General features: G+C 46.2%; 55 protein-coding genes, 3 tRNA genes and 4 other RNA genes (2 of these 62 cut by a window edge). 45 read left to right on the forward strand and 17 right to left on the reverse strand.

The features are described 5' to 3' along the window. From tolQ to QJR74_RS05085, 13 genes are all read left to right on the forward strand, one after another. Window positions 1-292: the 3' end of a Tol-Pal system protein TolQ gene (gene tolQ, locus QJR74_RS05025; protein WP_048911805.1), read on the forward strand. The gene continues 395 nt to the left of window position 1, outside the view; 292 of the gene's 687 nt are visible here — the last part of the coding sequence; the start codon falls outside the window, past its left edge; it ends in the stop codon at window positions 290-292. A gap of 14 nt (window positions 293-306) precedes the next feature. Further along, window positions 307-735, forward strand: a complete 429-nt coding sequence (gene tolR, locus QJR74_RS05030; protein ID WP_304373483.1) for a colicin uptake protein TolR — start codon at window positions 307-309, stop codon at window positions 733-735. Window positions 736-760: 25 nt separating this feature from the next. Beyond that, entirely contained in the window at window positions 761-2,344 is a 1,584-nt protein-coding gene (gene tolA / locus QJR74_RS05035) for a cell envelope integrity protein TolA (RefSeq protein WP_304373484.1), read from the forward strand. Window positions 2,345-2,454: 110 nt separating this feature from the next. Continuing rightward, window positions 2,455-3,750: a Tol-Pal system beta propeller repeat protein TolB gene (tolB, locus tag QJR74_RS05040; protein ID WP_304373485.1), complete on the forward strand. Its 1,296-nt coding sequence runs from the start codon at window positions 2,455-2,457 to the stop codon at window positions 3,748-3,750. A 44-nt stretch (window positions 3,751-3,794) separates the two neighbouring features. Next, entirely contained in the window at window positions 3,795-4,325 is a 531-nt protein-coding gene (pal, locus tag QJR74_RS05045) for a peptidoglycan-associated lipoprotein Pal (protein ID WP_048911808.1), read from the forward strand. 9 nt (window positions 4,326-4,334) lie between these two features. Then, on the forward strand, window positions 4,335-5,126 hold the full coding sequence (gene cpoB, locus QJR74_RS05050; protein WP_304373486.1) for a cell division protein CpoB: 792 nt from the start codon (window positions 4,335-4,337) through the stop codon (window positions 5,124-5,126). Window positions 5,127-5,292: 166 nt separating this feature from the next. Beyond that, window positions 5,293-5,368 (forward strand) — tRNA-Lys (locus QJR74_RS05055). 37 nt (window positions 5,369-5,405) lie between these two features. Then, window positions 5,406-5,481 (forward strand) — tRNA-Lys (locus tag QJR74_RS05060). A 19-nt stretch (window positions 5,482-5,500) separates the two neighbouring features. Beyond that, window positions 5,501-5,576 (forward strand) — tRNA-Lys (locus QJR74_RS05065). Between the two features lie 47 nt (window positions 5,577-5,623). Beyond that, window positions 5,624-5,746, forward strand: a non-coding RNA gene (locus QJR74_RS05070) — RtT sRNA. A gap of 47 nt (window positions 5,747-5,793) precedes the next feature. Continuing rightward, window positions 5,794-5,917, forward strand: a non-coding RNA gene (locus QJR74_RS05075) — RtT sRNA. 46 nt (window positions 5,918-5,963) lie between these two features. Then, a non-coding RNA gene (locus QJR74_RS05080) (RtT sRNA) lies at window positions 5,964-6,084 on the forward strand. A 46-nt stretch (window positions 6,085-6,130) separates the two neighbouring features. Next, window positions 6,131-6,251, forward strand: a non-coding RNA gene (locus QJR74_RS05085) — RtT sRNA. A 78-nt stretch (window positions 6,252-6,329) separates the two neighbouring features. On the opposite strand, the gene QJR74_RS05090 is transcribed toward QJR74_RS05085, so the two are convergent. Beyond that, window positions 6,330-7,100, reverse strand: a complete 771-nt coding sequence (locus tag QJR74_RS05090) for a DUF3750 domain-containing protein (protein WP_304373965.1) — start codon at window positions 7,098-7,100, stop codon at window positions 6,330-6,332. 157 nt (window positions 7,101-7,257) lie between these two features. Here QJR74_RS05090 and pnuC point away from each other — a divergent pair, with 157 nt between their 5' ends. Together pnuC and aroG are read left to right on the forward strand one after the other, a co-directional pair. Next, window positions 7,258-7,974, forward strand: a complete 717-nt coding sequence (pnuC, locus tag QJR74_RS05095) for a nicotinamide riboside transporter PnuC (RefSeq protein WP_304373487.1) — start codon at window positions 7,258-7,260, stop codon at window positions 7,972-7,974. Between the two features lie 98 nt (window positions 7,975-8,072). Continuing rightward, entirely contained in the window at window positions 8,073-9,128 is a 1,056-nt protein-coding gene (gene aroG / locus QJR74_RS05100; RefSeq protein ID WP_304373488.1) for a 3-deoxy-7-phosphoheptulonate synthase AroG, read from the forward strand. A gap of 30 nt (window positions 9,129-9,158) precedes the next feature. On the opposite strand, the gene gpmA is transcribed toward aroG, so the two are convergent. From gpmA to modF, 5 genes are all read right to left on the reverse strand, one after another. Continuing rightward, entirely contained in the window at window positions 9,159-9,911 is a 753-nt protein-coding gene (gene gpmA / locus QJR74_RS05105) for a 2,3-diphosphoglycerate-dependent phosphoglycerate mutase (protein ID WP_304373489.1), read from the reverse strand. A 142-nt stretch (window positions 9,912-10,053) separates the two neighbouring features. Beyond that, complete coding sequence (locus QJR74_RS05110; RefSeq protein ID WP_304373490.1) at window positions 10,054-11,073, reverse strand: galactose-1-epimerase; 1,020 nt, start codon at window positions 11,071-11,073, stop codon at window positions 10,054-10,056. Then, window positions 11,067-12,221 (reverse strand): galactokinase, encoded by a 1,155-nt coding sequence (galK, locus tag QJR74_RS05115; protein WP_441007630.1) that lies wholly within the window; start codon window positions 12,219-12,221, stop codon window positions 11,067-11,069. Before galK ends, QJR74_RS05110 begins: the two co-directional genes overlap by 7 nt. Then, window positions 12,218-13,264: a UDP-glucose--hexose-1-phosphate uridylyltransferase gene (locus QJR74_RS05120; RefSeq protein WP_304373491.1), complete on the reverse strand. Its 1,047-nt coding sequence runs from the start codon at window positions 13,262-13,264 to the stop codon at window positions 12,218-12,220. Before QJR74_RS05120 ends, galK begins: the two co-directional genes overlap by 4 nt. Before the next feature lie 413 nt (window positions 13,265-13,677). Beyond that, complete coding sequence (gene modF / locus QJR74_RS05125; protein WP_304373492.1) at window positions 13,678-15,150, reverse strand: molybdate ABC transporter ATP-binding protein ModF; 1,473 nt, start codon at window positions 15,148-15,150, stop codon at window positions 13,678-13,680. Window positions 15,151-15,310: 160 nt separating this feature from the next. On the opposite strand from modF, the gene QJR74_RS05130 reads away from it, so the two are divergent. Then, entirely contained in the window at window positions 15,311-15,451 is a 141-nt protein-coding gene (locus QJR74_RS05130) for an AcrZ family multidrug efflux pump-associated protein (RefSeq protein ID WP_304373493.1), read from the forward strand. Between the two features lie 36 nt (window positions 15,452-15,487). On the opposite strand, the gene QJR74_RS05135 is transcribed toward QJR74_RS05130, so the two are convergent. Further along, window positions 15,488-16,306: a pyridoxal phosphatase gene (locus QJR74_RS05135; RefSeq protein WP_304373494.1), complete on the reverse strand. Its 819-nt coding sequence runs from the start codon at window positions 16,304-16,306 to the stop codon at window positions 15,488-15,490. Window positions 16,307-16,442: 136 nt separating this feature from the next. On the opposite strand from QJR74_RS05135, the gene pgl reads away from it, so the two are divergent. Continuing rightward, window positions 16,443-17,435, forward strand: a complete 993-nt coding sequence (gene pgl / locus QJR74_RS05140; RefSeq protein WP_304373495.1) for a 6-phosphogluconolactonase — start codon at window positions 16,443-16,445, stop codon at window positions 17,433-17,435. A gap of 87 nt (window positions 17,436-17,522) precedes the next feature. Here pgl and bioA read toward each other — a convergent pair whose 3' ends face one another. Then, a complete protein-coding gene (bioA, locus tag QJR74_RS05145) occupies window positions 17,523-18,812 on the reverse strand; it encodes an adenosylmethionine--8-amino-7-oxononanoate transaminase (RefSeq protein WP_304373496.1) in 1,290 nt (429 codons plus the stop codon). Window positions 18,813-18,893: 81 nt separating this feature from the next. Between bioA and bioB the strand changes: the two genes are divergently transcribed. Genes bioB through bioD form a run of 4 tightly spaced genes read left to right on the forward strand, consistent with a single transcriptional unit; the run spans window position 18,894 to window position 22,507 of the window. Continuing rightward, window positions 18,894-19,925, forward strand: a complete 1,032-nt coding sequence (gene bioB, locus QJR74_RS05150) for a biotin synthase BioB (protein ID WP_304373497.1) — start codon at window positions 18,894-18,896, stop codon at window positions 19,923-19,925. After that, entirely contained in the window at window positions 19,925-21,073 is a 1,149-nt protein-coding gene (bioF, locus tag QJR74_RS05155; RefSeq protein WP_304373498.1) for an 8-amino-7-oxononanoate synthase, read from the forward strand. Before bioB ends, bioF begins: the two co-directional genes overlap by 1 nt. Further along, window positions 21,063-21,827, forward strand: a complete 765-nt coding sequence (bioC, locus tag QJR74_RS05160) for a malonyl-ACP O-methyltransferase BioC (RefSeq protein WP_304373499.1) — start codon at window positions 21,063-21,065, stop codon at window positions 21,825-21,827. Before bioF ends, bioC begins: the two co-directional genes overlap by 11 nt. Further along, complete coding sequence (gene bioD / locus QJR74_RS05165; protein WP_304373500.1) at window positions 21,824-22,507, forward strand: dethiobiotin synthase; 684 nt, start codon at window positions 21,824-21,826, stop codon at window positions 22,505-22,507. The genes bioC and bioD overlap by 4 nt, the downstream gene beginning before the upstream one ends. Here bioD and QJR74_RS05170 read toward each other — a convergent pair. Beyond that, window positions 22,482-23,219, reverse strand: a complete 738-nt coding sequence (locus QJR74_RS05170; protein ID WP_304373501.1) for an ATP-binding cassette domain-containing protein — start codon at window positions 23,217-23,219, stop codon at window positions 22,482-22,484. The two genes, bioD and QJR74_RS05170, sit on opposite strands and share 26 nt — an antisense overlap. A gap of 728 nt (window positions 23,220-23,947) precedes the next feature. Between QJR74_RS05170 and uvrB the strand changes: the two genes are divergently transcribed. After that, window positions 23,948-25,978, forward strand: coding sequence for an excinuclease ABC subunit UvrB (gene uvrB / locus QJR74_RS05175; protein ID WP_304373502.1), 2,031 nt, complete (start codon window positions 23,948-23,950; stop codon window positions 25,976-25,978). A 48-nt stretch (window positions 25,979-26,026) separates the two neighbouring features. On the opposite strand, the gene yvcK is transcribed toward uvrB, so the two are convergent. Next, window positions 26,027-26,929 (reverse strand): uridine diphosphate-N-acetylglucosamine-binding protein YvcK, encoded by a 903-nt coding sequence (gene yvcK, locus QJR74_RS05180; protein WP_304373503.1) that lies wholly within the window; start codon window positions 26,927-26,929, stop codon window positions 26,027-26,029. A 232-nt stretch (window positions 26,930-27,161) separates the two neighbouring features. Here yvcK and moaA point away from each other — a divergent pair, with 232 nt between their 5' ends. The 11 genes from moaA (at window position 27,162) to QJR74_RS05235 (ending at window position 36,276) form a co-directional block, all read left to right on the forward strand. Then, entirely contained in the window at window positions 27,162-28,142 is a 981-nt protein-coding gene (moaA, locus tag QJR74_RS05185) for a GTP 3',8-cyclase MoaA (protein ID WP_304373504.1), read from the forward strand. A 14-nt stretch (window positions 28,143-28,156) separates the two neighbouring features. After that, complete coding sequence (moaB, locus tag QJR74_RS05190) at window positions 28,157-28,678, forward strand: molybdenum cofactor biosynthesis protein B (RefSeq protein ID WP_304373505.1); 522 nt, start codon at window positions 28,157-28,159, stop codon at window positions 28,676-28,678. After that, window positions 28,675-29,160, forward strand: a complete 486-nt coding sequence (gene moaC, locus QJR74_RS05195) for a cyclic pyranopterin monophosphate synthase MoaC (RefSeq protein WP_304373506.1) — start codon at window positions 28,675-28,677, stop codon at window positions 29,158-29,160. Before moaB ends, moaC begins: the two co-directional genes overlap by 4 nt. Beyond that, window positions 29,153-29,398 (forward strand): molybdopterin synthase sulfur carrier subunit, encoded by a 246-nt coding sequence (moaD, locus tag QJR74_RS05200; protein ID WP_304373507.1) that lies wholly within the window; start codon window positions 29,153-29,155, stop codon window positions 29,396-29,398. The genes moaC and moaD overlap by 8 nt, the downstream gene beginning before the upstream one ends. Window positions 29,399-29,400: 2 nt before the next feature. Continuing rightward, window positions 29,401-29,871 carry a molybdopterin synthase catalytic subunit MoaE gene (gene moaE / locus QJR74_RS05205; RefSeq protein ID WP_304373508.1) on the forward strand — a complete coding sequence of 157 codons (471 nt, stop codon included), beginning with the start codon at window positions 29,401-29,403 and terminating at the stop codon, window positions 29,869-29,871. Between the two features lie 26 nt (window positions 29,872-29,897). Continuing rightward, window positions 29,898-30,977, forward strand: coding sequence for a DUF1615 domain-containing protein (locus QJR74_RS05210; RefSeq protein ID WP_304373967.1), 1,080 nt, complete (start codon window positions 29,898-29,900; stop codon window positions 30,975-30,977). Continuing rightward, window positions 30,977-31,687: a Bax inhibitor-1/YccA family protein gene (locus tag QJR74_RS05215; protein ID WP_304373509.1), complete on the forward strand. Its 711-nt coding sequence runs from the start codon at window positions 30,977-30,979 to the stop codon at window positions 31,685-31,687. Before QJR74_RS05210 ends, QJR74_RS05215 begins: the two co-directional genes overlap by 1 nt. Before the next feature lie 450 nt (window positions 31,688-32,137). After that, complete coding sequence (locus QJR74_RS05220) at window positions 32,138-32,530, forward strand: YbhQ family protein (protein ID WP_304373510.1); 393 nt, start codon at window positions 32,138-32,140, stop codon at window positions 32,528-32,530. Window positions 32,531-32,713: 183 nt separating this feature from the next. Then, entirely contained in the window at window positions 32,714-34,045 is a 1,332-nt protein-coding gene (gene rhlE / locus QJR74_RS05225; protein ID WP_304373511.1) for an ATP-dependent RNA helicase RhlE, read from the forward strand. Window positions 34,046-34,049: 4 nt separating this feature from the next. Continuing rightward, a complete protein-coding gene (dusC, locus tag QJR74_RS05230; protein WP_304373512.1) occupies window positions 34,050-34,997 on the forward strand; it encodes a tRNA dihydrouridine(16) synthase DusC in 948 nt (315 codons plus the stop codon). Between the two features lie 76 nt (window positions 34,998-35,073). Further along, window positions 35,074-36,276, forward strand: coding sequence for an MFS transporter (locus tag QJR74_RS05235; protein ID WP_304373513.1), 1,203 nt, complete (start codon window positions 35,074-35,076; stop codon window positions 36,274-36,276). Between the two features lie 40 nt (window positions 36,277-36,316). Here the strand turns inward: QJR74_RS05235 and QJR74_RS05240 are convergent, their stop codons facing one another. Continuing rightward, window positions 36,317-37,375 (reverse strand): L,D-transpeptidase family protein, encoded by a 1,059-nt coding sequence (locus QJR74_RS05240; protein ID WP_304373514.1) that lies wholly within the window; start codon window positions 37,373-37,375, stop codon window positions 36,317-36,319. A 149-nt stretch (window positions 37,376-37,524) separates the two neighbouring features. Beyond that, the gene (locus QJR74_RS05245; protein ID WP_304373515.1) at window positions 37,525-38,100 is read right to left on the reverse strand and encodes a DedA family protein; all 576 of its coding nucleotides are present in this window, start codon (window positions 38,098-38,100) and stop codon (window positions 37,525-37,527) included. A gap of 289 nt (window positions 38,101-38,389) precedes the next feature. Between QJR74_RS05245 and pbpG the strand changes: the two genes are divergently transcribed. From pbpG to rlmF, 8 genes are all read left to right on the forward strand, one after another. Beyond that, window positions 38,390-39,238: a D-alanyl-D-alanine endopeptidase gene (pbpG, locus tag QJR74_RS05250; RefSeq protein WP_441007631.1), complete on the forward strand. Its 849-nt coding sequence runs from the start codon at window positions 38,390-38,392 to the stop codon at window positions 39,236-39,238. Between the two features lie 93 nt (window positions 39,239-39,331). Beyond that, complete coding sequence (locus QJR74_RS05255) at window positions 39,332-41,758, forward strand: DUF3772 domain-containing protein (protein ID WP_441007632.1); 2,427 nt, start codon at window positions 39,332-39,334, stop codon at window positions 41,756-41,758. 141 nt (window positions 41,759-41,899) lie between these two features. Next, entirely contained in the window at window positions 41,900-44,197 is a 2,298-nt protein-coding gene (gene bglX, locus QJR74_RS05260) for a beta-glucosidase BglX (RefSeq protein WP_304373517.1), read from the forward strand. A 99-nt stretch (window positions 44,198-44,296) separates the two neighbouring features. After that, window positions 44,297-44,821 carry an isopentenyl-diphosphate Delta-isomerase gene (gene idi / locus QJR74_RS05265; RefSeq protein WP_304373518.1) on the forward strand — a complete coding sequence of 175 codons (525 nt, stop codon included), beginning with the start codon at window positions 44,297-44,299 and terminating at the stop codon, window positions 44,819-44,821. Between the two features lie 270 nt (window positions 44,822-45,091). Continuing rightward, window positions 45,092-45,616, forward strand: coding sequence for a GNAT family N-acetyltransferase (locus tag QJR74_RS05275; protein WP_304373520.1), 525 nt, complete (start codon window positions 45,092-45,094; stop codon window positions 45,614-45,616). Between the two features lie 77 nt (window positions 45,617-45,693). Beyond that, a complete protein-coding gene (gene dinG, locus QJR74_RS05280) occupies window positions 45,694-47,871 on the forward strand; it encodes an ATP-dependent DNA helicase DinG (RefSeq protein ID WP_304373521.1) in 2,178 nt (725 codons plus the stop codon). A 7-nt stretch (window positions 47,872-47,878) separates the two neighbouring features. Further along, window positions 47,879-48,838, forward strand: a complete 960-nt coding sequence (gene ybiB / locus QJR74_RS05285) for a DNA-binding protein YbiB (RefSeq protein WP_441007648.1) — start codon at window positions 47,879-47,881, stop codon at window positions 48,836-48,838. Then, window positions 48,838-49,737 (forward strand): 23S rRNA (adenine(1618)-N(6))-methyltransferase RlmF, encoded by a 900-nt coding sequence (gene rlmF / locus QJR74_RS05290; protein WP_304373523.1) that lies wholly within the window; start codon window positions 48,838-48,840, stop codon window positions 49,735-49,737. Before ybiB ends, rlmF begins: the two co-directional genes overlap by 1 nt. Before the next feature lie 17 nt (window positions 49,738-49,754). Here the strand turns inward: rlmF and dps are convergent, their stop codons facing one another. Together dps and rhtA are read right to left on the reverse strand one after the other, a co-directional pair. Next, entirely contained in the window at window positions 49,755-50,258 is a 504-nt protein-coding gene (dps, locus tag QJR74_RS05295; RefSeq protein WP_304373524.1) for a DNA starvation/stationary phase protection protein Dps, read from the reverse strand. A 115-nt stretch (window positions 50,259-50,373) separates the two neighbouring features. Next, window positions 50,374-51,285: a threonine/homoserine exporter RhtA gene (gene rhtA, locus QJR74_RS05300; protein WP_304373525.1), complete on the reverse strand. Its 912-nt coding sequence runs from the start codon at window positions 51,283-51,285 to the stop codon at window positions 50,374-50,376. A gap of 287 nt (window positions 51,286-51,572) precedes the next feature. Here rhtA and ompX point away from each other — a divergent pair, with 287 nt between their 5' ends. Continuing rightward, on the forward strand, window positions 51,573-52,100 hold the full coding sequence (gene ompX, locus QJR74_RS05305; protein ID WP_304373526.1) for an outer membrane protein OmpX: 528 nt from the start codon (window positions 51,573-51,575) through the stop codon (window positions 52,098-52,100). Between the two features lie 41 nt (window positions 52,101-52,141). Here the strand turns inward: ompX and QJR74_RS05310 are convergent, their stop codons facing one another. After that, complete coding sequence (locus QJR74_RS05310; protein ID WP_304373527.1) at window positions 52,142-52,288, reverse strand: hypothetical protein; 147 nt, start codon at window positions 52,286-52,288, stop codon at window positions 52,142-52,144. A 173-nt stretch (window positions 52,289-52,461) separates the two neighbouring features. On the opposite strand from QJR74_RS05310, the gene mntR reads away from it, so the two are divergent. The 3 genes from mntR (at window position 52,462) to QJR74_RS05325 (ending at window position 55,567) form a co-directional block, all read left to right on the forward strand. Then, complete coding sequence (gene mntR, locus QJR74_RS05315; RefSeq protein ID WP_304373528.1) at window positions 52,462-52,929, forward strand: manganese-binding transcriptional regulator MntR; 468 nt, start codon at window positions 52,462-52,464, stop codon at window positions 52,927-52,929. Window positions 52,930-53,396: 467 nt separating this feature from the next. Beyond that, window positions 53,397-53,795 carry an H-NS family histone-like protein gene (locus QJR74_RS05320; protein ID WP_304373529.1) on the forward strand — a complete coding sequence of 133 codons (399 nt, stop codon included), beginning with the start codon at window positions 53,397-53,399 and terminating at the stop codon, window positions 53,793-53,795. 179 nt (window positions 53,796-53,974) lie between these two features. Beyond that, a complete protein-coding gene (locus tag QJR74_RS05325; RefSeq protein WP_304373530.1) occupies window positions 53,975-55,567 on the forward strand; it encodes an ABC-F family ATPase in 1,593 nt (530 codons plus the stop codon). A gap of 28 nt (window positions 55,568-55,595) precedes the next feature. On the opposite strand, the gene moeB is transcribed toward QJR74_RS05325, so the two are convergent. Continuing rightward, a complete protein-coding gene (gene moeB, locus QJR74_RS05330) occupies window positions 55,596-56,345 on the reverse strand; it encodes a molybdopterin-synthase adenylyltransferase MoeB (protein WP_304373531.1) in 750 nt (249 codons plus the stop codon). Next, on the reverse strand, window positions 56,342-57,399 hold the 3' portion of the coding sequence (gene moeA, locus QJR74_RS05335; RefSeq protein WP_304373532.1) for a molybdopterin molybdotransferase MoeA. It continues 175 nt past the right edge of the window; 1,058 of the gene's 1,233 nt are visible here — the last part of the coding sequence; its start codon lies beyond the right edge, outside the window; it ends in the stop codon at window positions 56,342-56,344. The genes moeB and moeA overlap by 4 nt, the downstream gene beginning before the upstream one ends.

A 57,399-nucleotide genomic window follows, 5' to 3' on the forward strand; every position in this document is an offset into this window, starting at 1 on the left:
AGTCGGTTCAATTAGCCCTTACATCGGTCTATTTGGCACCGTTTGGGGGATCATGCATGCGTTTATTTCTCTCGGCGCAGTGAAGCAAGCAACATTACAAATGGTTGCTCCTGGTATCGCTGAAGCGCTTATTGCTACGGCGATTGGTCTTTTCGCGGCGATTCCAGCTGTTATGGCCTATAACCGTCTGAATCAACGCGTGAACAAGCTTGAGCAAGGTTACGACAATTTCGCAGAAGAATTTACTGCCATTTTGCACCGTCAGGCTTATAACAGCGAAATGACTAAGTAATCAGGGGTTAACTCATGGCTAGATCGCGCGGTCGCGGACGTCGTGACTTAAAATCAGAAATTAATATCGTCCCTCTATTGGACGTATTACTGGTTCTATTACTGATATTTATGGCTACGGCGCCAATTATTACGCAAAGCGTTGAAGTTGACTTACCCGATGCGACAGACTCTAAAACGGTTTCAAGCGACGATAACCCACCGGTAATCGTTGAGGTTGCAGGGGTGGGGCAATATAGCATTGTTGTGGATCACAATCGTATGACACAACTCCCTCCTGAACAGGTGGTCAGTGAAGCGCAGCGTCAGTTAGCACAAAATCCTAAAACGGTTTTCCTGATTGGTGGGGCGAAGGAAGTACCGTATGACGAAATTATTAAGGCGCTGAATCTTCTGCACCAAGCAGGGGTAAAATCAGTGGGCTTAATGACACAACCCATTTAATAGTGAATCATATCGGGAATCGTGAGTGTCGAAGTTAACGGAACAAAACGATAAGTTAAAAAGAGCCGTGATCATCTCCATAGCGCTACATGTTGTATTAGTCGCTATACTGATCATCAGCTCAATGAATGAACATATCGAAACAAGCTCTGGCGGTGGTGGCGGCAGCGATATCGATGCCGTGATGGTCGATCCTGGAGCTGTAGTCGAACAATATAACGCGTCAAAGCAGAGTCAGTCCGACACTAAGACCCAACAAGCTAACCAGGCAGCAGCTCAAGCGAAAGCTAAGGCCGCTGAACAGGCTAAAGAAGCCGCAGAACAAGCTAAGCAAGCCAAAGCTGAGGCGGCAGAGCAAGCGAAGCAAGCGGCGGCCCAAGCCAAAGCTGAGGCGGCAGAGCAGGCGAAGCAAGCGGCGGCCCAAGCCAAAGCTGAGGCGGCAGAGCAAGCGAAGCAAGCGGCGGCCCAAGCGAAAGCTGAGGCGGCAGAGCAAGCGAAGCAAGCGGCAGCCCAAGCGAAAGCTGAGGCGGCAGAGCAGGCTAAGCAAGCGGCAGCCCAAGCGAAAGCTGAGGCGGCAGAGCAAGCTAAGCAAGCGGCAGCCCAAGCGAAAGCTGAGGCGACAGAGCAAGCGAAGCAAGCGGCTGCCCAAGCGAAAGCTGACGCGGCAGAGCAAGCGAAGCAAGCGGCTGCCCAAGCGAAAGCTGACGCGGCAGAGCAAGCGAAACAAGCCGCTGCAGAGGCAAAAGCGAAAGCTGCGCAAGAGGCTAAGGCTCAAGCTGCAGCAGAGGCAAAAGCGAAAGCTGCGCAAGAGGCTAAGGCTCAAGCTGCAGCAGAGGCAAAAGCTAAAGCAGCGCAAGAGGCTAAGTCTCAAGCTGCAGCAGAGGCAAAAGCCAAAGCAGCGCAAGAGGCTAAGGCTCAAGCTGCGGCAGAGGCAAAAGCCAAAGCAGCGCAAGAGGCTAAGGCTCAAGCTGCAGCAGAAGCTAAAGCCAAAGCAGCGCAAGAGGCTAAGGCTCAAGCTGCAGCAGAAGCTAAAGCCAAAGCAGCGCAAGAGGCTAAGGCTCAAGCTGCAGCAGAGGCAAAAGCGAAAGCTGCGCAAGAAGCTAAAGCTCAAGCTGCAGCAGAGGCGAAAGCTAAAGCTGCGCAAGAAGCTAAAGAAAAAGCTGATGCAAAAGCTAAAGCTGCTGCCGAAGCTAAAGCAGCTAAAGCCAAGGCCGCGAAAAATGATGCTGCACTTGATGATCTGTTAGGTGGATTATCTTCAGGTAAAAATGCACCGAAATCAGCTGCGAGTGGCGGAGCTTCTGGGGCTGGACACCAGAAGAATGCTGGCGTTTCCAACGCTGCAATCCAGAGCTACTTAGGTCAAGTACAAAGCGCGATTCAGAGTAAATTCTATGACTCTGATAATTACGCGGGCAAACAATGTTCAGTGAGAATTAAGTTGGCACCTGATGGGTTATTGATCTCCGCGGCCTCAGCAGGGGGGGATCCAGCACTGTGTCAAGCCGCACTGACAGCATCGAGGATGGCTCAGATTCCTAAACCGCCGAGCCAAGAGATTTGGGCTCAGGTGAAAGATGCGGTTATTACCTTTAAACCGGGTCAATAAGTTAGCAGTAAAAGGCGATAGCGACAGGGAACGCTGGAGTATCGCATCAACGATCTTCAGATATTGGTAAACCACTTATCGTGAGCTGAGGCTCAGGTATGGGAGATAAAATGAAACAGGCATTACGAGTAACGTTAAGCTTTTTTCTGCTAGTGTGGGCAGCTATCGCACAGGCAGAGGTGCATATAGAAATTACACAGGGTGTCAATACAGCTCGTCCCATCGGTGTTGTGCCTTTCCAATGGAGTGGTGGTGGTTCAGCCCCTGAAGACATCGGTGGTATTGTTGCAGCCGACTTACGCAATAGTGGTAAGTTCAATCCACTGGATCGTTCCCGTCTTCCACAACAACCAACAACTGCCCAAGAAGTACAACCTGCTGCATGGTCAGCATTAGGTATTGATGCAGTGGTGGTTGGGCAGGTTAAAGGTAACCCTGATGGCAGTTACCAAATCAGTTACCAACTAGTTGATACGGCGGGTGCTCCAGGCACAGTTCTTTCACAGAACTCGTATAAAGTTACCAAGCAGTGGTTGCGCTACGCGGCTCATACCGCCAGTGATGAAGTATTCCAAAAATTAACCGGCATTAAAGGTGCTTTCCGTACGCGCATTGCTTATGTCGTGCAAACCAATGGTGGACAATTCCCTTACGAACTGCGGGTATCAGATTATGATGGCTACAACCAAAATGTTGTTCATCGCTCTAGCGAGCCATTGATGTCGCCTGCATGGTCACCAGACGGAAGCAAAGTTGCCTACGTTACCTTTGAAAGTGGACGTTCGGCATTGGTCGTTCAAACCTTATCAAACAGCAGCGTTCGTCAAATAGCGTCTTTCCCACGACATAATGGTGCTCCTGCGTTTTCACCAGATGGGACTAAGCTTGCTTTCGCCCTATCTAAAACAGGTAGCCTAAACCTTTATGTGATGGATTTAAACTCAGGCCAGATTAGTCAAATCACTAATGGCCGTTATAATAGTACTGAACCGACTTGGTTCCCTGATAGTCAGAATATTGCTTACACTTCTGACCAAGGCGGCTTACCGCAAATTTATAAATTAAATATCAACGGTGGAGCACCACAGCGTATTACTTGGCAAGGTGGACAAAACCAAGACGCTGATGTGGCGACCGATGGTAAATCTATGGTGATGGTTAGCACAGCAGGGGGTGCACAACACATCGCTCGACAAGATCTAGAGACAGGAGCAGTGCAAACATTGTCTAGCTCTTATCTGGATGAGACGCCAAGTCTAGCACCTAACGGCACGATGGTGATCTATAGCTCTACGCAGGGTTATGGTTCCGTATTGCAGTTGGTTTCGACCGACGGGCGTTTCAAAGCGCGTCTTCCGACGACTGATGGGCAGGTTAAATTCCCTGCCTGGTCGCCGTATATGTGATGCATGTGTAAATATGTATGGCAAACTATAATAGGATTTTCGAAATGCAATTCAATAAAGTGCTGAAAGGTTTACTGCTGGCTCTGCCAGTGTTAGCGGTTGCTGCATGTTCTTCTCACAAGAACAACAATGACCAATCAGGCTCTACCACTGGTGCGGATAGCGCTTACGGTAATGGCATGTCTGGCAATGGTAGCAACGGCAATATGTCTTCAGATGAGCAAGCTCGTCTGCAGATGCAACAGCTGCAACAAAACAACATTGTTTACTTTGGTCTGGACAAGTACGACATCCTGCCTGAGTTCGCACAGATGTTAGATCAACACGCTAACTTCTTACGTAGCAACCCATCTTATAAAGTGACTATCGAAGGTCACGCGGATGAGCGCGGTACGCCAGAATACAACATCGCTTTAGGCGAACGTCGTGCTAACGCTGTTAAAATGTACCTGCAAGGTAAAGGCGTAGGCGAAGACCAAATGTCAATCGTCTCTTACGGTAAAGAAAAACCTGCAGTCTTAGGTCACGACCAAGCTGCATGGGCGAAAAACCGTCGTGCTGTATTGGTATACTAAGAGAAAACTATGATTAGTAACTTCAGACTTCATACACTGGGTCTGTCGTTACTGATTGGCGTAGCGGCCGTTCCGGCCGCTCATGCCCAGGCGTCAATCAGTAGCGCTGGCTCGGGTTCGACAGAAGACCGTGTCACTACCCTCGAACGAATTTCTAACGCACAATCCCAACTTCTCCAGCAACTGCAACAACAGTTGAACGATACACAAAGTGACATTGATTCACTGCGTGGCGAGATTCAACAAAATAGCTATCAGCTGAATCAAGTGGTTGAGCGGCAAAAGCAACTTTATCAACAAATCGATATCCTAAGTAGCAGTGGGGCGGCTGCCTCTAGCTCAACTTCTGGTTCGAGCGATACTACTCAACAAACCTCTGAGACCGACCAATCTGCTAGCGATACAGCAGGCCAGGTGGGGACCCAGACGGGTGATGTGAATAAAGACTATAATGCGGCGGTCGATTTAGTCTTGAAACAGAATAAGCCTGATGATGCGATGTCGGCATTACAAGCTTGGGTTAAAAAATATCCAGACTCGACCTACCAGCCTAATGCGAATTACTGGTTAGGACAGCTTTACTACAATAAGGGGCAAAAAGATGATGCCGCTTACTATTTTGCAACGGTAGTCAAAAAATACCCTAAATCGCCCAAATCAGCAGAAGCATTGCTGAAGATTGGGACCATTATGAAGGATAAAAATCAGTTGGATAAAGCCAAATCTGTTTGGCAACAGGTGATTCAGCTTTACCCTAATACGCCTTCGGCGAAAGCGGCGCAAAAAGCCTTAGCAGGGTAATGTTAAGATTTTTTCAGCAATTTCTGGCTGAATAGTGTCCGTGTCGCTGTAAAGGTAAGCAACTGATGATTTATTTTGAATTAATGGTTGCGCTGTCTCGGTAAATCAGTAATATATGCCGCCGTTGCCGAGACAAACTTAAACAGTGTTTTTGGCAAGGAAAATCGGGTCGTTAGCTCAGTTGGTAGAGCAGTTGACTTTTAATCAATTGGTCGCAGGTTCGAATCCTGCACGACCCACCACTTAAGTGGGGACTGATTTTCCAGAATGATTTAAGATGGGTCGTTAGCTCAGTTGGTAGAGCAGTTGACTTTTAATCAATTGGTCGCAGGTTCGAATCCTGCACGACCCACCATCTTAATCATCCCTATTCAGGGTCGTTAGCTCAGTTGGTAGAGCAGTTGACTTTTAATCAATTGGTCGCAGGTTCGAATCCTGCACGACCCACCAAATCTAGTAAAAAAGCACCCAGAAGGGTGCTTTTTTCGTTTCTAGGCTCAAACAGCAAATCGTGCTGGATGAGAACCTGCAGCAGGGTCGAGTCGAACGCAGTAAGACATCGTTGCCCTAGGCAACGACCCGCAGGGCGAGCGCAGCGAGTCATCCTGCACGACCGACCAAATCTAGTAAAAAAGCACCCTTCAGGGTGCTTTTTTCGTTTCAAGGTTGCAATAGTTAATCATGCTGGATGAGAACCTGCAGCAGGTTCGAGTCGAACGCAGTGCGACAAGGTTGCCAATGTCAACAACTCGTAGGGCGAGTGTAGTGAGTGCATCCTGCACGACCCACCAAATCTAGTAAATAAGCACCCTCTGGGTGCTTTTTTCGTTTCCAGCCTCCAATAGCAAATCGTGCTGGATGAGAACCTGCAGCAGGGTCGAGTCGAACGCAGTGAGACAACGTTGCTAGGTAACGACCCGAAGGGCGAGCGCAGCGAGTCATCCTGCACGACCCACCAAATCTAGTAAATAAGCACCCTCTGGGTGCTTTTTTCGTTTCCAGCCTCCAATAGCAAATCGTGCTGGATGAGAACCTGCAGCAGGTTCGAGTCGAACGCAGTGAGACAACGTTGCTAGGCAACGACCCGAAGGCCGAGCGCAGCGAGTCATCCTGCACGACCCACTAAATTCTGACATAAGCCAAGTATCTTAAAATAACCGCGCCAATAAATGCTGACGCGTTTTTTTACCCGGATAAAAAAAACTATCTTTGAGGGTTATGCTGATCGGCAGGTAAATTCCCGATGAAAGGGAGTCTTATTTGTAGCGGTGAAACGTTAATTCCAAGATCCATACCCAATAAGTTGAACTCGATTCCTTCTTGTTCACCAATATTAATGCCTAATAGACCGAGTAACGATAATTGCACCCCTTTCCCAGAGGGCGGACGTCCTATTGGATCGCTTAAAGAGCGATAATCCTTACCTATTGCATTGGCCGGCATATTAAGTTGTAGCGCCGGAACCTCACGTCCGATATGAGCAATGAAAGTATTACTATTTGGGCCTGGCCATGCATGATAAGTATGGGGATAAGGATAACTTCGTACCGCGGCTTCAAGACGTGGAATCATGGCTTCAGCGGACTCCCCTTGATGTTCTACCAAGATACGGGGACGTGCACCATACCAATAGCCATCGGCAATAGCATAGTCTCTTCTAATGAGATCGTTACTACGCCAGCCAATGACATCATAACGTGTATAGTGAGTCTCGCCACGACGCTTGACCACCAGCCAAGTGTGCACGGCAAAGTGACCGCGCCAGCCGTAGGTTTTAGCAGCCAAAACAGCGACTACAGCGCTATTTTTTATCGATGCGGGATCAGCTAATAGTCCTGCAGAATCTCGACGTGCAGCAGTCCAACTGTCTCCAGAGGCCGGACGCTCTGTCGCTAAGTCATGAAGGTAGCTGGCGAGTAAAGATAATAGCGCTATGATGACATAGGCGAGTAGGCATCGACGTAACATAATTATGACCACGCTCCCTTGAACGAATAGAGTTAATTAAAGTGTAGGAAGTCATACCGGAAACACAACTTAACTTGCAGAAGCTGAGGAAAATAGAGTAATTAAGAGACAAACCTTTAAGGGTGAGGTATGTTGTTTAGTATACTAAACATGAGGTGCGGCGATGAACTTTTTCAGTATCAACACGTTGTTAGTACATATTCCTTTAGGTAAGCAAGGCTACGATTTGTCATGGATAGAAGCGGTTGGAACCTTGTGTGGTTTGCTATGTATCTGGTTAGCCAGTAAAGAGAAAGTCATTAATTACCTTTTCGGAATTATTAACGTCCTACTATTTGCGGTGATTTTTTACCAAATTCAGCTCTATTCAAGCTTACTTCTGCAAATCTTTTTCTTAGTGGCGAATATCTACGGTTGGTACGCTTGGAGTAGACAAACCTCTTCACAGCAAGCAGAGCTACAAATACGTTGGTTGGGAACTCGTGCACGAGGTGTATGGGTAGCTATCTCATTTGTCGCCATTGCGGTGATGACCATTTTTATCGATACCATTTTTGGCCACTTCGCCCGTTTCACGGTATTGCTTCTTAATTATTGTGGACTTCAGGCTCAACTACCGACACTACAACCCGATGCTTACCCGTTTTGGGATGCCTGTATGACGGTATTATCTGTCGTGGCGATGATTTTTATGACCCGTAAATGGGTAGAAAACTGGATACTCTGGGTCGTGATCAACCTCATTAGTGTTGCAATATTTACTCTACAAGGGGTTTATGCCATGTCGATCGAATACCTGATTCTTACCTTTATTGCGATTAATGGTGTACGCCTCTGGGCAAGTAAAGCCTCGCAGAATGACGGTCCACACAGTTCCTAATTTCTTGAAGGAAAAAGTGGCAATAAGAGTTTGCAGTTTGACAGCGGCACGTTAGAGTATCGCAGGGACAACAGCACACTTATCGTGATGGAATAATAATGAGCTATAAAAACGACGATTTACGGATCACAGAAATTAAAGAACTTTTACCGCCAGTGGCACTATTAGAGAAATTTCCTGCAACTGATCGTGCTGCTGAAACGGTGGCTCAAAGCCGTCAAGCCATTCAGCAGGTCTTGCAGCAACAAGATGATAGATTACTTGTCGTTATCGGCCCTTGCTCGATTCACGACACTACTGCCGCAATGGAGTACGCTCAACGTCTTTTAACCTTACGGGATGAACTGAAAGGTGAGTTAGAGATTGTTATGCGTGTTTATTTCGAGAAGCCACGTACGACTGTTGGGTGGAAGGGGATGATCAATGACCCCTACATGGATGGTAGTTTTGATATTAACGAAGGATTACGGTTAGGCCGTAAGCTACTCCTGGATATCAACGACCTTGGTATGCCGACCGCAGGTGAGTTCCTCGATATGATCACTCCCCAATATTTGGCTGATCTCATGAGCTGGGGGGCGATTGGTGCCCGTACTACTGAATCACAAGTTCACCGTGAGTTAGCCTCCGGTCTCTCCTGTCCGGTTGGTTTCAAAAATGGTACCGACGGTACGATTAAGGTCGCCATTGATGCCATTAATGCCGCTTCTGCTGGGCACTGCTTCTTATCAGTAACTAAATATGGTCACTCAGCCATTGTCGAGACAGCAGGGAATAAAGATTGCCATATTATTCTTCGTGGTGGTAAGACGCCTAACTACAGTGCAGAAGATGTTGCTGCGGTGAAGGCTGGCCTGAGCCAAGCTGGATTATCCCCTCAAGTGATGATCGACTTTAGCCATGCTAACAGCTCCAAGCAATATCAAAAGCAGATGGAGGTTGCGACGGATGTTGCCGGACAAATCGCGCAGGGCGATAAGGCGATTATGGGCGTAATGATTGAAAGCCACTTAGTCGAAGGGAATCAAAGTTTAGAGAGCGGAAAGCCCCTAACCTATGGTCAAAGTGTTACGGATGCTTGCATTGGGTGGCCTGCTACCGAGCAAGTATTAAAACAATTAGCAGAGGCAGTGCGAGCTCGTCGCCAAGCCTAAAAAAAGGCCGGATATTCCGGCCTTTTCAATTTATTTCGCTTTACCTTGGTTGGCGACCGCGGCTGCGCGTGCAGCCACTTCTTCAGCATCACCTAAATAGTAGCGTTTAAGAGGTTTGAAGTTCTCATCAAACTCATAAACCAAAGGCACGCCAGTTGGGATATTGAGTTCTAGAATCTCATCTTCAGAAAGCCCTTCAAGATACTTAACCATTGCGCGTAAAGAGTTACCGTGTGCAGCGATAATCACTTTCTCACCACTTTTGATGCGTGGCAGGATGGTTTCATTCCAATAAGGAATAACGCGCTCAATAGTCGTCGCTAAACTTTCGGTGACTGGCAGTTCTTCAGCGCTCAGTGAGGCATAGCGTGGATCATGACCAGGAAAACGCTCGTCAGAACGCTCTAATTCTGGTGGTGTCACGGCAAAGCCACGACGCCATTGCTTAACTTGCTCGTCACCGTATTTCTCTGCGGTTTCTGCTTTATTCAGACCTTGCAGCGCACCGTAGTGACGTTCGTTCAGACGCCAGCTTTTTTCAACGGGGAGCCAAGCTTGGTCAAGTTCATCGAGCACAGACCACAACGTATGAATCGCGCGTTTCAGAACAGAGGTGTAAGCGAAGTCAAAGGTGAACCCCTCTTCTTTAAGGAGTTTGCCCGCCGCTTGCGCTTCTCCACGTCCTTTTTCAGAAAGGTCAACGTCATACCAACCGGTGAAACGGTTTTCTTGGTTCCACTGGCTTTCGCCGTGGCGGACCAATACAAGCTTAGTTACTGCCATCGTAAAGCTCCTTCAATGATTAATTATTCACTGTAAAAATGGTTCTTATCGCAACAACACCTCGGACAAGAGACACTACTGCCACTACCATAGCGGAAAAGGACGCATCGCGTAAGTCTCTGAACGATTTAGCGATGATATTTTAACCGCTGATAAAGTGGTAGCCGAAGGAAATCCGGCGAACTTCTCCTGCTGGCAACCAACATCCAGCAGGAGGCGTATCATTGGGTGAATCAGGGCGATAGCCAGGTTCTAAAGCAATCCCTTGATAATTCTGGTACTCACCTTGCGGCGAGGGTGTCCCATCAAGATAGTTTCCGGTATAGAGTTGCAATGCGGGCTCGCTGCTAAATAGATTCATTTGTAGCTGACCATCGGCGGAGGTTAAGGTGGCGACCGGTTGTTCGCTGTCTTGAGGGTTTAGCACAAAAGCATGATCATAACCGCCCGTTAGCTGTTGAAAACGATCGGCTAAAAAGTCTTGGGCGAGTGTTTTCGGCGAGCGAAAATCGAAGGCCGTTTCTGTAACAGGCAAACAGTCGCCATCAGGGAGTCCATTAGCATCGACGGGCTGGAAATATGAACTTTGTAGCCTAAGGCTATGCGCTCGAATATCCCCTTGTTGCCCATCGAGATTAAAATAGGCATGGTTGGTCAATGATAACGGGGTGAGAGCATCCGTTTGTGCAATGAAACAGAAATCGAGACGATTATCGTCACTTAATGTTATTGTTAATTCGATATCAAGATTACCGGGAAATCCTTGGTCGCCATCGGCAGAATGTAAATGATAGACCAACGTATTTTCGGTCTGACTAACTTGTTGCCAGCGACGATGACTCAATCCTTCTGGCCCACCGTGAAGTTGATGAGGACCTTGATTCGCCACGACCTGACAATCAATGAGAGACAAGTAAGCATTACGAATACGGTTTGCATAACGCCCCACTGTTGCCCCAAGATAGGCAGATTGCTGTAGGTAACGTTCAGGTGAACCGCAGCTAAGAAGTGCCTCGCGCAAACGACCATCCGCTTGCGGGACCTGTGCACTCAACCAAGTGGCGCCCCAGTCCATAAAACGTACGACCATGCCCTGTGTGTTTCGCAGCTCGGCGCAGTTGAAGGGTTGACCATCGGGGGCAAGAAAGGTTGACGTTAACATGGGCTAGCTCCTTGTGTTGCGTGGCAGAGATAATAAGTCTCTTTAATCCCTGTCGACGCAAAATAGTGGTCGGCCATGGCAGCTTTGACTGCATCAACGTTATGTAAGGGGAGAAGTGCGACGACGCAACCACCGAACCCACCACCGGTCATTCGCGCACCACCTTCCTCACCGATTGCTGTTTGTAGCAGCTCAACTAAACGATCGATCTGAGGCACCGTTATAGCGAAATCATCGCGCATTGAATTATGTGACTCGGCCATTAATTGCCCCATCCGTATTAAGTCACCACGATTCAAGGCCTCTGTTGCTTCTAAGGTCCGCTTATTTTCTGTCAGAATATGGCGGACACGCTTCGCAACGGTTGGTTCCATTTCTGCTTCACGGGCGTAAAAGGTTTCCAAAGTCACCTCACGCAATGATTGTTGGCCAAAAAAGGCAGCACCTTGCTGGCATTGTTCACGTCGTAAATTGTATTCGCTACCAACCAGTGTGCGTCGGAAATTAGAATTCACAATTAAGACTGCGATATCGCTTGGCATTGAAACGGATTGGGTTTCAAGTGACTGGCAATCTAGCAGTAAAGCATGGTTAGCCTGACCCATTGCGGAGATCATTTGATCCATAATACCGCAATTACAGCCTACAAATTGGTTTTCGGCTGCTTGGCCGTTTAACGCAATCTCAACAGGAGTAATGGGTAACTGCCATAAATGTTTGATAGCGGTACCGATGGCAACCTCTAAGGAAGCAGAGGAACTTAAACCGGCCCCTTGTGGCACGTTTCCACTGATCACCATGTCCATTCCTTTGAACTGATCATTAATCTGGCGTAAATGTTTGACTACGCCACGCAGATAATTCGCCCACATCGCAGAGTGGTGAAATTCGATCGGTGCGTCTAAAGAGAATTCGTCTAATTGGTCGTCGTAATCTGCGGCAATCACTCGCACTTTGTTATCTTGACGTTTAGCGCAGCTAATGACGGTTTGGTAATCAATGGCACAAGGCAGCACAAAACCTTGGTTATAATCGGTGTGCTCACCAATCAGATTAACGCGTCCCGGCGCTTGGAAAAAATCGGTTGGTGCATAACCAAAATACTGGTGAAAACGCTGTTCGCAACGTTGTTTAAGTTCAGTGATCATTGTGGAGTCTCTCGAAAATGGCGGTCACTCACAGATCGTAGGCGTTCCGCAGCTTGTTCAGGGGTGAGGTCGCGCTGGACTTCAGCTAACATCTCGTAACCGACCATAAATTTACGCACGGTTGCAGAGCGCAGTAATGGGGGATAAAAGTGGGCATGCAGTTGCCAGTGCGAGGACTCTTCGTCAGTAAAGGGTGCACCATGCCATCCCATCGAGTAGGGAAAAGAGCACTGGAACAGGTTATCGTAGCGGCTGGTTAACTGTTTTAAGGCAAGGGCAAGGTCGTCACGCTGTTCCACAGAGATTTCGGTTAAACGGGCCACTCTAGCCTTAGGTAATAACAAGGTCTCGAAAGGCCAGACCGCCCACCAAGGAACGACGGCGATCCAATGTTCCGTTTCAACGACTAATCGCTCTTTATGCTGCAGCTCTTTCTGAGCATAGTCCCATAACAGCGGGCGCTGATGACGTTGATAATAGTCACGCTGCTGGCGATCTTCGGTTGCAATTTGGTTAGGAATAAAGCTATTAGCCCACACTTGGCCATGAGGATGCGGGTTTGAGCAGCCCATTGCCGCCCCTTTATTCTCGAAAATTTGCACCCAAGGGTAAGTTTTTCCCAACTCAGCCAATTGTGCTTGCCAAACCTGAATCACTTGCTTAATTGATGAAAGGGGTAATTCGGGTAGCGTCTTACTGTGATCAGGTGAGAAGCAAATAACACGGCTAATTCCGCGAGCACTTTCTAATTGAAAGAGTTCATCCTCGCTTTCTGCCGAGGGGGGCGTATCAGGTAATAACGCCGAAAAATCGTTAGTGAAGACGAAAGGTGCATCGTAATCAGGATTGACTTCGCCATTTATCCGCGTGTTTCTCGGGCAAAGGTAACATTCTGGGTCATGTTGCGGTAACTGTTGAGGACTTACTGTCTCCTCAGCACCTTGCCATGGCCGTTTTGCGCGATGGGGAGAAACTAACACCCATTCACCAGTGAGTGGGTTGAACCGACGATGCGGGTGGTCGAGGGGATCAAAGATCTGCATAGTTGTCTCGTCATGATTAAGCCGTAATGAACAAAGCCTAGCATGAATACGCGCCTATTTTTGTGATCGAGTGAGAATTTATGGAAACGTTTACACTCAGATTAAAAAAGCTATGGTGCGGTTATATCTCATAACTTTAAATTTTTCATGTAAACGTTTACATTCAAGTTCAAAGTCATTAAACCGATTAGTGGGTGACTAAGCAGCTCACCTAAAAACTTACACACAAGAGATGAGTGACTTAATTAAAGGTAGAATCAGAGACAGCTTAGAGATGCTGGAACGCAAACAGGCTCGCTGACGTATCAGCTCAGTCAATATTAATTACCACAAATTTTTTGGACCTAACTTATTTTAGGTCCCCTGGTTAAATTCCAATAAGGGCCCACTACCTGAGTAGTGGAAACACTAAGCTAAAGACTCTCTTGAATATAGTCATAACTCCCTTGCTTATTGGCGACGAAGCTTAAGCGGTGAGTGATGCACTGCGGGGCATCCTCAGCATGATGAGAGACAAAGAGTAGTTGCGTGCTGCCTTGTTCGATCAGCATTGAAACAAACTGTTTGATCAGCTGGCGATTCAGGGCATCTAAGCCTTGTAAAGGCTCATCGAGGATAAGGAGTTGCGGGTGTTTAACCAAGGCCCGAACAATCAATACTAATCGTTGTTGCCCCCATGAGAGGTCATGGAAGGGAAGGTTTGCTTGGTCCGCAGTAATACCGATCAATGCTAACCACTCATCAGCCAGAGCCTGCTGGCGGTCGCCGGGAACCTGATAGAGGCCGATTGAATCGAAATAACCAGAGAGGACAACGGTTCGCACTGAGGCGCTGACTCGGTACTCAAGATGGAGGCTGCTACTGACATAACCGATATGTTTCTTAATATCCCATAGCGTCTCACCGCTACCTCGACGAATACCGAATAATGTCAGGTCATTACTGTAGCCTTGTGGATGATCACCTGTGACTAAACTCAGCAGCGTCGATTTGCCTGCACCGTTCGGTCCCGTAATTTGCCAGTGTTCACCGGGGTTTACTTGCCAAGTCAGGTTATCAATAATCACGTTGTCATCCCATGAAACATGGCCTGAAACTAAGCTTATCAATGGCGCAGCAGAGGGGGAGGACTGGGTGGTAGAAGGGATATCGCTTTCAGGAAGTTGTACACCGGATAGTTGTTCAAGATGCTGAAGTTGTGCCACAACATTGTCCGCTAACACTTGCTCACGCAACGCTAAGGGTTGCAGATGACCATCGATCAGTAATCCTACTTGTTCAACGAAAGATGGGATGTCTTCAAAGCGATTTAGCACAAACACTAAGGTCAAACCTTGTCGCTGTAACGCCAATAAAAGTTGCTGCAGCGCTGCCCGGGATTCAACGTCCAAGCCATCAAAGGGTTCGTCAAGAATTAATAGGTCAGGTTTTCCCATTAATGCTTGGCATAACAATACCTTACGGGTTTCTCCTGTCGACAATACCTTAAAGGGGCGATCAAGTAAGGATGCAATACCAAAGCGCTCAGCTAAGGCTTGACAACGTGCAGGTTCATGATGACTCTCTTGGATGACATCACGTGTCAGTTTACCATCACTATTCTCTCCTTCGCTGAAGAGATCACTATTATTACGTTGCCACTCTTGATTGACGAATGCCGAAAGCTGCTCAAAAGAGAGGCGAGTCGGGGAAGTAAAGTGGTTTTCAATAGTCCCTTTAGCCTTGGTGAGTTCACCTTCTAATGCCAGAGCTAACGACGATTTACCGCTGCCATTGGTACCGACTAGGGCAAAACTTTCGCCTTCATTCAAATGGAACGAATCAATTTGCAGTGACCAGTGTTCCCCGCGATGAAACGTACATTGCGAAATGTGCAATATTTTCATGTTCTGTTCCGTATTATGCATTTAGCCTAGTTTTAGCGACCCGTTTAAGGCTTGTCAATCTTTAGGCGGTAAGTCGCTTTGAGTTAAAGGCACAAAAAGCGGTACCCACACTGCTTAAGTCTCGTTAAAATAAGGGTTTTAGATGCTGAGGGCTAAGACTATGCTGGAACTGCTGAAAAGTTTGCTGATGGCGATCATCATGGTACCTGTGCTGATGGCGGTCATTTTGGGGTTAATTTGGGGATTAGGCGAGCTATTCAATTTAATCTCTGGAACCAAAAACGAAAAGAAATCAGCATAATACGATGCCTATGCCAGTAAGGCATAGGCAGAATCTTTATAAGAGCTTAGACTCAATAAACTGCGCGATTGAGGGGGCATCATTACTGCCGATCACAACTTGGCAGCGATCTTTTATTTCTTGTTTTGCTTCCTGCATGGCAACGCCTATCCCCGCAAGCTCTAACATACTCAAATCATTATTATTATCACCGAAGGCAACCACTTGCTCCATAGAGAGATTTTGCGCATTAACCCACTCAGCGAGTCTTTTTCCTTTACTATTTCCCCGCTTAGCAATATCAATTTGATCGGTCCACGACCATTCACAGACCACCTCTGCGCTTGCTTCTACTTGATGAGCGAAACTTTGTAGTTGTGATAAGTCGGCATGGGCTAAGGCAAATTTCCACAAAGGTTCACCACTTTCAATGACCGCTCTTAAATCATCGACTTGACGGAATACTGGGCGTAATGCTGGTGGATAGTTTTCTGCCCAAGCTGTCATACGGATAACATGCGCAGTGGGTTGCTCGTAATACATGGCGTCACCCGCATAAAGTAATCCTTTGATATCAGCTTGGCGTAAAGCATCGATAACAATCTCAGTATCTTTTGCTGGCAGGGGATCACTATTTATCACTGAATTTGTCTGGTAATCGTAAGAGTAAGTCCCATTACAGCAGATGACGGGGTCTGTCAGGGCTAGGGTCTGGTAAATAGGATGAATTGCGCTATGGTGACGTCCTGTCACAATTAATACTCGGTAGCCTGCTGCTTTTGCTCGAGTGAGTGCGTCAATTGACTCTGGAAGCACCTGTTTCTGGCTGGTTAAGAGAGTTCCATCTAAATCTAATGCGATAACTCGATAATCCATAATAACGTCACCTAATTGTATGATGTCTAAAAAAAGTCTACACCCTAATTGAGCGAAGCAGCAAATCCCGCACAAAATCACTGTTACAATTATAGAATTGGTGCAAACTAGATCTAACAAAAGTTAAGGAGAGCGCATGAAACAAGTTATTTATACTGCTAGCCCAGAAAGTGAAGAGATCCATGTATGGCAACTGTCTGAACAGGGAGAACTGTCTTTACTGCAAACGGTTAATGCACCTGGACAACCGCAGCCCTTGGCTATCAACCCTCGCCAGCAAGTTTTGTACGCAGGAGTAAAGCCTGATTTTCGTGTAGCAGCCTGGAAAATTGGTGAAACGGGATCACTTTCTTGGTTAGGCGAAGCTGCGCTGCCAGGAAGTGCGACCTACCTTGCTACGGACCGAGAGGGAGAGGCGCTCTATGTTGGCTATTATCATGATGGTTTCGTTAGTTACGGTAAGTTGGGTGCTGAAGGCGAACCTAGCTCGCCATCACAAGTTTTGAAAGGGTTAGACGGTTGTCACTCTGCCAATATCAATCTGGCCAATGACAAGCTTTATGTTCCCGCGTTAAAACAAGATCGAATTTGCGTCTACCCTCTGCGGGACGACAAAAGCTTAGATAATGCTAAGGTTTCGCAAATTGCGTCCGCGCCAGGGGCTGGCCCACGACATATGGCTTTTCATCCCCAAGGTCAATTTGCTTACATCATCAATGAACTCGATAGTACGGTGATGGTGGTTGCTTTAGGTCAAGGTAACGACCAAGTCGTGCAGACTTTGCCGACTCAACCCGACGATTTCACGGGCACGCCATGGGCTGCTGATATTCATCTTACTCCGGATGGTAAGTTCCTCTATACCTGTGATCGTACCAGTAGTTTGCTGACTATCTTCGCAGTCTCTGCGCAAGGTGATTCATTAACGTTAGTAGGCTTCCACCCGACAGAAACTCAACCGCGTGGTTTCACTCTGGATAAAGCAGGACAATTTTTAATCGCAACAGGCCAGAAATCTCACCATGTTGCGGTGTATCGTATTGACCCGCAAAGTGGAAAGTTAACCGATTTAGGCCGTTATGCGGCAGGTCAGGGACCAATGTGGGCAATCGCCCACACCCCTGAGTAAAGTAAAAAGTGCCACTTCTGTGGCACTTTTTTTGGCTGCTGACGATAAAGGCAGTTAAGCGCCAACGTAGGGGATCATTCGCATCAACTACTGAAATAGCACCTCTTGATCAACGGCAGCCGCAATAGCTGCCATCAGTTGTTCAAGCTGCGGTTTGGAAATGAGATAAGGGGGCATGAGGTAAATCAATTTACCAAAGGGCCTGATCCATACACCCGCTTCCACGAAGAACGCCTGAATTTCCGCCATCGCCACCGCGCGGTGACACTCCACCACCCCGATAGCGCCTAATACCCTGACATCTTTTACGTTTGGGTGATGGATTAGAGGGCCGAGGCCAGCGTTCAACTGCTCTGTTATGCTTTTAACCTGTTGTTGCCACGCACCTTCGCGTAAGATTTTTAAACTCTCTGTAGCCACCGCGCAGGCGAGAGGATTGCCCATAAAGGTTGGGCCATGCATAAAACAACCCGCCGGGCTACGACTAATACCTTCAGCAACACGATCAGTCGTCAGCGTCGCCGCGAGCGTCATCGTGCCACCTGTCAGGCCTTTCCCTACACAGAGAATGTCTGGAGAAATAGAGGCGTGTTCACAGGCAAACATCTTACCCGTCCGTCCAAAACCGGTAGCAATTTCATCAGCAATCAATAGCACATCATACTGGTCGCAGAGTTCCCGAACACGTTTAAGAAGTTCTGGATGGTAAAAACGCATCCCTCCGGCGCCTTGTACGATAGGTTCCAGGATCACGGCAGCTAAGCTCTGATGGTGTTCAGCAAAAGCGGAGCGAAGCGCATCGGCCTCACTTTCAACCCATGTTTGGTCAAAAGTACAATGTGGAACCGGCACAAATACGTGCTCCGGTAAGTAACCTTGCCACAGGGAGTGCATCGAATTTTCGGGATCACATACTGACATCGCTGCATAGGTATCACCGTGATAACCGCCCCGTAACGTTAGAAATTTCTGTTTACTTTGCGAAGTACCACTCCAATATTGCACCGCCATTTTCATCGCGACTTCGACCGCAACTGATCCTGAATCGGCTAAAAAAACTTTTGTTAAACCGGCTGGTGCTATCTCCAATAACGCGCGGCCTAGTGCTACCGCCGGGCCATGGGTTAAGCCTCCAAACATCACGTGAGACATTTTAGAAATTTGCTCGGTCATCGCGAGATTTAATCGTGGATGGTTATAGCCATGAATAGCGGCCCACCATGAAGACATCCCCTCGACTAACTCTTGTCCGGTTTCAAGAGTGATGCAGCAGCCCTGAGCAGAGGCAACGGGATAGCATGGCAGAGGATCGAGCATCGAGGTGTAGGGATGCCAAAGATGATTACGATCGAATTCACTGTCTTCTGTCGGGAACATAATTGTTGTAAACTGTTTCTGATAAATTTAGTTTACAAGTATAACCACAATAACCAGATGTTTAAAGTTATGGAGCAAGCCATGTCACAACGTTGGACACGTCAGCAAGTTACTGAACTGTTTGAGATGCCTTTTTTGGAACTTATGTTTAAGGCCCAGCAGATCCATCGTGAAAATTTCGATCCTGCCAAAGTGCAAGTCAGTACTTTACTCTCGATTAAAACGGGCGCATGTCCCGAGGATTGTAAATATTGCCCGCAAAGTGCACGGTATAAGACCGGTTTAGAATCTGAAAAATTAATGGAAGTTGAAGAAGTCCTAACGTCTGCCCGCAAAGCTAAAGCCGCAGGATCAGGGCGATTCTGTATGGGCGCAGCGTGGAAAAACCCACATGCGCGTGACATGCCTTATTTGAAAAAAATGGTCGAAGGCGTCAAGGCAATGGGCCTTGAGACCTGCATGACACTTGGGACGCTCTCTCCTGACCAAGCTGATGAGTTAGCCACCGCTGGATTAGATTATTACAACCACAATTTAGACACCTCACCTGAATTTTACGGCAACATTATTACCACGCGTAGTTATCAAGAACGTCTGGATACGCTGTCGCATGTCCGTGGGGCGGGTATTAAGGTCTGTTCGGGTGGGATTGTTGGGTTAGGTGAGACTATTGGCGATCGTGCCGGACTTTTGATGCAGTTAGCGAATCTTCCTACTCCTCCAGAAAGTGTTCCCGTCAATATGTTAGTCAAAGTGAAGGGAACGCCACTGGCTGATAACGACGACGTCGATCCCTTCGATTTTATCCGTACCATCGCCGTTGCAAGGATATTAATGCCAAGTTCCTATGTGCGGCTTTCTGCCGGGCGTGAGCAGATGAGTGAACAAACTCAGGCGATGTGTTTTATGGCGGGTGCGAACTCAATTTTCTACGGTTGTAAATTACTGACCACAGAAAATCCAGAAGAAGATAGCGATGTACAACTTTTCCGTAAGCTTGGATTAAAACCGGCACATGCCCATACGGAGTTAGGGGTGGAGTCTGAATCTGAAATGCTGCATCAGCAGATCACCAATGCGGATACATCACTCTTCTATAACGCGGCCGTCTAATGTCTTGGCAACAACGTATCGAAAGCGCTTTACACCAACGCCAGCAGCAAGGATTGCTGCGGCGGCGGTTAGCGGTCACGGTTGCCCCGCAGGCTAACCTTACTCATAACGGTCAACACTTCACCCATTTTTCCAGTAATGACTATTTAGGACTAAGCCATCATCCTGCAGTGATTGATGCGTGGTGTAAAGGGGCGCAGCAGTGGGGGACGGGCGCAGGAGCTTCAGGGCATGTTACCGGGTACTCACCTTGCCATCAACAGCTTGAGCAAACGCTAGCCGAGTGGCTAGGCTTTCCACAAGCTATACTCTTTAGCTCAGGGTTCGCGGCAAACCAAGCGTTAATTTTCGCTCTTGCCGAGTCCAGTGATACGCTTATCGCTGATAAACTAATGCATGCTTCGTTACAGGAAGCGGCGGCGCTATCTCCAGCCCGTTATCGCCGTTTCCCTCATAACTCGTTAGATGGCCTTGCGCGGCAATTAGAGGCGACCGATACGCAGAACCGGCTGGTGATTACCGAAGGCGTTTTCAGCATGGATGGCGATCAAGCTCCCTTAGCTGCGATCAGTAAAATGTGTCGCGAACACCAAGCCTGGTTAATGGTCGATGATGCTCATGGTGTTGGGGTGCTGGGTGATGAGGGACGTGGCAGTTGCGCACAGCAGCAGATTAAACCCGATATATTGATAGTGACCTTCGGTAAGGCCCTTGGAGTGAGTGGTGCAGCCATTCTCTGTTCGGAAGCGGTGGCGGCGTACTTGGAACAGTCTGCTCGTCATCTCATTTATAGTACAGCATTGCCTGCGGCGCAGGCCGCTGCCGTCATGGCAAGCATTGAAATACTTCGTCAGCAACCAGAATACCGAGTAAAACTGGCCCAAAACATTAGCGATTTTCGTAACTTATGTACGCAGAAAGGGATAACGCTGACCGATTCAATGACCGCGATTCAGCCAGTGATTATCGGTGATAACCATCGAGCTCTGGAGGTAGCCCACAGCCTTCAATCCGCGGGGCATTGGGTGCAAGCGATTCGTCCACCAACGGTACCCGTGGGGAGCGCTCGTCTAAGAATTACCCTGAGTGCCGCACACAGTACCGATCAGATTACCCGTTTGGTTGAGGCCTTGCATCGTGTCCTCTAATTCCTGTATTCAAGTCGATAAAAAGGCGCTCGCGCGAGCATTTGGCCGCGCCGCGAAACAGTATGACCATTTCGCCGCTTTTCAACGTACTGTCGGCGAGCAATTGATGGCGCACTGCGACTGGCATACCCCTGGTTTATTGGTGGATGCTGGAGCGGGTTCAGGTTGGTTCAGTCGTTATTTTCGCGAGCAAGGTCACTGTGTGACGGCCTTCGATCTTTCCCGCGGAATGCTTCAACAGGCAGCGCAGCAACACTCGGCTGATCACTATGTATGTGGTGATCTTGAGGCTTTCCCCTTTCATTCGCAAAGTGTGGATTACTTATGGAGTAACCTCGCGCTACAGTGGTGCAGCGATTTCCAACAAACCCTGCAGCAGTTGCAACGTTCACTGACTGCCGAAGGTAAACTTGCCGTCTCGACCTTAGCTGCTGGCTCTTTACCAGAAATTGAACAGGTTTGGCAGCAGATGGGGCGCTCAGCACCGATCAATCGTTGGTCCAGTGCTGAATCACTGCTTAACGCTACCGAGTCTCTAGGCCTTCGTGCTTGGCAAGCGCCTATCGTCTGTCATTTTTCATCGCCCCTCGATGCCCTCTGGTCGTTAAAAGGTATCGGTGCATCACACTTGCATGCTGGTCGCCAGTCAGGGCTCGGCGGACGTGAATTCTTCACCCAGCTGGCTGAACACTGGCCGCGAGACGATAAAGGTTACCGTCTCACCTATCACATCGTTTTTGGAGTTACCCGATGAGTCACACTTATTTCTTAACCGGAACCGATACGGATGTTGGCAAAACCCTCGTCTCGGCCGCACTCCTGCAAGCTGCGGGACGCGCGGGTTATACCACCGCAGGTTATAAACCTGTTGCATCAGGCTCTGAATGGACATCAGAGGGGTTACGCAATCGTGATGCGTTGATTTTACAACGGTACAGTAATGTTGACTTGCCTTATGCTTTGGTAAACCCCTTAACCTTTGAACAACCGACTTCTCCGCATATCGCGAGCCAACGAGAAGGCCAATCGATTAGCTTCCCGCGAATCGATGAGGGCTTATCTGCATTACAAGCTCAGGCGGATTGGGTACTCGTTGAGGGAGCAGGTGGGTGGTTTACTCCGTTATCTGCAGAGCAACATTACGGGGAATGGGTGATTGCGCAGCAACTGCCGGTGATTTTAGTCGTGGGAATGAAATTAGGCTGCATAAATCACGCATTGTTAACGCAAGCTGCTATTCAGCAAACTGGGCTGAGGTTAGTCGGCTGGGTAGCGAATAGTCTGAGTGCGGAACCGCATGAATATGATGCCTATCGCGATTATCTAATTGCTCAGATTAAGGCGCCTTTACTGGGTGAAATCCCGTTCCTCAGCGATGCGAATCAATTGGATAACATTGGGCACTCTCTTACATTACCCGCGTCAATGCCTTAGTACCCCACTCCACCGCGCCGCTGAAGCGCATTAAATCGGCGGCCGTCCCCGACATAATACTTCGACCATGATGAAGCAGGGTAAAGTTGTCGGCAACCCGCTTCACAAAGTCTAGATTCTTATCCATCAGTAACACGCTAATATTATGTTCCTTAGTCAGCGCGGTGATAATCGCTACAAGGTGATCGGCTTCCTCAACCGCTAATCCTTCAGAAGGTTCATCCAGTAAAATTAACTTAGGATAGGTGATCACGGCTCGGGCTAGCGCCAATTGATATTGTAAGCCTTTCGCTAGCGTCCCGCTACGGTGATGGCGCTCGGCGAGAAGAGCAGGGAAAAGCTCACTGATTATCGAGGGTAAAGTGATAGGTAAGCTTCTTGTATAGACAGCTTTCAACGCTATCAATAAATTTTCCTCAACACTAAGTTGTGAGAATATCGGACTTCCTTGCGGAACATAAGTAATGCCCAATTGCGAACGATGCTGACTGGGAAGCGATATTAAACTGCAGGGGAGGGAGTTCTGGGGGTGCCACGTCATTTCACCACTCATGATGGGTAAAAATCCCAGAATACAATGAAACAGGGTTGTCTTGCCGGTACCTTGTTGTCCAATAATGGCTGAGCAACTATTTTGACTCACTTCAAGATTGATATCCCAGAGCGTATGGTGGTCGTCGTAGGCTTGATTGATCTCTCGTAATTGAAGCATGGTGTCATCTCCCAATCCATTAGCAAGCTATGTAATAAAGATGTTAAGCAAAAAACGCGCCAGTTTTTTATAAGGTTAAGCATCATGGTTGAGTGAAGTGGTTGTAGGTTGAGAACAAAAGAGATGTACTTAATTGGTGCATAACGACTCATTTAATGGCAATTATTTCTCACACTCACTATTGACTTTCCCCGTTCTATTAAGGTTTTTTGAATCTTTTACTGAGAATTTATCAAAGTAAAAAAATGCCATCATTGAAAAAAAAATTTTTTTACAGGGTTGTCATCTTTCTGAAAAATTATACACAGCCCACCGTTACTGGGCTGTCAGGAGTTATCCACCATTCCTGTGGATAACCATGTGTATTACCCTCTGAAAACAGGGGCTAGCCACTGAATAATGCGGCTTGGCATTGGAGTGGTTGTAAACTACACTTATTTTTATATAAATTTAAAATCAATATGTTACGCAAAAGCAATAGCGTAGCGGGTAGCTAACGAGCCACGCCGCGAACTTAATGACAAATGCTTGACAAAAATAAATTAGCTAAAGCTGTCGGTGGATAACCCTAAAAGAAGATTGACTGGCTGATTTTTATTCAGCTTCAGATAATCATAGCGATAATAGTGCCAATTAGCTGGATATCTATCCAGTAAAATCTGTACTTCTGAGAGCTAAGTAGTAAAATTACCCCTCATCCTGATACTGACTAACCGGAACCAATGATTATGAGTAAAGTTTTTACCTTACACTCGGAATTTAAGCCTTCTGGTGATCAGCCTGAAGCGATAAAAAAATTAGAAGAAGGGCTGGACGATGGTTTAGCCCATCAAACCTTACTTGGCGTGACGGGGTCCGGGAAAACCTTTACCATCGCTAATGTTATTGCCGATTCAAACCGTCCAACAATGATAATGGCGCCGAATAAAACTTTGGCGGCGCAGCTGTACGGTGAAATGAAAGCTTTTTTCCCTGAAAATGCGGTAGAGTATTTCGTGTCTTACTATGATTACTACCAGCCTGAGGCTTATGTACCCAGCTCAGACACCTTCATCGAGAAAGATGCTTCAGTCAATGAACATATTGAGCAGATGCGTCTCTCAGCGACCAAAGCCCTGCTTGAACGCAAAGATGTCATCGTCGTCGCCTCGGTTTCTGCCATTTATGGACTGGGTGATCCCGACGCTTATCTAAAAATGATGCTGCATCTCACTCGTGGCATGATTATTGATCAACGTAGCATTTTGCGCCGACTGTCAGAGTTGCAATACACTCGCAATGATCAAGCTTTTCAGCGTGCCACCTTCCGTGTGCGCGGCGATGTCATTGATATCTTCCCTGCAGAGTCAGACGATTTGGCGCTGCGCGTCGAATTATTTGATGAAGAAGTTGAAAAGCTCTCTCTTTTCGACCCCCTAACTGGGCAAATAGAGCAATCAGTGGCACGCTTCACTATCTATCCTAAAACACACTATGTCACCCCGCGTGAGCGAATACTGCAAGCGATGGAAGAGATCAAAGTTGAGTTAGCCGATCGTAAGAAAGTGCTATTAGAAAATAACAAGTTACTTGAAGAGCAGCGGATCACTCAACGTACGCAATTTGATCTGGAAATGATGAATGAATTGGGTTACTGCTCGGGTATTGAAAACTATTCTCGCTATCTCTCTGGGCGGGGACCGGGTCAAGCTCCGCCAACCTTATTCGATTATCTTCCTGCTGATGGGTTATTAGTGGTAGACGAATCGCACGTGACCATCCCGCAAATTGGCGGAATGTATAAAGGCGACCGTGCCCGTAAAGAAAACCTTGTTGAATATGGCTTCCGATTACCCTCTGCGTTAGACAACCGCCCGATGAAGTTTGAAGAATTCGAAGCGTTGGCGCCGCAAACCATTTACGTCTCAGCAACGCCTGGTAAATACGAGTTAGAAAAATCAGGTGATGAAGTAATTGATCAAGTGGTTCGTCCAACAGGGCTGTTGGACCCGATATTGGAAATTAGGCCGGTTGCAACACAGGTCGATGATCTCCTCTCGGAAATTCGTCAACGTGTTGAAATTAACGAAAGGGTGCTAGTTACCGTACTGACTAAACGTATGGCAGAGGACCTGACCGAATATCTCGAAGAACATGGTGAGAAAGTCCGCTATCTGCACTCAGATATTGATACAGTCGAGCGTATGGAAATCATTCGTGACCTACGCTTGGGTAAATTTGATGTATTAGTCGGCATCAACTTACTCCGAGAAGGCCTCGATATGCCAGAAGTTTCATTAGTGGCGATTTTAGATGCGGATAAAGAAGGATTTCTCCGATCTGACAGGTCGTTGATTCAGACTATAGGACGGGCGGCTCGCAACGTGAGCGGCAAAGCTATCCTCTATGCGGATAAAATCACGCCATCTATGGCTCGTGCGATAGAAGAGACTGAGCGTCGTCGTGAGAAGCAAGAAGCTTGGAATAAAGAGCATGGTATTACGCCAACCAAGTTGAATAAGAAAATCACGGATATTCTTGAGATTGGCGGTGCGTCTGTTTCGGGTAAAAAAGCCAGCCCATCGAAGGGCGATATTGAGTTGAAAGCAGCGGAAACTGCTGCAGAATATTCATTAATGACCGCGCCAGAGTTACAGAAGAAAATTTCGGAATATGAGCGGACGATGCAGAAACATGCACAAAACCTCGAGTTCGAAGAGGCTGCTCGTTTACGTGATGAATTACATCAACTTCGCGATCTATTACTTATTGCTATGTAATAAATTGCCTGCAGCATGTCATGCTTAGTGTAGCGTGCTGCAGTGATCTCAATGTAAAGCTTGGAAGGCATCTTCTAAAGCTTGGCGAAGAAGTTGCCGGTCATGGCGGTATCCTACGTCGCTGGCATCCAGCGGGCGCTGGAGACGTAATCGCTGTGTAATACCGCTAGTATCTGCTGTGGGACCTAAAATAACCCCATCAATGACCCGACGGCCAATAGCGCTCTCAATTAACGTCAGCTTTTCAGCAACCAATAGATGTCCTGCGGGACTGAGCTCAGTGCCTAAATTATCGACGAATAACATTTTGGCTTGAGTCCGACGCAGCGCTTGGCTGAGTTCTTTAACCAAAATGACCGGCATGATACTGGTATAGAAACTACCAGGCCCCATAATAATCAAGTCTGCATCCCTAATAGCTTCTATGGCTTCTCTTGTTGCTTTAACCGGGACAGATAGGTCTAAACTACTCGGCCACTCCTTCATGGCATCGATCTCGGTTTCCCCATGAATCAAGGTACCGCGAGCATCGGTTGCAACCAGGTCGACCGGTTGTTCTGACATCGGGATGAGGAAAGCATCGACCTTTAATACGTTTCGAATAAGATTGATGGCCTCCAGCGGGCGTACACTCAAATTATCGAGGGCCCGCAGCATTAAATTTCCTAGATTATGTCCTGCTAATTCACCTTGTCCCGAGAAACGGTATTCGAACATAGCAGAGGCCACACTGGGCTGCGTAATGAGCTGATTCAAGCAGTTACGCGTATCACCCCACGCAATGCCTCCCTCTGAACGACGAATACGACCCGTCGAGCCTCCATTATCAGTAGTGGTAACAATACCGGTAAGGCGCGAACCGAGAGATGAGAGCGAGGACATTACGCGTCCTAAGCCATGACCACCGCCGATGGCGACGACTCGGTCCAGATCTGCTAGGGTTCGGTTCATTAGGGGCATCATCCTTAAAGGTGTGAGTTCTTCGGTTATTACAGTTGGGTATTATCTTATGTTCTCAATATATTGCCTATGAGAAATTAAAATTTTGAGAGAATTTCTGGGCTAAACATGACACCTATTCCTATTCGAGCTAGGATGAAGTGATAACTTCTCCAATTTATTTTGTAGTGTGACTGTTTGGTGGAGGCCTATTTTCTTGTATCACTTTTGACGAGGTACCTATTTGTCCGCCTTGACCGATACCTTTCAACGCAAATTTTACTACTTACGGCTATCGGTCACAGATATCTGTAATTTTCGTTGCACCTATTGTTTACCTGATGGTTATCGTCCCCAAAAAGGGAGAGAAGCTTTCTTATCTATCGACGAAATCACTCGGGTGGCCCAAGCCTTCGGTCAATTAGGGACGACGAAAATACGCTTAACAGGCGGTGAACCCTCAATGCGCCGCGATTTCAGCGATATCATTGCAGCCATTCATCAGCAACCTGCAATACAACAGATTGCCATGACAACTAATGGTTACCGCTTAGCGAAAGAGGCAGCAAACTGGCGAGCGGCAGGGTTAACTGCGGTTAACGTCAGTCTCGATAGCCTAGATGCGCGTCAGTTTTATCAAATTACTGGTCAGAATAAATTCACTGAGGTCATGGCTGGAATCGATGCCAGTCTGGAAGCGGGATTCCCGGTAGTTAAAATAAATGTTGTATTGATGAAACACTTAACCCAACAGCTTCCCGAATTCCTCGCGTGGATTAAGTACCGTCCTCTTCAGCTCCGCTTTATCGAATTAATGGAAACGGGAGAGGGGAGTGATCACTTCTCTAAGCATCATCTATCCGGTAAACATCTGCGTCACCAATTAGTGGAACAAGGTTGGCAAATCGTTGCCCGATCGCCAGAAGCAGGACCAGCCCAAATCTTTAGTCATCCGGATTATCAAGGCCAGATTGGCTTAATCATGCCTTATGATAAAGATTTTTGTGATAGCTGTAATCGACTCCGGGTCTCGGCTGTTGGTAAACTACATTTGTGTTTATTTGGTGATCAAGGGATTGAACTGCGCGATCTATTACAGGCTGACAGTCAACAATCGTTGCTAGCAGCACGAATTCAGTCGAGCTTACTACAAAAGAAACAGACACATTTTCTCCATCAAGGGATGACAGGCATGGCACGTAATCTCTCTTATATAGGTGGTTAAGGCGAGGAGCTGAAATGGAAAATCCACAAGCAAAAACATCTTCTCTGAACGTTGCTGTGTTGACGATCTCGAACCATCGTAATGATAAAAATGATACCTCTGGCGACTACTTGCAACAGGCAGTGGAAGGTGCTGGTCATCACGTTGTTGAGCGAACCATTTGCCCTGACAACCGCTATGCTATTCGAGCCATAGTCTCACAAGCGATTGCCAGTCAACATATTCAAGTAGTACTCATTAATGGAGGGACGGGGTTTCATGAACAAAACGCCACGCCCGAGGCGATAATCCCGTTATTCGATAAGGAAATTACTGGCTTTGGCGAGCTCTTTAGAATGTTCTCCTTTGAACAGATCCAGCAGGCAACCTTGCAATCTCGTGCGGTGGCTGGCTTAGCTAACCATACGGTGATTTTTGCGTTTCCTGGGTCCACTTCAGCCTGTGAATTGGCATGGGATCAGATCATTGAGGCGCAACTCGATATCAACACCAAACCTTGTAATTTCGTCTCACAACTTAAGAAAATCGCGAAATGAAGCAATTATCTCACCTCAATCATGCGGGCGAGGCGAATATGGTGGATGTTAGCGATAAAGCGCTCACATCCCGTCACGCCCGTGCTGAAGCCTATCTCTCATTAGATAAACTTACGCTGCAATTGATTACTGAAGGCAAACATCCTAAAGGCGATGTCTTTGCCGTTGCACGGATCGCGGGAATTCAGGCGGCGAAAAAGACGTGGGATCTCATCCCATTATGCCATCCCTTAATGCTAACTAAAGTTGAAGTACTGTTAACCCCTCAGTGGGATCCTTGTCGTATCCATATCCAAACTTTTTGCAAGCTGAGTGGCCAAACTGGCGTAGAGATGGAAGCGCTGACAGCGGCATCGGTCACTGCATTGACCTTATATGATATGTGCAAAGCTGTGCAGAAAGACATGGTAATTGAATGTATCCGGCTGGTGGAAAAGCAGGGGGGGAAATCCGGTGACTATCAGAGAAGTTGGGATGATTAACGTCCTTTTTTTTGCGCAGACGCGTGAACTGGTTGAGTGTGAAAAGCTTACGCTAGCGGCTGATTTCGATAATGTTGAACAACTTCGCGCCGCCCTAATTGAACGCGGTAAACGCTGGCAGTTAGCACTGGCCGATGGACGATTGCTGGTTGCAGTAAACCAAGAGATTTGCGATTTTTCACATCCTCTAGGGCCAGGTGATGAGGTGGCATTTTTTCCACCGGTGACGGGAGGGTAACGATGCATGCGTTAACCCGTATTGAGATCGCTACCGCTCCATTTTCTATTGATGATGAGTATCGACTTGCCGCTAGCCAACATCAAGATGGCGCTATCGTCTCTTTTGTGGGCAAAGTGCGTGATCTGAACCAAGGCCACGCAGTGAATCAACTGACCTTAGAGCATTATCCGGGGATGACTGAGCGGGTGTTGAAAAGTCTGGCGGATCAAGCTAGAGAGCGCTTTGCAGTGAATAACATCACTATCATTCACCGCGTCGGGACCTTCGCTTTAGGAGAAGAAATTGTATTGGTGATGGTGAGCGCAGTTCACCGGCATGCAGCCTTTCTCGCAACAGAATTTATTATGGACTTACTGAAAAGCCAAGCCCCTTTTTGGAAACGTGAAAAGACAGAAACGGGGGAGAGGTGGTTATCTCCCTCAGTGCAAGACAGTTCCGCTGCAGAAAAATGGACAAATAAGGAATTATAAGTGTGACTCGATCGACTATTGTTAAGATGACTACGTCGAGTGTTTTAGCGTTACTGCTCGCAAGCTGTGCATCAGAAAAACCTAAAGCCCCGGTACGACCAAAAGTTAGCGTAACGACTCAAGTTAAACAGCTGCTACCGAGCTATGTCACGAATAAAACGCAGTGGTCTGAAGATATCTACCAAGCATTTTTACATCAACAGCTCGATGCCGATGTCTCGAACCTGTGTGCAGTCATTGCTGTGGCGGGCCAAGAGACTAATTTTAATGCCAATGCGCCGGTGAAAGGACTACCGCAGATTGCTTGGCAGGAGATTTATCGTCGAGCTGGCTCACTGCACATTCCTGAATTCGTAGTACGCACTGCATTGAAAATTCCCTCGACGAATGGCAAAAGCTACACAGAGCGGTTAGATACAGTACGCAGTGAACGTGAACTAAGCGATATTTTTGACGACTTAATCGATTCCGTCCCGCTAGGCCAGCGGTTATTTGGTCGCTTCAACCCGATTCACACAGGGGGACCGATGCAGGTAAGTATCGCCTTTGCAGAACAGCATGCAGAGAATTATCCCTATAACGTCGAGAAAACTATTCGTAAAGAAGTACTCACCCAGCGCGGTGGTATCTACTTTGGTACACTACATCTGCTCGGCTATCCCACCCATTATTCAGTGCCTTTATACCGTTTTGCCGACTATAATGCAGGGTGGTATGCCAGTCGTAATGCTGCTTTTCAAGCCGCAGTCTCCTATTTGAGCGGACAAAAATTGGCATTAGATGGTGATTTAATTCAATATCAGAGTGATGCACCGAGCCGTACTGAGTTGGCGATTAGGTCTATCCGCTCTACACTGCAACTGAGCGATTCAGCGATTCACCAACAGTTATCACAAGGAGAATCACTGGAATTTGAACAAAGCCAGCTGTGGAAAAGGGTCTTTTCTGCAGCCGATAAAAAACGGGGACAGGCTTGGCCACACGAGCGATTACCGGGTATCGCGTTAGAAAGCCCTAAAATTTCTCGTAATTTGACTACCGCGTGGTTTGCACAACGCGTAAACCAACGTTATCAACACTGTTTACTTCAAGCTAGGGAGGAGTAATGGAAAATTATCAACGTCCTTCGTCGTTAGGACACACCTCGTCGGGCAGTCGCGTGCAAGCGTACATGACCCAAGTTTATGGTTGGATGACTACTGGCCTGCTATTAACGGCGTTTGTCAGTTGGTTTGCTGCAAGAACACCTGCAGTAATGGAAGCGATCTTCTCCAGTCGTATTACCTTCTTTGGGTTAATCATTGCTCAGCTTGCGGTAGTCTTCGTACTGTCAGGCATGGTGCATAAGATGAGTGCGGCTCTGGCCACAGGCCTCTTTATGCTGTATTCAGTATTAACTGGTTTAACGATGGCCAGTATCTTTCTCGCCTTCACTTATTCCTCTATTGCCAGCACCTTTGTGGTGACAGCGGCGATGTTTGGTGCGATGACCGTCTATGGTGCGGTAACGAAACGAGACCTCAGCAAGTTGGGCAGCTTACTGTTTATGGCATTGATTGGTATATTAATCGCTTCATTGGTCAATTATTGGCTTAAAAGTACCGCTTTGATGTGGGCGATTACCTATATTGGTGTGGTAGTTTTCGTCGGCTTAACGGCTTACGATACCCAAAAATTACGTCAATTGGGTGAGAATATTGATTCGTCTGATAAGGCGAATTTCCGTCGTTACAGTATCATTGGTGCACTCACCCTATACTTAGATTTCATCAACCTTTTCATGATGTTACTAAGGATTTTTGGTGACAGACGTTAGTTAAACAGCAGAAGATCGTGAATAGAGGGGATTTTCCCCTCTTTTTTTTGTGTAAAAAAACAGCAGATATTTCTTAAGTTCGAATACCTGAAAAGCTAAGGTTTATTTTAAATTATTGTTTGTAGTGGATTTTTATAAAAAATAATAGCTTTCTGGGTGTTTTTTAATCGACGTAAAGTGTTTTATTATATTGTTCTAATTAATCTATCTATTCAGCTTTTTTGTAGTATTTCATACTGATTAATCTCTGGCTTTAAAACAAAATATGATATTTCTCCTCGTTTGTGGCAGACTGAGGCCGTCTTCTTAAGGAATTATCTGAAGAAACATCGATCTTATCACAATTGCAGTATTGCGTTGTGGTCAGCCGATTTATTTCGATTACTCTCGGAAGACAATTACTGGCGTTTGGGTGTTTTACTCTACCGCGAGTATTACTAGGAGATAACTATGAAATGGTCTAACCGTGTTCAGATTGTCACTGGGCAAACGTGTTTTCATATCGCGATGCATTTAACCATCGTGGCTTCATTAGTTTGGGGTTTTAAACACAAGTTGTTAATTGAAGTCAGTGCCGGATTGGTCGCAAGTTATGTCGTTTTGCTGGTCGCTATGTTGATTACGCAAAATGTCTCGCGCTTACGCGCAGTGGGAGATTATTTAGAAGAAGCCTCCACCACTTACTATTTTGGTGCGGCGATGTTGTCACTCTTCTTATTCTCTCGTGTATTGCACAATCCGCTACTGATTTGTGGATTAGGTGTGGCGATGCTCATCGGCCCCGCACTTTTCTCATTGTTCGCCAAAGGTTCTGGCCAGCAAGTTGAGAAAAAACGCAGCTAATACCTTCAAGGCCAGTCATTCGGCTGGCCTTTTTAACATCCTCGCAGTCCTGCATAAAGTCTGATACACTTCCGGCACTTATCGCATTGTAGTTTGCGTTGAACTCTCTCAATTTAGTGACATTGTCCCCCCTGAAAACTGCACCGTGAATAGACGGTCAGGGCGTCTCTGGAGCAATACCCCATGACTTTCGATTCACTCGGTTTACAAGCCGAGATTTTGCGTGCTGTTAACGAACAGGGCTATACCACCCCTACGCCAATCCAACAACAAGCGATCCCTATCGTTTTAGCGGGGGATGACTTATTAGCCAGTGCACAAACTGGTACGGGTAAAACGGCTGGGTTTACCTTGCCACTGTTGCACCGTCTTGCCGCAAACGAAAAGCCTATTAATGGCCGCAGACCTGTACGAGCGTTAATTTTAACTCCGACTCGTGAACTGGCCGCGCAAGTCGGTGAGAACGTTCAAAGTTACAGCCGTTATCTCAAATTACGGTCTCTGGTCGTATTCGGTGGCGTCAGTATTAATCCACAAATGATGAAATTACGTGGTGGTGTTGACGTACTGGTCGCCACACCAGGGCGATTACTCGATCTCGTGCAGCAAAATGCGGTGCAATTATCGAATATCGAAATTTTAGTGCTGGATGAAGCCGACCGCATGTTAGACATGGGCTTTATCCATGATATCCGTCGTATCCTAGCTAAATTACCGGCTCGTCGTCAGAACTTACTGTTCTCGGCGACCTTCTCTGACGAGATCAAAGCACTGGCGGAAAAGTTACTAGATCGACCAAAATTAGTCGAGGTGGCTCGCCGTAATACCGCTTCCGAACAAGTATCTCAACAGGTGCATTTCGTTGATAAGAAGCGTAAGCGTGAATTGCTTTCTTATTTAATCGGTAAGGAAAATTGGCAGCAGGTATTAGTCTTCACCCGTACCAAGCACGGTGCTAACCACCTTGCAGAGCAGCTCAATAAAGATGGGATTACGGCAGCTGCGATTCACGGTAACAAAAGCCAAGGTGCGCGCACGCGTGCGCTTGAGCATTTTAAAACCGGTGAAGTGCGGGTGTTAGTCGCGACCGATATTGCGGCACGTGGCATCGATATTGAAGAATTGCCTCACGTCGTGAACTACGAGCTTCCTAATGTGGCGGAAGATTATGTGCACCGTATTGGTCGTACTGGCCGTGCAGCGGCCAGTGGTTCTGCATTGTCACTGGTCTGTGTAGATGAACACAAATTATTGCGCGATATCGAAAAGCTATTGAAAAAAGAGATCCCTCGTCTAGCTATTGCAGGCTACGAGCCGGATCCATCTATTAAAGCTGAGCCGATTCAAAACGGACGTCAAGGCGGACGTGGTGCCGGTCGCGGCGGACGCTCTGATCATAATGGCTCGCGCGGACAGGGCCGTCCTCAAGGACAAAACAGCCCACGCCCTCGTGCACGCAATGGAGCTTCTGCGTCAACAAAGCCTGCCGCGAAGAAACCGCAGGGTAATCGTTAGTTCTATGCGTGTATTGTTAGCACCAATGGAAGGTGTGCTGGATGCCTTAGTCAGGGAGCTCCTGACTAAGGTCAACGACTACGATCTCTGTGTTACAGAGTTTTTACGTGTCGTTGACCAGTTACTACCCAAAAAATCGTTTTATCGTTTATGTCCAGAATTAGCACATCAGAGCCGTACGCCAACCGGGACTTTGGTTAGGATTCAGTTACTAGGTCAGCACCCACAGTGGTTAGCTGAAAATGCTCATCGCGCAGTAGAGTTAGGATCTTGGGGCGTTGATCTAAATTGTGGTTGCCCTTCTAAAACAGTTAATGGAAGTGGCGGTGGAGCCTCGTTATTGAAAGATCCTGAACTTATTTATCATGCAGCGAAAGCGATGCGTCAAGCCGTGCCTGCGGCACTTCCTGTGACCGTTAAAGTTCGCTTAGGGTGGGACTCCATCGATCACAGTAATGAGATTGCCGATGCGGTAGAGCAGGCTGGGGCCACGGAAATCGTTATTCATGGACGCACGAAACAGGATGGCTACCGTGCAGAGGCGATTAACTGGCCGGCGATAGCTGCTATTAGGGAGCGGCTGACGATTCCTGTGATCGCGAATGGCGAAATTTGGGATTGGCAATCGGCTCAAGCTTGTTTGGCTACGACGGGCTGTAATGATTTGATGGTCGGTAGGGGCGCACTCCATATTCCTAACCTGAGCAAGATGATCAAATATAATCATCCGGCAATGCCGTGGCCAGAAGTGGTGGCGCTATTGGAGGATTATTGTCATCTTGAAAAACAGGGTGATACTGGAATGTACCACGTTGCGCGGATCAAACAATGGTTAGGCTATTTGCGAAAATCTTACTTTCAAGCGGATGAGCTATTCAGTCAAATCCGTCCGATGACTCACTCTGCCCTGATTGCCAAAGCGATTAACAAAGAGTTAATAAAATTAACCTAATACCAACCTTGCGAAGCCATCTCCTCTAACTGATATGCTATGCTGAGGATATTCCTCTTTTTATCTTGGTATGTGTATGCCTCAGCACAGTGAACCAACACGTGGTCAATTAAATAAACGTATTTTGTCGGTAATGATCTTTACCTTTTTCTGTTACCTTTCAGTCGGCCTCCCTCTTGCAGTCTTACCCGGTTTTGTTCATCACCAACTTGGTTATTCACCTTTCATTGCCGGGCTGATTATCAGTCTTCAATATTTCTCAACGTTAATCAGTCGTCCGCAAAGTGGCAGACTAGCTGATCATTTTGGCCCCAAAAAAGTGGTGATGTTAGGGATGGTACTCTGTGGGCTGAGTGGGGCGATGACACTAATAGCTGCATTATTCGTAAGTCATCCGATAATAAGTTTACTACTGCTTGCTGTAAGTCGTATCTGTTTGGGAATTGGGGAAAGTTTCAGTAGTACTGGTGCTACTTTATGGGGAATGAATCTCGTTGGCTCTGTTCATACTGCACGGGTAATTTCGTGGAACGGCGTAGCCACTTATTTCGCGATGGCTGTCGGGGCACCGTTCGGCGTTATGCTGAACCAGTGGTTTGGTATTAGTGGCTTCGCGGGATTAATTACTTTAATGGGAATAGTCGGTTTTTTTGTGGCGCGTAGCAAAGCCAGTATCACCATTTCTCTCACCGCACCACGCTTACCCTTTCGTCAAGTATTGGGTCTGGTTAGTCCTTATGGGTTAGGTCTAGCCTTAGGCACACTGGGTTTCGGGGTGATTGCGACCTTTATCACTCTCTATTTTTCCAGCCGAGGTTGGCAGGGCGCTGCGATGACACTTAGCCTATATAGCTTAGGTTTTGTTTTATCGCGCTTCTTATTTAGTCATATGATTACCCGTTTAGGGGGACTCACCGTTTCTTTAGGTTGTCTCGTGACTGAAGCTATCGGTCTATTTATGCTGTGGCATGCAGAAAGCGTTCTTTGGGCTGACGTTGGAGCATTGCTGACTGGTGCAGGTTTTTCATTAGTCTTTCCCGCCTTGGGCGTCGAAGCCGTCCGTCGAGTAAGCGAGCAAAGCAAAGGATCAGCGCTGGGAACTTATTCCGCATTCTTAGATTTAGCGCTAGGATTAACCGGACCTGTGGCGGGTTTACTAATGAATCAGAGTGGGATTCGATCAATCTATTTGGCTGCAGCGATTATGGTCTGTTTAGGGGCAGTACTTGTGGCAACATTACTTTATAAAGGCCGTAGGCAAATAGAGCGTACACAGTAGGGCAAATCGGCCATAACGGGAGTTATGGCCAATGAAAAGATTACTCTTCAACCGGAGGTGGCTGAGTTACTGCATCACTCGCCCCTTGAGCGGAGAAAGTTGAATCTGGTGCTTCAGTAGGTTGTGCATCGCTTTGCTCAGCGACCGGTTGCGGGGTATTGGCATGAGCTTCTGCTACGCCATTTACTTTCACCGGCATACCTGAACGGTTTTTTAGCGCTTGATTGACCACATCTTGATTGACGCTTGAATCGGAAAGCACTTTACTTACTGATTCAGTCAGAGAAATTGGTACGACAGCATTACTACTGAATTGCTCTTCAGTCGTCGAGAGGGGGTTATGCACTTCAAGATAACGTGATCCATCCGCTTCAACGGAAGCCTTAACGGGTTGGTTAACAAATTGAACACGCGTTCCGACCGGTACATGCTCAAATAACCACTTGATATCATCTCCGCGAAGACGAACACAGCCGTGACTTACCCGTAGACCGATTCCGAAATCCGCATTGGTTCCATGGATGGCATACATTTTACCGATATAGAGTGCATAAAGTCCCATAGGATTATCGGGTCCTGCAGGGAAGATGGTCGGTAAATTTTTACCGTCATCAGCATATTCGCTATGCATTTTTGCCGTTGGCGTCCACGTTGGGTTAGGGCGTTTGCTCTCTACCTTGGTCACCCAGTTTAGCGGCGTATCTTTACCTAGCTGACCGATACCAATAGGCAGCACAACAACGGTATGCCCCCCTTTTGGATAGTAATACAGACGCATTTCAGCACTGTTAATCACAATCCCTTCACGTGGCGCATCAGGTAAAATCAGTTGTTGAGGGATGATCAGTTTAGAGCCGGCTTTAGGTAGATAAACATCGATACCCGGGTTGGCTTCTAAAATATTGCTTAGTCCCATCTCATATTGTGCAGCAAAAGCTTCCAACGGTAGTCTGCTGTCAGTAGGGATAGAAACTTCAAGGTTCTCACCAGTAATACTACTGTTGGCTGCCGGAAGTGGATATACCACCGCGTGTGCAGTCTGAGAAAAGGCTGCAATGGTCATGGCAGCAGAAATCAACGCGCGGATGCTCTTTTTCATAGAATGTATGGCTTAAACCTGATTAACGGTAGTGTGAACAAGGTAATAGGCTGAATTCACGTCAGCCTTATGCCTAGTATAGGTGTAGACGAGATGAATGAACATCTGCTTTTTAATTTCAGTGAAAGATTCTGATATTTCTGGTTTCTCTAATCAGTATTGCGATTTCTAAACCACTGAATCAACTTCCACGCTCCCCAAAGCACCAATACTGCGACAACTACCCAGAATAGCGGTTCAAGATAGCCTTCAATACGGTTAAGCCACGGAGTGATAATTTTCCCCGCATAAAAGCCGAGGCTCGCAAATATCCCCGCCCAGAGCGCAGCACCGATCACATTGAGCAAGACGAATAGCCAAGGATGTAACCCACTTGATCCAATAATGATTGGCCCAATGATACGAAAGCCGTACATAAATCTTGCCCCAATCACGAATAGGGCAGGATGTCGGTGAATGAGGGTATTTGCCTTATCAATTTTACTTTGCTGCTTCTCGAAGCGGGTCAAGAATTTGGTACCATAGCGCCAACCTAGAAAGAACAGAATCTGGTCACCAATTATTCCGCCTAGCATGGCGGCAGCAATCACCCAATAGAGGTGCAGTAACCCTTCGTGTGCGGCAATACCCCCTAGCAGAACAAAGGTTTCACCTTCAGCCATACAGCCAATGATTAGCGCGAGATAACCATAATGTGAGATGAGAGAATGAATATCGATAGACAAAATAGGGCCCTGAAGTAAGTAAATGTTCGTTTTATCATCAAGAGTGTAATCTTTCTGGAAAATAACATTGAGTTGACAGATTTTTTTACAAATACCAGGCCAAATCCGTAAACAGACTTAGCTTTTTCTAACTCTACACGCGTATGATGCTGTCGCCAGCTTTTTGCCCTTTTGGGTGGAAGGCAGCCTGTATCCTGTACAGAAGATTGACTTTGACAATATTAGACGAAAAATGCCAGTAAAACGCCACCATTGTATCCTAGCTCTCCTGTTATGTTGTTGTTTTTCCGTGTCAGCGAAAGTGACTCCGGCTAAGTATAGTGCAAGCCAAGAGAATCGATTAGTTCAACCGCCGATAGCCTCGGGTAGCGCCTTGGTCGTTGACCTTACGACCAATAAAGTGATTTTTTCACTCCACCCAGACCGAGTTAGGCCTATCGCCTCGATCACCAAACTGATGACGGTAATGGTGGCCTTGGATGCTAAACAGCCATTGAATGAGATGTTACCCGTGGATATTCATCAAACCGCGGAGATGCGTGGCGTATTTTCGCGAGTTAAAGTTAATAGCCATATTAGTCGTAGAGACATGATGTTACTTGCATTGATGTCCTCTGAAAACCGTGCGGCAGCAAGCTTAGCAGCGAACTACAAAGGCGGCTATAACGCTTTCATTCAAGCGATGAATGCTAAGGCTCGTGCTCTGGGGATGTATCATACCCACTATGTTGAGCCGACCGGACTGTCTATCCATAACGTTTCTGATGCCGAGGATTTAGTTAAATTACTTAAAGCAACTCGTGCCTATCCTCTCATCGGACAATTGAGTACGACTCAAGAAACCACTGCTTCTTTCCAAAACCCGCGTTACAACCTACCCTTTCGTAATACAAACCACTTGATTTATAACAAGAATTGGCAAATAGCCCTTACCAAGACAGGTTATACCGATGAGGCAGGACATTGTTTAGCGATGCGTACCCTAATAAATGGCCGACCCGTAGCATTGGTGGTACTCGATGCATTTGGTAAATATACCCATTTTGCTGATGCCAATCGAATTCGTAGTTGGTTAGAAACGGGTAAAGCGGCACCGGTACCGGCTGCTGCATTAGCCTACAGAGCCGCGGCCAAATAGCCGTACGCCGTTTTAAGCTACCGTCTGATAGGCAGATTTTTGACAACTCCCTATACTTAATGACAGCGATAGGGAAGGAATTTAGGAATGTGTATGAGTCGTTCACAAAAAGTCATCTTGACGCTCTGTATGCTCTTTACCTTGGCGGTACCGATGAGTTCGGTATTTGCTGAGGATAGCGCTGATTCAAGCAGTGAGACCACGGCACCTAAAGTAAATGCTGCGGTTGAACTGCCGAAGATGCAAGTTATCCTCGACAAAATTAAGGGACAAGTCTCAAGTGCCTCTGATGAGTCGCAACTTGCCCAATTGAATGATATGGCTGTTGAGCTAGGTGAAAATGCGAGTACGCTTTCACAAAATTTAGTCCCACAGAGCCAGCAGATCGATGCGCAACTCGCAGTATTAGGCCCTGCCCCACAAGCCGGCAGTGGCGTAAAAGAGACTGCCGATGTTACGACTCAGCGCCGGCAGTTGATGGCGCAAAAAGCTCGCTTAGATGACCAAATTAAGCAAGCCAATTCGTTACAAAATGGCGCAACAGTACTGTCGTCACAGATTTTAAATTACCGTCGTGATCGGTTAAAAAATCAAGTTACGCTTAATACTGGTAGTATACTCGCCGCAAAGTTTTGGCAGCCGCTATACAATAACCCTGTCGACGGGCCAAAAATTGTTGGATTTGCCCAAGATCTTAAGCAGAGCGTACAACTATCTTTTTCTCCGGGTTACCGTTTAGGGTCGGCATTGTGGTTTCTTGCTGCGATCCTCGTAATGGTTATTGGTCGCCGTTATATGGAAGAGTTTCTGGCATGGATTAGTATTAATAAGCTCTCTGAGGGGCGATTACGACGTAGTTTTCTGGCCTGCGCGATTGCGATAACCACTCTGCTCGCCATCACACTATGTTGTAATTTCTTGGCCTTAGCTTTCGCTCGTCATCCTGATGCGGCGGATGATGTTCAGGATCTGGTATCGAGTTTAGGTATCCAAAGTCTATTAGCAGGACTGATTGCGGGCCTGGGAAGAGCGTTTCTCTCCACCCGTCGACCTAGCTGGCGTTTACCGGTAATCAATGATGAATTAGCCAAAGCACTTAAACCTTTCCCTATTGTTATCGCAACATTAGTCTTTATTTTCCAAGGGCTCGAAGCTTTTAACCGCGCCATTGAAACGAGCGTCAATACCACTATCTTTGGTAACGGGCTTACCGCTATCTTAATCGGCTTACTCTGCTTACTGATGGTAATCCGAACCCGCCGTATTCGTCGCAAATTAGCACTTAATGGCCATGAGGTTGAACGGTCACGTATTGCTGGCTTAGTCGATATTGCTCTGATCTTAACGGGCATCACTATCCTAATCTGTCTAGTGATTGGGTATGTTGGACTCGCACGTTATTTAAGTTACGAAGTCATTTGGGTGGGGATCCTCTTAAGTACTTTTTATTTTCTTAATGCCTTAGTCATTGATGGTTGCCAAGTCTTATTTTCAACCAATAGCGCGCCAGGTAAATTGGTAACACGTTCCTTAAATCTGAACGAGAAGACGTTACTGCAACTAGGTAGCCTCTTTTCAGGGTTATTAAAATCGGCATTAATTATTATGCTGATTCTATTGTTAATGAACGGTACGATTTCCTCCTCCAGTCCGGGTGAAATCCTGAGTCGTATTATTGATTTCTTTGCGGGGCGTGGTTTAGAGAAACTGAATTTAATTCCCTCGCATATCGTGATGGCTCTAATAACTTTAGTGGCAGGCATCTACGTTCTGCGTTCAGTGCGTAACTGGTTGGATAACGACTTCCTTCCCCAGACTTCGATGGATGCGGGAATGCGGGTGTCGCTTGTCACCTTGTTCAGTAATATTGGCTATGTCCTGGTATTACTCATGAGCCTGTCCGCAATTGGCGTTCAGTGGAATAAGTTAGCATGGATTGTTAGTGCATTATCTGTCGGTATTGGTTTTGGCTTACAAGAGATCGTTAAAAACTTTATCTCTGGGCTAATCTTACTCACTGAACGTCCTGTTAAGGTCGGGGATTTAGTGACAATTAGTGGTATTGAAGGGGATATTCGCCGGATAAATGTGCGTGCCACTGAAATATTATTAACAGATAAGTCCACGGTAATAGTGCCAAACTCACAATTTATTTCGCAAAATGTTCGTAATGCTACCATGGGTAACGCTCAAGGGGTCGTCACGATTCCGTTAACTTTCCCATTAGATATCGATCCTGTTCAGGTAAAAGATATTTTATTAGGTGCCTTTAACGATAATGAGAAAATTTTAGACAATCCTGCCCCTTCAGTAAGTTTTAAAGACCTCTCTGCACAAGGTATTTTATTAAGTGTGACAGGAAACGTGAATTCGCAGCGATTGATTTCATCGACTCGTAGTGAATTATTGTTTGAAGTGTTGGTCAGATTACGGTCGGCGAACGTCGCTCTCTCCTCGCCACAAACTATGGTTATTGAGCAAAAAGCATCAGAACCGTCTCTTCCTGTCGACGCATCGTAAGTTAGGCTCGGGCACGGCGTTTAACGTCGTGCCTCCTATTAATTTATTTTCTCTTTTTTACAAGATTCTGACATTATCATTACTCAATCATCCTCTCCCTTTAGCGGGTTGTCGCGGGGGGTATCTCAAAGAGAGTTGTTAATGAAATCGATGTTTCCGAAGGCCATTGTCTTACCGCTAACTTTTTTCTGTGCCACCCTCTTTGCTGAGCCCATTGAACCTCAGGTTATTAATGAGACTCAACGCGACCATTTTGTCTCTGCGCTATTAAAGAAAATGACCTTAGATGAGAAAATTGGTCAGTTAAGATTGATCAGTGTTGGTCCTGAGACGCCTAAATCAACGATTAAAGAGATGATTGAAAAGGGGCAAGTAGGCGCCATCTTCAATACGGTTACACGCCCCGATATTAGGGTTATGCAAGACCAAGTGATGCAGCTTAGCCGCCTAAAAATCCCCCTGTTTTTTGCTTATGACGTGGTACATGGTCAGCGCACTATCTTCCCAATTCCTCTCGGTTTGGCCGCGAGTTGGGATACCAAAGCCGTCGCAACGGTTGGCCGTATCTCGGCGTTAGAAGCGGCGCAAGATGGTTTGAATATGACTTGGGCACCGATGGTGGATGTGAGCCATGAACCACGTTGGGGGAGAAGCTCTGAGGGATTTGGCGAAGATACTTATTTAACCTCGATAATGGGAAAAACCATGGTCGAGGCGATGCAGGGAAACAGTCCTGCTGATCGTAATTCAGTAATGACCAGCGTTAAGCATTTTGCGTTATACGGTGCGGTAGAGGGGGGCAGAGAATATAATAGTGTCGATATGAGCCCTCAACAGATGTTCCAACACTACTTACCCCCTTACCAAACAGCACTGCAAGCGGGGAGTGGTGGGGTAATGGTTTCGCTTAACGCTATTAATGGTGTACCGGCGACGGCAAACCACTGGTTACTTACTGATCTTTTACGTCATCAATGGCATTTTAAAGGGATTACCGTCAGTGACCATGGTGCGATTAAAGAACTAATCAATCACGGCGTTGCGAGCGATCCTGCCGATGCAGTACGTATAGCGATCAAGGCCGGCATTGATATGAGTATGAGCGATCAGTATTACAGCCAATATTTACCAGGATTGGTGAAAAGTGGCGCGGTAACCGTGGCAGAAGTCGATAATGCTACGCGTCATGTCCTGAATGTGAAATACGATATGGGATTATTCCGCGATGCCTACCGTCATTTAGGCCCAGTGGGAAGCGATCCTCAAGACACCAATGCGGAAGAACGTCTGCATCGAGCACAAGCAAGAGACGTCGCTGCGAAAAGCCTAGTACTGTTAAAAAACTGGCATAACGTCCTGCCCCTTAAAAAGCAGGGGACTATTGCTTTGATTGGTCCGCTGGCTGATAGCCAACGAGACATCATGGGAAGTTGGTCAGCAGCAGGGGTGGCTAAACAGTCAGTGACTTTGTTACAGGGCATGCGTGAGGCTGTCGCGAACAGAGCAACCTTACTTTATGCCCGTGGCTCAAATATCACAGATAATGCAAAGGTTCAGGCTTTTCTTAATCTTTATGAGCCAGCGGTTGTCGTTGATTCTCGAAGTGCTAAGCAGCTTCGAGATGAAGCCGTTGCGACGGCGAAAAAGGCGGATGTCGTGGTGATGGCGGTAGGGGAGTCTCAAGGTATGGCGCATGAGGCCTCAAGTCGTAGTGATATCCGTTTACCTAAGGCGCAGCGTGATCTTATTACCGCAGTCAAGGCCACCGGGAAACCCCTTATCTTGGTATTGATGAATGGCCGAGCATTAGATATTACCCAGCAAGATGGTCAAGCAGAGGGGATTTTAGAGACCTGGTTTAGCGGCACAGAAGGCGGCCATGCGATTAGCGATGTTTTATTTGGTGATGTGAACCCATCAGGCAAGCTACCGGTGACCTTCCCGCGTTCAGTTGGCCAGTTACCGCTCTATTATAATCATCTACCAACCGGACGCCCTTACGACTTTACGCATCCGAATAAATATACCTCACATTATTTTGATATTAATAATAGCCCGCTTTATCCATTCGGCTTTGGGTTGAGCTATACCACGTTTTCAGTATCACCGATTACCCTTGCTTCAATCAGCTCAGAACAGGGTGTGAAAGCAGCATCGGTGACGGTGACAAATAGTGGTAAACGCGCAGGGAGTACAATAGTGCAACTCTATTTGCACGATCCTGTGGCCAGTATTAGTCGACCCGTCAAAGAGTTGAAAGCCTTCCAAAAAATCCAGTTGCAACCAGGTGAATCGAAAACAGTGACCTTTGCACTAAGTAAGAATGATTTGGGCTTTTGGAATCAACAGATGAAGTGGGTCGTTGAACCTGGGGAGTTCGATGTAATGATTGGTACCGACTCAGTACATACCGAAACCAAGTCATTTACCTATCCCTAGAGAATATCAATATTATGAAGCTGCCTTGCGATAAGGCAGCTTTTTTTTTAGCAGGGCTGCTACACTTATGCTTCGAGCCTGTCATAAAGTGGTGAAAGTATGGAAAATATTGAGGTGATTCTGGTGGATGAACAAGATAATCCACTGGGCCAGATGGAAAAATTAGAAGCGCATCGTCAAGGTCGTCTTCATCGAGCTATCACTGTGTATATTTTTAATACTAAGCAGCAACTGATGCTGCAACAACGAGCGTTCAGTAAATATCATTGTGGCGGGCTGTGGAGTAATACATGTTGTGGTCATCCTTTCCCTAATGAGAGTACTCAGCAGGCGGCAGAACGACGTCTTAACGAAGAGATGGGATTAAAGCTATCTCTACGTAAGATTACTCAAACCTATTATAATCTACCGGTGACGGATGGTCTGGTTGAGCATGAGTTAGGCCATATTTTTACGGGGTATACCGATCAATTACCGGAGCTTAATCCAGAAGAAGCCGAAAATTTCCGTTTTGCTTCGTTGCCAGAAATTGAGCAAGCGTTAATGGCTTCGCCAGAGCAGTTTACGCCTTGGTTTAGAAAAACTTTTCCCATATTAGTAAAGCAATTTCAGGCGGGGGAGTAGTCCCCCTACGATGAGAAATTACTTACCGATGACAATTGAGTATCCCATCAGCGCCACGCCACCAATTCCTCCCAAAGCCATCAAGATAAAAAGAATAATAAAAAAAATTTTTTTGGTATTCATTTATAGGGTCTCAAAGATATTTTAGAGGGGGATGATACTCCTAACCTAGTAATCAATAAAGTCGTCCGCAAGTTCAGTACTCAATAAGATAACGATATGATGCTCGCAGAGGTTGATCCTGTAAAGTTTCCCAGAAAGGGGATTATTATGAACATTTCTCGTATGACCTCACCTGTGACAGATGAGGACTTAATGCAGCTTACGGCATTAATGCAAGAAGCAGTGAGCTTGGGGGCGAGTATCGGTTATACCGATGCTGTTGGGCAAATTGAGGCGATGACCCACTACTGGCAACAGCAGAACCAAGCTATGGCACAGGGGACGGTACAATTTTATTGTGCCCGCCACGAAGAACAACTCATTGGGATTATTGGTCTTGAACTCTGCGCAAAACATAACGGAAAACATCGTGGTGAAATTTTTAAGTTAATCGTCGGTGAGGCGTGGCGTCGTCGGGGGATAGCGAAAAAGCTGATGCAGGCGGCGGTTGACGGTGCAACACAGCTAGGTCTTACGCTATTAGTACTGGATACGCGCACGGAAGACTTTACCGTTGCATTTTACCAGTCCTTGGGTTGGAGCATAGCAGGTGAAATTCCCTACTATGCACAGTCGACATCAGGAGAATACCAAGCAACCACTGTGATGTTTCGCACTCTGACTCAGGATTAAAAAAATTGCGCACAATTACTGACGTTACCTAGATACTGTGTAAAAATACAGGCTGTTTCACTCGATAATGGGTTGTTATGGCACTCACTTCAGCAATAAAAGCGCAAATCAGCGATTGGTATAAAAAACTTCAGCGTAATGTTGATGACTTTATCCCTCGGCTGGCTCAGCGTCAGATGATGGCGGAAGTTGCCAAAACCTTGGCCGGCGAATCGGGGCGGCATTTGGCTATCGAAGCGCCCACTGGAGTAGGTAAAACCCTTTCTTATCTTATTCCTGGTATCGCAGTGAGTCGGGAAGAGAGCAAAACGCTCGTCGTGAGTACGGCTAACGTCGCGTTACAAGATCAAATCTACGGTAAAGATCTTCCATTACTTAAACGTTTTATCCCGGATCTGACTTATACCACTGCGTTCGGTCGCCGACGCTATGTTTGTCCACGTAATCTTTATTTCACCGGCGATAACAGCCAACCGGATCTACTCTATCTGATGGGCGATGATTCATTGATGAGTCAAGCCCCGGGGGCCCTCTCGCCGCAGGAACAACAACAGTGTGAACAGTTACAGCAGCGGCTTGATAAGGGAAGTTGGGACGGTGTACGGGATCACTACCCCGAAAATATTAACGATCGTTTATGGGCGCGCTTATCAACGGATAAAGCACACTGTTTGGCTCATCATTGTCAATGGTATAAAGAGTGTCCTTTTTTTTCGGCACGGCGCGATATCGATAATGTCGACGTGGTGATTACCAATCATGCGCTGGTAATGGCCGCTTTAGAGAGCGACTCGGTATTACCTCCCGCAAAGGATTTATTACTCATTATGGATGAAGGGCACCATCTTCCTGATGTCGCCCGCGATGCCTTAGAGACTAGTGCGGAGATTACCCCGAGCAGTTTAGGTTTCCAACTCGATCTGTTCGCAAAAGCGATTGAGCAAATAACTTCGCAATTTACGTTGAAATCTCCCCCTGCACTGGCGAAGCCCGAACGATTGTCTACTCACCGTGAAACTATTGATGAGCTAATCAAGGCCTTTACACAGGCATTGTTGCCACAGGTCAAGGCCGCGCCTGAGCAGAGTTATCGGTTTGTCATGGGAGAGTTGCCGGATGCGCTGAGAGAGCAGTGTGAACAGCTCTATAAACTATATGATGGATTACGTGCTGCGACTGAGACGCTATTGAATTTCTTGGGGGAGCAGACAGGTAAAGCAGATATGGTACGGATCCATCGTGGCATGCTGCAGCTAAATCGTTTTTTTGGGCATTTTGAAGCTCAGTCAAAATTATGGCGTTTAGCAGCGTTACGTCAATTATCAGGCGCACCGGTATCGAAATGGGCAACCTTGGAGACCGTGGAAGATAAACCGCAATTATGGTTACATTGTGCCGGAATAAGGGTCAGCACCCAGCTGGAGAATATTCTTTGGTCGAAAGTCCCTCATACTATTTTGACTTCGGCTACCCTGCGCAGCTTAAATACTTTCAATCGCTTCCAAGAGCTATCAGGGTTGAGCGAAAAATCGACAGACCGCTTTGTCTGTCTTGATAGTCCGTTCAACCATGCTGAACAGGGTAAACTCGTTATCCCGCAGATGCAGTATGAACCAGACTTTCAGCACGAAGCCTTACATCTTAGTGAGATGGCGGGGATCTTTCGTCAGACATTGATCGACTCCGAGCATAAAGGAATTTTAGTATTATTTTCCAGTATGCGGGCATTGCAGCAATTTGTGACATTGATGAGTGATAAACGCTTAGCCATGTTGGTGCAAGGCGACCAACCTCGCACTCGACTTATTGAACTCCATCGCGAAAGGGTGCAGGCTGGGCAACAAAGTATCCTAATAGGTTTACAATCTTTTGCAGAAGGGTTGGATTTAAAAGGTGATTTATTGACGGCGGTACATATCCATAAAATTGCGTTTGCCCCTATCGATAGCCCTGTCATCGTTACTGAAGGGGAGTGGCTCAAAAGTAAGCAAAGATATCCTTTTGAAAGTCAGAGCTTACCCACAGCCTCCTTTACGTTAATACAGCAAGTAGGACGATTAATTCGAAGTCATCATTGTCATGGTGAAATTATTATTTATGATCGGCGATTGATCACACGTCCTTATGGAAGTCGGCTTTTAGCGTCGTTGCCAGTATTTCCCATTCAGCAGCCAAAGTTTGCGCTGAGTGACGCTAGCCCAGTATCTTTAGGCTCAAAAAAGAAAACCACTCGCCGCCGTACATCGTATAAGTAGAGAAATGATGGATATTAAACAGATAATTAAAGAAATTGGTCGGGGCAAACTGCATGCAAGGCATCTTGACGAGCAGACTGCGACGGCGCTTTACCGTGCGATGCTAAATGATGAGGTTGATGATCTCTCTTTGGGGGCGATCCTTATCGCCTTACGGATTAAAGGTGAAGGCGAAGAAGAATTACTTGGCTTTTACCGAGGATTGGAAGATTTTTTACCGCAATGGCCAGCCTTATCAAATACCATCATTATTCCCAGCTATAATGGCGCACGCCGTCAAGCAAATATGACTCCGCTTTTAGCGCTTTTACTGCACAAATTTGGTGTGAATGTATTTCTACATGGTGTTCACAATGATCCAACACGTGTGACGAGCGCGCAGATCCTCGCGGCAATGAATATTAAACCCGCGCGAGATATCACCGAAAGTCATCGACAAATCTTGGAGACAGGATTCTCCTTCATGACCATCGACACGCTGTGCCCCCCTTTGGCGAAACAACTCGACTTGCGTTGGCATCTAGGCCTCCGTAATAGCGCCCATACCTTGGCTAAACTCATTTCACCTTTTGTAGCACAAGCCGGGGTAAGGCTGACCAGTGTGTCACATCCTGAATATCTCCCCAAAGTGACACAGTTTTTCAGTGATATTGGCGCAAAAGCTTTAGTTTCTAACGGTTGTGAAGGCGAGGTGTACCTTAACCCGCAGCGTCCTTCAGCCATGCACTATGTGGATAATGATGGAAGCGATATCTCAGAAATAGTGGCCCGTGGCACCGCTGCTAAAACGCCGCTAGCGGCGAACAAAGAGATAGCCACAACGCTGGCGTGGACACAGGCAGTACTCACTAAACAATGTCCTATTCCCTTGCCACTCCGTGAACAGATTATTAGTTGCTTAGTCGTTTGCGGACGTTTTGCTTCACCAACTGAAGCAGATTCATGGCTCGTGGAGCAAGGTTACTGATGCATCCTAGAAATCGTTATCAAGGTCATTATGATTTAACGGCATTGTTTGCTTTAGAGCCTAGCCTAAAAAAATGGGAAAGTTTAACGCCAGCTGGCAAAGTGAGTTTTAATTTTAGTGAGCCTGAAGCGGTCAAGTCGTTAAATAAAGCGCTACTAAAACAGTGGTACCAGCTGGAATGGACGTTACCTGATGATCATCTATGTCCGCCTATACCGGGACGCGCCGATTATATTCACCATTTGGCGGATTGTTTGGCGGAAGATATACCCAGCTATCAGGGTCCCCAAATTACGATCTTGGATATTGGTTGTGGAGCGAACTGTATTTATCCCTTAATCGGTAATGCAGAATATCAATGGCGATTTACAGGTAGCGATTGTCAGCCGGAGTCGCTTCGGGCCGCCCAACACCTGTTAACCCTCAATAAAGGATTAACGCGATCAATCAGATTAAGGCGGCAAAAAGATCAACGTAAAGTGTTCGATGGCATTATCCATCCGAACGAGTTCTATCATGCAACCTTATGCAACCCTCCTTTTCATCCTTCCTCTCAGGCAGCAGCCGAAGGTACTGCACGAAAAAATAAGCACTTAGGTATCGCGGAAAAACAGCTTAATTTTGCAGGGCGTTATCATGAATTATGGTGCCCGGGTGGAGAAATTGGCTTTATCACCCAAATGATCGAAGAAAGTGTATTGTTTCAACATCAAGTATTATGGTTTACAACATTAGTTGCTAAGCAGCAAAGTTTAGGACCGCTTAAAAAATTATTGAAAGAAAAGTCTGTACCGGTGGTGAAAGAAATTGAGATGGGCCAGGGGAATAAGAAAAGTCGTCTACTTATTTGGAGCTTCCATAATAAACGCGAGAGAAAAGGTTTAGTGAAGCCAGCCTAAGCTGGCTTCTTAAGTGATTACTCAATGTTAGCTTCGATAAACCATAAGAATTTATCTAAATCACGTGATGCTGCGGTGAAGATGTCGGCAGTATCTTCATCGTTAACATCGCTGATTGCTTTACGTACGTCATTGGCAACAAGAGCGTAACGCTCTGCAAGCGCGACAAGGTGCTCTTGAACGTTATGAATATTCAGTGGGTAGCTTTTTAGCGGTGTTTTATCGTTGACAACTTGCGTTGTCCCCAACGCAACCCCACCTAATTGTACGGCACGTTCGGCAACGTTATCTTGGTGTTCAGTAATAGCCGTACGGAACCCATCAAGCATTTCATGGACAGCCATGAAGTTTGCACCGCGCATATTCCAGTGCGCTTGCTTGGTAATCAATGAGAGATCAATCAGTTCAACTACGATTTTATTTAAGATTTGAATCGTTGCTGTTTTATCTTCATCCGATACGTCGTTACGGGTATAAAGAAGTTCGGTGTTATTTGTTTTAACAAGTTTTGCAGTACTCATGAAAAATTCCTTCTTGTTATGAACCTATTGAAATCAACTGAATCCAGTATAGCAGTGCTCCATAAAACTGCAGCAAGGTCTAGCCTATTAGTGAGATAGACTGAGTAATTTAACTCTAATGAGAATGATTTTTCTTTTTAATCTTGATCCGTTTAATTCGATTCGCTTTTGGTTTCATGGTTAGTGCTGACCCAGCTGAGGCTAGAACTATCGCGAAGAGCCCAGTAAGTTGAATGAAAGTTAGGTGTTCATTAAGGAATAGAAACCCAGAGAAGGCAGCAACCGCAGGTTCCATACTCATCAATGTTCCAAATACTCTGGCCGGTAAACGAGTTAACGCCATCATTTCCAGTGAGTAAGGTATAGCGTTTGAGAGTAAAGCGACGAGAAGCCCTACAGGGATAATGGACCAATGCCAAATCCCAGGTTCTGCCATCACCAACCCGGTAGGGACAAAAACAATTGAGGCAATGAGCGAGCCGACGGCTACCGTTGCTGCGCCATGTTCCGCTCCTGCTTTTTGACCAAATATAATATAAATGGCCCAGCAGGCTCCTGCGGCCAAGGCAAAAAAAGCACCAAGAGGATCAATGTTATTTGCCCCGCCGTGTACCGGAAGCAACATCCAGAGTCCACTGACGGCAATGATAATCCATAGAAAATCGGTAATCTTTCGGGAGTTTGCCAAGGCTAGGGTTAAAGGACCGACAAATTCCAGCGCAACGCCAATCCCTAAAGGGATAGTGCGTAATGCCATATAAAAGAGAAAGTTCATTCCTCCCAGTGCCAAGCCATAAAATATTAAGGGGCGACGCTGCTCTACCGCAAAGGTCAAACGCCAAGGCTTAAACATACCCCATAACATAATAGTAGAAAGACCCAAACGTAACGCGGCAACACCCGGTGCGCCGACCTCAGAGAATAAGGATTTAGCCAAAGAGGCTGCACCTTGTAGTGTAAACATGGCGATTAACAGCAAACCAATGGGATATAACGCGGATCCTGCAATTTTTTGCGAAGTGGCCATAGAAAGCTCAAAAATTGGTTAGAGAGTGGCGAGAATTGTATTGAAACGTGAAGAAATTGCTATAGAGATTCAGAATATGCTTAAAGATTTGTCATTTTAGAAAAAAAATATAGGCATAGTTTATGGCAAATTAACCATATTTATCATAGGGATAGTTGTTGTTGTACACGTTGTGTTACATGTTACACGGTGTTGGACAACAAAAATCGGGCAGAGTTTCTTACTTTTTTTTGTTATATTTCATCTGTTGTCAGTAAAAATAAAAGTAATTTCACATTGAGGTTATTATGAAAAAAATTGCATGTCTTTCAGCTTTAGCTTGTTTACTCGCCGTTTCTGCAGGTTCTGCGATGGCTAAAAGCACCGTTACTGGTGGTTACGCACAAAGCGATTACCAAGGTGTTTTAAACAAAGCTAACGGTTTCAACTTAAAATACCGTTACGAAGATGAGTCTAATCCATTAGGCTGGATCGCATCTTTCACTTACACCGAAAAAGATTCTAACAAAAACGTAAACGACTACCGTAAAGGTCAGTACTACGGAATCACTGCAGGTCCAGCTTACCGTCTGAATGACTGGGCTAGCATCTACGGTGTAGTGGGTATCGGTATCGGTCGCGTTCAAAACAACGCTGAAGGTCACGGTGCAGCAGGTTACAACAACAAGAGCAACAGCGATGTTGGTGTTGCTTACGGTGCTGGCCTGCAATTCAACCCGTGGGAAAACGTTGCACTTGACGTTGGTTACGAGCAAAGCCGTATCCGTAACGTGGATGTTGGTACTTGGATCGCTGGTGTTGGTTACAGCTTCTAATTGTACACTTCCTAAAAAACGACCCTTAGGGTCGTTTTTTTTTACCTGAAAAAAATATGCACTAAGCGTTTTAAAAAATAAAGGCGTAATTGAAAAGGAGAGAGTGTCGCGAATCCATATAGCGACATATCAGGTGACGGTAAGCGGGAGCTATTCACTGCGCTGGGCTGTTGGTAACCACGAGTCATGTCGCATCCTCCTAATCGATGGTGACAAAAAAATAGTCAATAGTATTATTTTATAGCATAGGCTATACAATTTAGCCAATGCTATGCGAGAAAAAGGGTTGAGCTTGATCTCATCTCGTTTAAGATAGTGAGTATGGTCGGTAACGCCGACATTGGCCTTGTAAGGAATTTTGATGAACACCCCAAATACTCGTGTAAAGCCAACTATTGGCCCGATCAAAGATCTGGAAAACCATGTTGAAGGTTTCAAACAGGTCAGAGAAGCACATCGCCGTGAATTAATCGATGACTACCTCGAGTTAATTTCTGATCTTATTCATGAATTTGGTGAAGTTCGTCAAGTGGATATGGCAGCCCGTTTAGGGGTTTCACAGCCTACAGTTGCAAAAATGCTTAAACGATTAGCGGCTGCAGGACTTATCCAGCAGATACCTTATCGGGGCGTATTTCTTACCCAAGAGGGGGAGAGTTTGGCCCAACAGAGCCGTGAACGCCATGCCATCGTTGAAGAATTTTTATTAAGTCTAGGGATCTCTCCTGAAGTTGCTCACTGCGATGCGGAAGGTATTGAACACCACGTGAGTGACGAGACCTTAGCCGTTTTCAAAACCTTTATCGCAAAAAAGAACCTCAATCCATAGTGTAACCTGCATTTCAAATAGTCATCGTCCAGTACAACCGATGGGGAATAAAACTAATTTATTTTTTATTCCCTCAAGAGATTTAGTGATATCTATACATTATAGATTGCTACATAGATTGCTACCTGACCTATCATTATTTTTTCTAAAATTTATGTTAATAAATTAAAATCGCCTTACACTTATTGAGAATCTACATGACACAATTAAAGAATGGAATCAGTACCAGATTTATCTGAAACTGGTTTTTTGCTTAATAAATAGTAATTAGCTGTAAGATTAAAAGGGTTTATTGATTTAACATTTTCAAAAGTAATGAATTTGTAATGAAGGCGTCAGGCTTCTTAAGTTTGAAATAATCTTTAATTTGGAAATTAATATTTTCTAATTTCCTATTTATTTTCTAAACTCTTTTAGGTAACCTTGGCATTATTGTGATTATTTAATTTTGTAGAAAGGGAAAAATAATGAGCGACGTTTTTAAATTACTGAACAATATCCGTACACTCCGCGCACAAGCTCGTGAAGTTGAGTTAACTGACCTAGAAGAGATTTTAGAAAAATTAACGACTGTTGTGACTGAGCGTAGAGAAGAGATTGAAGCTGAAGAAGCGTTAAATCGTGAAAAAGCTGAAAAACTTTCTAAATACCGTGAATTATTAGCAGCGGAAGGTATCGACCCAAGCGAACTATTGGGCACGACTGAGACTAGTAAAAAACGTGCAAAACGTGCACCTCGCCCAGCTAAATACGCTTATACCGATGAAAATGGCGAGAAGAAATCTTGGACTGGACAAGGCCGCACGCCAGCTGCAATCAAAAAAGCACTGGACGAAGGTAAGTCTCTCGACAGCTTCTTGATCTAACTTTTAGCTTTTCCTAAGAACCAGTGTTCGCACTGGTTTTTTTTGTTTTTTTGTTTGTACTATTCAGAGATTTTTTTCAGATGAGTTATAATCATGACTTCGCGGAATGATTATGCTGCGCTTAATTTTTCAAGTCATACTCCATCAGTGCCCAATCTCATAAATTAAAAGGCTTAAACGTGTTAGTAACCAATAACGTAACCATGCAATTTGGTAGTAAACCACTATTTGAAAATATTTCTGTGAAATTTGGCGGGGGCAACCGCTACGGGTTAATTGGCGCAAATGGTAGCGGCAAATCCACTTTTATGAAAATTTTAGGGCGTGATTTACAACCGACAGCAGGAAATGTTGCGTTAGACACGAATGAGCGTATTGGTAAATTACGTCAAGACCAGTTTGCATTTGAAGCTTTCAGTGTGCTGGATACGGTAATTATGGGCCATGATGAGTTATGGCAAATTAAGCAGGAGAGAGACCGAATCTACGCTTTACCTGAGATGAGCGAAGAAGAGGGGTATAAAGTTGCCGATCTTGAAGTTCTCTATGGTGAGATGGATGGATACAGTGCGGAAGCGCGCGCAGGAGAACTGTTACTTGGCGTGGGCATAGAGGTTGATCTGCATTACGGGCCAATGAGTGAAGTTGCTCCAGGTTGGAAGCTTCGCGTATTACTTGCCCAAGCCCTATTCTCTAATCCAGATATTCTTTTATTGGATGAACCGACGAACAATTTGGATATTGATACCATCCGCTGGTTAGAACAAACCTTAAATGAACGCGATAGTACGATGGTTATCATTTCGCATGACCGCCATTTTTTGAATATGGTTTGTACGCACATGGCCGATTTAGATTACGGTGAAATCCGTGTTTATCCCGGTAATTATGATGAATATATGACTGCGGCAACACAGTCTCGTGAACGTCTACTCTCTGACAATGCTAAAAAGAAAGCGCAAATTGCAGAATTACAATCCTTTGTAAGTCGTTTCAGTGCTAATGCTTCAAAATCTCGGCAGGCGACATCGCGTGCAAAACAGATCGACAAAATTAAATTAGATGAAGTAAAAGCCTCTAGTCGCCAAAACCCATTTATTCGCTTTGAGCAAGATAAAAAACTATTCCGTAATGCTTTAGAAGTCGAGGCATTAACGAAAGGATTTGATAACGGTCCTCTATTTTCAAAACTTAGCCTTTTGCTAGAAGTTGGCGAAAAATTAGCGATTATTGGTACGAACGGTATCGGTAAAACGACCTTGCTCAAGACCTTAGTCGACGAACTTACGCCAGATAGCGGTAGTGTTAAATGGTCAGAAAATGCCTCTATTGGATATTACGCTCAAGACCATGAATACGAGTTCGCTAATGATCTAACAGTTTTTGATTGGATGAGCCAATGGAAACAAGCAGGTGATGATGAACAAGCGGTGAGAAGTGTATTAGGTCGCTTACTATTTAGCCAAGACGATATTAAAAAACCTGCCAAAGTATTATCGGGGGGGGAAAAAGGTCGGATGCTATTTGGTAAATTAATGATGCAAAAGCCCAATATTCTGATTATGGATGAGCCGACTAACCACTTAGATATGGAGTCCATTGAATCACTGAATATGGCGTTGGAAATGTTTGAAGGAACATTAATCTTCGTTTCTCACGACCGCGAATTTGTAAGCTCTCTAGCCACCCGCGTACTCGAAATTAAACCAGGTAAAGTCAATGACTTCACCGGTAATTATGAAGATTATTTAAATTCCCAAGGCATCAACTAGAGCATATTGTGCCTAGTAAATCATTATGCTAGGCACAAAGCTTACAGTGTGGATTACGTTTCACTTTCAGTGGAGTGAAGCTGAAATTCATCGCATCATAGAGTAAATACCGACCTTTCGTTTCACTCCCATATTGCGTTAAATGTCTAATCGCCTCCATTGCTTGTAAACTACCAATTATTCCAGTAAGAGGTGCCATCACACCGTTCTCAACACAGCTTTCAATAGGTTCGCCAAAGAGGTGACTTAGGCACTCGTAGCAGGGTTCCTCTTTTTGCCAAGTAAAGCTGATAACACAGCCTTCCATTCGGATAGCGGCCCCAGAAATGAGAGGCGTTGAGGTCGTGAAGCACAAGCGATTAATGGTAAGTCGGCTAAGAAGCTGATCAGTGCAATCTATTACAATATGATGTTCAGCGCAGCACGCCGCCCATTCCTGTGAGTCGTCTAACGCCTGCTGAGAGACCACCACTTGGCAAGCAGGGTTACGTAAGAGGAGTTGCTGTTTAGCGACTACAACTTTTGCCTGTCCGCAGTCCGCCTCAGTGAAGAGAATCTGTCTGGGAAGATTAGAAAGGCTCACCGTGTCGGGATCGACTAAGGTAAGTTGACCGACACCACTGGAGGCCAGGTAAGTCGCTACGGCACAACCTAGACCTCCTATTCCAACAATCATTACCTTCGCCTCGGCGAGCATCTGCTGTTTCTCAACATCGAAATCTTTCAATACGATCTGGCGGTCATAGCGTAATAATTCGTTATCCGACAAATCCATCATGCACCTTCTAAGAAATCAGGAAAGGGTTGAATGGCCACTCTCTCACCTTGTGCCAACGAACTTGATTCACGCGGTAAGCAGATAAAACAGTTCGCATGGGTAAAAGTACTAAACATATGAGAACCTTGTTTAGCCTCCGCGGTAACGCGAAGCTCCCCGTCTTGAAATAGAAAATGTCCGCGTTGGAATTCGGTACGGCCTGGCTGTTTGGCAATCGGGTTAGTCAATACTGCACGATAAGACGCGAAAGGTTTCTCGGTAATTCCCTGTAAGCGTAAGATCATCGGATAAACCAGCTGACAAAAAGTGACGACTGCAGAGACAGGATTACCGGGCAATCCACAAAATAGACTTTCACTTAAGCGACCAAATGCGAAGGGTTTTCCTGGTTTCATAGCCAGTTTCCAGAACGTAATATCACCGCATTCTACTAAGACATCTCGTGTGTAGTCAGCCGCGCCAACAGATACTCCACCAGTACTAATCACCAGATCAGCTTGTTGGTCCGCTTGGTGAAACGCTTCGCTAAGTGCCGTTTTATTGTCTGGGATGATGCCGAGATCGATTACCTTACAGTTCAGGCGCTGCAACATAAGCGCTATTGAAAATCGATTAGTATCGTAAATTTGTCCGGTAGTAAGCGATTCTCCAGGCGAGACGAGTTCATCACCGGTGGAAAAAATTGCTACACGTAGTTGGCGCCTAACCTTAACCCGATTTATTCCTAAGGATGCTAACAGCGGGAGATCTTTAACTTTAAGGCGAACGCCGGCATCAAACACGACTTGCCCTTGTTGGATATCCTCACCGATCCGGCGAATATTTTGGCCAGCGCTGACGGTTGCAGTAAGCTCGATACCTTGTGCGGTTCGCTGGGTGTGTTCTTGCATAATCACAGCGTCGCAGCCTTCAGGAATCGGTGCACCAGTCATAATCTGAATGACCTGTCCTGCTGGCAGGGGAGCAGGATAAGGCTTACCCGCAAAGGCTTGTCCGGCAATCGGTAACACATGTTCGGCATCAATATCGGTGAGACGTAAGGCGTAGCCATCCA

The sequence above is a fragment of the Tatumella ptyseos genome, from assembly GCF_030552895.1.
In the GTDB taxonomy this organism is placed as follows: Bacteria; Pseudomonadota; Gammaproteobacteria; order Enterobacterales; family Enterobacteriaceae; genus Rosenbergiella; species Rosenbergiella ptyseos_A.

What these genes read in the sequence shown, in the direction of transcription:
- pgl (WP_304373495.1), top strand. Translation starts at nt 16,443, where the DNA reads ATGAAACAAGTTATTTATACTGCTAGCCCAGAAAGTGAAGAGATCCAT.
- rlmF (WP_304373523.1), top strand. Translation starts at nt 48,838, where the DNA reads ATGCATCCTAGAAATCGTTATCAAGGTCATTATGATTTAACGGCATTG.
- QJR74_RS05220 (WP_304373510.1), top strand. Translation starts at nt 32,138, where the DNA reads ATGAAATGGTCTAACCGTGTTCAGATTGTCACTGGGCAAACGTGTTTT.
- bglX (WP_304373517.1), top strand. Translation starts at nt 41,900, where the DNA reads ATGAAATCGATGTTTCCGAAGGCCATTGTCTTACCGCTAACTTTTTTC.
- dinG (WP_304373521.1), top strand. Translation starts at nt 45,694, where the DNA reads ATGGCACTCACTTCAGCAATAAAAGCGCAAATCAGCGATTGGTATAAA.
- ybiB (WP_441007648.1), top strand. Translation starts at nt 47,879, where the DNA reads ATGGATATTAAACAGATAATTAAAGAAATTGGTCGGGGCAAACTGCAT.
- QJR74_RS05235 (WP_304373513.1), top strand. Translation starts at nt 35,074, where the DNA reads ATGCCTCAGCACAGTGAACCAACACGTGGTCAATTAAATAAACGTATT.
- moaC (WP_304373506.1), top strand. Translation starts at nt 28,675, where the DNA reads ATGAAGCAATTATCTCACCTCAATCATGCGGGCGAGGCGAATATGGTG.
- rhtA (WP_304373525.1), bottom strand. Translation starts at nt 51,285, where the DNA reads ATGGCCACTTCGCAAAAAATTGCAGGATCCGCGTTATATCCCATTGGT.
- moaD (WP_304373507.1), top strand. Translation starts at nt 29,153, where the DNA reads ATGATTAACGTCCTTTTTTTTGCGCAGACGCGTGAACTGGTTGAGTGT.
- moaE (WP_304373508.1), top strand. Translation starts at nt 29,401, where the DNA reads ATGCATGCGTTAACCCGTATTGAGATCGCTACCGCTCCATTTTCTATT.
- QJR74_RS05310 (WP_304373527.1), bottom strand. Translation starts at nt 52,288, where the DNA reads ATGACTCGTGGTTACCAACAGCCCAGCGCAGTGAATAGCTCCCGCTTA.
- pal (WP_048911808.1), top strand. Translation starts at nt 3,795, where the DNA reads ATGCAATTCAATAAAGTGCTGAAAGGTTTACTGCTGGCTCTGCCAGTG.
- ompX (WP_304373526.1), top strand. Translation starts at nt 51,573, where the DNA reads ATGAAAAAAATTGCATGTCTTTCAGCTTTAGCTTGTTTACTCGCCGTT.
- moaB (WP_304373505.1), top strand. Translation starts at nt 28,157, where the DNA reads ATGGAAAATCCACAAGCAAAAACATCTTCTCTGAACGTTGCTGTGTTG.
- yvcK (WP_304373503.1), bottom strand. Translation starts at nt 26,929, where the DNA reads ATGAACCGAACCCTAGCAGATCTGGACCGAGTCGTCGCCATCGGCGGT.
- QJR74_RS05135 (WP_304373494.1), bottom strand. Translation starts at nt 16,306, where the DNA reads ATGGATTATCGAGTTATCGCATTAGATTTAGATGGAACTCTCTTAACC.
- bioB (WP_304373497.1), top strand. Translation starts at nt 18,894, where the DNA reads ATGTCACAACGTTGGACACGTCAGCAAGTTACTGAACTGTTTGAGATG.
- pnuC (WP_304373487.1), top strand. Translation starts at nt 7,258, where the DNA reads ATGAACTTTTTCAGTATCAACACGTTGTTAGTACATATTCCTTTAGGT.
- galK (WP_441007630.1), bottom strand. Translation starts at nt 12,221, where the DNA reads ATGATCACTGAACTTAAACAACGTTGCGAACAGCGTTTTCACCAGTAT.
- modF (WP_304373492.1), bottom strand. Translation starts at nt 15,150, where the DNA reads ATGAAAATATTGCACATTTCGCAATGTACGTTTCATCGCGGGGAACAC.
- QJR74_RS05120 (WP_304373491.1), bottom strand. Translation starts at nt 13,264, where the DNA reads ATGCAGATCTTTGATCCCCTCGACCACCCGCATCGTCGGTTCAACCCA.
- mntR (WP_304373528.1), top strand. Translation starts at nt 52,462, where the DNA reads ATGAACACCCCAAATACTCGTGTAAAGCCAACTATTGGCCCGATCAAA.
- tolB (WP_304373485.1), top strand. Translation starts at nt 2,455, where the DNA reads ATGAAACAGGCATTACGAGTAACGTTAAGCTTTTTTCTGCTAGTGTGG.
- aroG (WP_304373488.1), top strand. Translation starts at nt 8,073, where the DNA reads ATGAGCTATAAAAACGACGATTTACGGATCACAGAAATTAAAGAACTT.
- QJR74_RS05215 (WP_304373509.1), top strand. Translation starts at nt 30,977, where the DNA reads ATGGAAAATTATCAACGTCCTTCGTCGTTAGGACACACCTCGTCGGGC.
- QJR74_RS05275 (WP_304373520.1), top strand. Translation starts at nt 45,092, where the DNA reads ATGAACATTTCTCGTATGACCTCACCTGTGACAGATGAGGACTTAATG.
- QJR74_RS05255 (WP_441007632.1), top strand. Translation starts at nt 39,332, where the DNA reads ATGAGTCGTTCACAAAAAGTCATCTTGACGCTCTGTATGCTCTTTACC.
- QJR74_RS05130 (WP_304373493.1), top strand. Translation starts at nt 15,311, where the DNA reads ATGCTGGAACTGCTGAAAAGTTTGCTGATGGCGATCATCATGGTACCT.
- gpmA (WP_304373489.1), bottom strand. Translation starts at nt 9,911, where the DNA reads ATGGCAGTAACTAAGCTTGTATTGGTCCGCCACGGCGAAAGCCAGTGG.
- QJR74_RS05110 (WP_304373490.1), bottom strand. Translation starts at nt 11,073, where the DNA reads ATGTTAACGTCAACCTTTCTTGCCCCCGATGGTCAACCCTTCAACTGC.
- rhlE (WP_304373511.1), top strand. Translation starts at nt 32,714, where the DNA reads ATGACTTTCGATTCACTCGGTTTACAAGCCGAGATTTTGCGTGCTGTT.
- tolR (WP_304373483.1), top strand. Translation starts at nt 307, where the DNA reads ATGGCTAGATCGCGCGGTCGCGGACGTCGTGACTTAAAATCAGAAATT.
- idi (WP_304373518.1), top strand. Translation starts at nt 44,297, where the DNA reads ATGGAAAATATTGAGGTGATTCTGGTGGATGAACAAGATAATCCACTG.
- QJR74_RS05210 (WP_304373967.1), top strand. Translation starts at nt 29,898, where the DNA reads ATGACTACGTCGAGTGTTTTAGCGTTACTGCTCGCAAGCTGTGCATCA.
- bioF (WP_304373498.1), top strand. Translation starts at nt 19,925, where the DNA reads ATGTCTTGGCAACAACGTATCGAAAGCGCTTTACACCAACGCCAGCAG.
- bioA (WP_304373496.1), bottom strand. Translation starts at nt 18,812, where the DNA reads ATGTTCCCGACAGAAGACAGTGAATTCGATCGTAATCATCTTTGGCAT.
- bioD (WP_304373500.1), top strand. Translation starts at nt 21,824, where the DNA reads ATGAGTCACACTTATTTCTTAACCGGAACCGATACGGATGTTGGCAAA.
- dps (WP_304373524.1), bottom strand. Translation starts at nt 50,258, where the DNA reads ATGAGTACTGCAAAACTTGTTAAAACAAATAACACCGAACTTCTTTAT.
- dusC (WP_304373512.1), top strand. Translation starts at nt 34,050, where the DNA reads ATGCGTGTATTGTTAGCACCAATGGAAGGTGTGCTGGATGCCTTAGTC.
- QJR74_RS05240 (WP_304373514.1), bottom strand. Translation starts at nt 37,375, where the DNA reads ATGAAAAAGAGCATCCGCGCGTTGATTTCTGCTGCCATGACCATTGCA.
- cpoB (WP_304373486.1), top strand. Translation starts at nt 4,335, where the DNA reads ATGATTAGTAACTTCAGACTTCATACACTGGGTCTGTCGTTACTGATT.
- uvrB (WP_304373502.1), top strand. Translation starts at nt 23,948, where the DNA reads ATGAGTAAAGTTTTTACCTTACACTCGGAATTTAAGCCTTCTGGTGAT.
- QJR74_RS05170 (WP_304373501.1), bottom strand. Translation starts at nt 23,219, where the DNA reads ATGCTTCAATTACGAGAGATCAATCAAGCCTACGACGACCACCATACG.
- moeB (WP_304373531.1), bottom strand. Translation starts at nt 56,345, where the DNA reads ATGATGGATTTGTCGGATAACGAATTATTACGCTATGACCGCCAGATC.
- QJR74_RS05320 (WP_304373529.1), top strand. Translation starts at nt 53,397, where the DNA reads ATGAGCGACGTTTTTAAATTACTGAACAATATCCGTACACTCCGCGCA.